This is a genomic window from Symbiobacterium terraclitae, assembly GCF_017874315.1.
Taxonomy (GTDB): domain Bacteria; phylum Bacillota; class Sulfobacillia; order Symbiobacteriales; family Symbiobacteriaceae; genus Symbiobacterium; species Symbiobacterium terraclitae.
Window position 1 is genome coordinate 1 of sequence record NZ_JAGGLG010000002.1, and the last position, 54,424, is coordinate 54,424.

General features: G+C 67.2%; 66 protein-coding genes, 3 pseudogenes and 1 other annotated feature. Of the genes and pseudogenes, 58 read left to right on the forward strand and 11 right to left on the reverse strand.

Features of this window, described 5'->3' with window-relative positions:
- Positions 1–228 precede the first annotated feature (228 nt).
- From J2Z79_RS18740 to J2Z79_RS01615, 51 genes and pseudogenes are all read left to right on the forward strand, one after another.
- Positions 229–363: a hypothetical protein gene (locus J2Z79_RS18740; protein WP_280953545.1), complete on the forward strand. Its 135-nt coding sequence runs from the start codon at positions 229–231 to the stop codon at positions 361–363.
- Between the two features lie 65 nt (positions 364–428).
- Positions 429–598 (forward strand) — a sequence feature (ribosomal protein L10 leader region).
- An 18-nt stretch (positions 599–616) separates the two neighbouring features.
- On the forward strand, positions 617–1,156 hold the full coding sequence (gene rplJ, locus J2Z79_RS01370) for a 50S ribosomal protein L10 (protein WP_209465063.1): 540 nt from the start codon (positions 617–619) through the stop codon (positions 1,154–1,156).
- A gap of 42 nt (positions 1,157–1,198) precedes the next feature.
- Entirely contained in the window at positions 1,199–1,579 is a 381-nt protein-coding gene (gene rplL, locus J2Z79_RS01375) for a 50S ribosomal protein L7/L12 (protein ID WP_209465064.1), read from the forward strand.
- A gap of 497 nt (positions 1,580–2,076) precedes the next feature.
- Positions 2,077–5,619: pseudogene (gene rpoB, locus J2Z79_RS01380) on the forward strand (DNA-directed RNA polymerase subunit beta); the annotation flags it as partial.
- A 346-nt stretch (positions 5,620–5,965) separates the two neighbouring features.
- Complete coding sequence (gene rpoC, locus J2Z79_RS01385; RefSeq protein ID WP_209465066.1) at positions 5,966–9,505, forward strand: DNA-directed RNA polymerase subunit beta'; 3,540 nt, start codon at positions 5,966–5,968, stop codon at positions 9,503–9,505.
- Positions 9,506–9,775: 270 nt separating this feature from the next.
- On the forward strand, positions 9,776–10,372 hold the full coding sequence (locus tag J2Z79_RS01390; protein ID WP_209465067.1) for a class I SAM-dependent methyltransferase: 597 nt from the start codon (positions 9,776–9,778) through the stop codon (positions 10,370–10,372).
- Positions 10,373–10,512: 140 nt separating this feature from the next.
- Positions 10,513–10,764 carry a ribosomal L7Ae/L30e/S12e/Gadd45 family protein gene (locus tag J2Z79_RS01395; RefSeq protein ID WP_209465068.1) on the forward strand — a complete coding sequence of 84 codons (252 nt, stop codon included), beginning with the start codon at positions 10,513–10,515 and terminating at the stop codon, positions 10,762–10,764.
- Between the two features lie 50 nt (positions 10,765–10,814).
- Positions 10,815–11,198: a 30S ribosomal protein S12 gene (gene rpsL / locus J2Z79_RS01400; RefSeq protein ID WP_209465069.1), complete on the forward strand. Its 384-nt coding sequence runs from the start codon at positions 10,815–10,817 to the stop codon at positions 11,196–11,198.
- A 120-nt stretch (positions 11,199–11,318) separates the two neighbouring features.
- Positions 11,319–11,789, forward strand: a complete 471-nt coding sequence (gene rpsG, locus J2Z79_RS01405; protein WP_209465070.1) for a 30S ribosomal protein S7 — start codon at positions 11,319–11,321, stop codon at positions 11,787–11,789.
- Between the two features lie 38 nt (positions 11,790–11,827).
- Positions 11,828–13,912: an elongation factor G gene (gene fusA, locus J2Z79_RS01410; RefSeq protein ID WP_209465071.1), complete on the forward strand. Its 2,085-nt coding sequence runs from the start codon at positions 11,828–11,830 to the stop codon at positions 13,910–13,912.
- 38 nt (positions 13,913–13,950) lie between these two features.
- Positions 13,951–15,138, forward strand: a complete 1,188-nt coding sequence (tuf, locus tag J2Z79_RS01415) for an elongation factor Tu (RefSeq protein ID WP_209465072.1) — start codon at positions 13,951–13,953, stop codon at positions 15,136–15,138.
- Positions 15,139–15,247: 109 nt separating this feature from the next.
- Positions 15,248–15,556 carry a 30S ribosomal protein S10 gene (gene rpsJ / locus J2Z79_RS01420; protein ID WP_209465073.1) on the forward strand — a complete coding sequence of 103 codons (309 nt, stop codon included), beginning with the start codon at positions 15,248–15,250 and terminating at the stop codon, positions 15,554–15,556.
- 175 nt (positions 15,557–15,731) lie between these two features.
- A complete protein-coding gene (rplC, locus tag J2Z79_RS01425; protein ID WP_342589396.1) occupies positions 15,732–16,370 on the forward strand; it encodes a 50S ribosomal protein L3 in 639 nt (212 codons plus the stop codon).
- Positions 16,371–16,393: 23 nt separating this feature from the next.
- The gene (gene rplD / locus J2Z79_RS01430) at positions 16,394–17,017 is read left to right on the forward strand and encodes a 50S ribosomal protein L4 (protein ID WP_209465075.1); all 624 of its coding nucleotides are present in this window, start codon (positions 16,394–16,396) and stop codon (positions 17,015–17,017) included.
- Positions 17,014–17,301, forward strand: a complete 288-nt coding sequence (gene rplW / locus J2Z79_RS01435) for a 50S ribosomal protein L23 (protein WP_209465260.1) — start codon at positions 17,014–17,016, stop codon at positions 17,299–17,301. The genes rplD and rplW overlap by 4 nt, the downstream gene beginning before the upstream one ends.
- Before the next feature lie 12 nt (positions 17,302–17,313).
- Complete coding sequence (gene rplB / locus J2Z79_RS01440) at positions 17,314–18,147, forward strand: 50S ribosomal protein L2 (RefSeq protein WP_209465076.1); 834 nt, start codon at positions 17,314–17,316, stop codon at positions 18,145–18,147.
- A gap of 18 nt (positions 18,148–18,165) precedes the next feature.
- On the forward strand, positions 18,166–18,447 hold the full coding sequence (gene rpsS, locus J2Z79_RS01445; protein WP_209465077.1) for a 30S ribosomal protein S19: 282 nt from the start codon (positions 18,166–18,168) through the stop codon (positions 18,445–18,447).
- A 42-nt stretch (positions 18,448–18,489) separates the two neighbouring features.
- Positions 18,490–18,831, forward strand: a complete 342-nt coding sequence (rplV, locus tag J2Z79_RS01450; protein WP_209465078.1) for a 50S ribosomal protein L22 — start codon at positions 18,490–18,492, stop codon at positions 18,829–18,831.
- 2 nt (positions 18,832–18,833) lie between these two features.
- Positions 18,834–19,466, forward strand: a pseudogene (gene rpsC / locus J2Z79_RS01455) (30S ribosomal protein S3); the annotation flags it as partial.
- A gap of 185 nt (positions 19,467–19,651) precedes the next feature.
- Positions 19,652–20,119 carry a 50S ribosomal protein L16 gene (rplP, locus tag J2Z79_RS01460; RefSeq protein ID WP_209465080.1) on the forward strand — a complete coding sequence of 156 codons (468 nt, stop codon included), beginning with the start codon at positions 19,652–19,654 and terminating at the stop codon, positions 20,117–20,119.
- Complete coding sequence (rpmC, locus tag J2Z79_RS01465; RefSeq protein WP_209465081.1) at positions 20,109–20,327, forward strand: 50S ribosomal protein L29; 219 nt, start codon at positions 20,109–20,111, stop codon at positions 20,325–20,327. The genes rplP and rpmC overlap by 11 nt, the downstream gene beginning before the upstream one ends.
- On the forward strand, positions 20,324–20,590 hold the full coding sequence (gene rpsQ / locus J2Z79_RS01470) for a 30S ribosomal protein S17 (RefSeq protein ID WP_209465082.1): 267 nt from the start codon (positions 20,324–20,326) through the stop codon (positions 20,588–20,590). Before rpmC ends, rpsQ begins: the two co-directional genes overlap by 4 nt.
- A gap of 87 nt (positions 20,591–20,677) precedes the next feature.
- Complete coding sequence (gene rplN, locus J2Z79_RS01475) at positions 20,678–21,046, forward strand: 50S ribosomal protein L14 (RefSeq protein WP_209465083.1); 369 nt, start codon at positions 20,678–20,680, stop codon at positions 21,044–21,046.
- Between the two features lie 18 nt (positions 21,047–21,064).
- Positions 21,065–21,331, forward strand: a complete 267-nt coding sequence (gene rplX / locus J2Z79_RS01480) for a 50S ribosomal protein L24 (protein WP_245301903.1) — start codon at positions 21,065–21,067, stop codon at positions 21,329–21,331.
- 34 nt (positions 21,332–21,365) lie between these two features.
- On the forward strand, positions 21,366–21,908 hold the full coding sequence (gene rplE / locus J2Z79_RS01485; protein ID WP_209465084.1) for a 50S ribosomal protein L5: 543 nt from the start codon (positions 21,366–21,368) through the stop codon (positions 21,906–21,908).
- Positions 21,909–21,920: 12 nt separating this feature from the next.
- The gene (locus J2Z79_RS01490) at positions 21,921–22,106 is read left to right on the forward strand and encodes a type Z 30S ribosomal protein S14 (protein WP_209465085.1); all 186 of its coding nucleotides are present in this window, start codon (positions 21,921–21,923) and stop codon (positions 22,104–22,106) included.
- A gap of 165 nt (positions 22,107–22,271) precedes the next feature.
- On the forward strand, positions 22,272–22,670 hold the full coding sequence (gene rpsH / locus J2Z79_RS01495) for a 30S ribosomal protein S8 (protein WP_209465086.1): 399 nt from the start codon (positions 22,272–22,274) through the stop codon (positions 22,668–22,670).
- Between the two features lie 16 nt (positions 22,671–22,686).
- The gene (gene rplF, locus J2Z79_RS01500) at positions 22,687–23,226 is read left to right on the forward strand and encodes a 50S ribosomal protein L6 (protein WP_209465087.1); all 540 of its coding nucleotides are present in this window, start codon (positions 22,687–22,689) and stop codon (positions 23,224–23,226) included.
- Positions 23,227–23,240: 14 nt separating this feature from the next.
- Complete coding sequence (gene rplR / locus J2Z79_RS01505) at positions 23,241–23,612, forward strand: 50S ribosomal protein L18 (RefSeq protein ID WP_209465088.1); 372 nt, start codon at positions 23,241–23,243, stop codon at positions 23,610–23,612.
- Between the two features lie 22 nt (positions 23,613–23,634).
- Complete coding sequence (gene rpsE / locus J2Z79_RS01510; protein WP_209465089.1) at positions 23,635–24,135, forward strand: 30S ribosomal protein S5; 501 nt, start codon at positions 23,635–23,637, stop codon at positions 24,133–24,135.
- A 13-nt stretch (positions 24,136–24,148) separates the two neighbouring features.
- Positions 24,149–24,331 carry a 50S ribosomal protein L30 gene (gene rpmD, locus J2Z79_RS01515; RefSeq protein ID WP_209465090.1) on the forward strand — a complete coding sequence of 61 codons (183 nt, stop codon included), beginning with the start codon at positions 24,149–24,151 and terminating at the stop codon, positions 24,329–24,331.
- Between the two features lie 85 nt (positions 24,332–24,416).
- Positions 24,417–24,884, forward strand: coding sequence for a 50S ribosomal protein L15 (gene rplO / locus J2Z79_RS01520; protein WP_209465091.1), 468 nt, complete (start codon positions 24,417–24,419; stop codon positions 24,882–24,884).
- Positions 24,885–24,895: 11 nt separating this feature from the next.
- A complete protein-coding gene (gene secY, locus J2Z79_RS01525; protein ID WP_209465262.1) occupies positions 24,896–26,164 on the forward strand; it encodes a preprotein translocase subunit SecY in 1,269 nt (422 codons plus the stop codon).
- A 106-nt stretch (positions 26,165–26,270) separates the two neighbouring features.
- Positions 26,271–26,921 carry an adenylate kinase gene (locus J2Z79_RS01530; RefSeq protein WP_209465092.1) on the forward strand — a complete coding sequence of 217 codons (651 nt, stop codon included), beginning with the start codon at positions 26,271–26,273 and terminating at the stop codon, positions 26,919–26,921.
- On the forward strand, positions 26,918–27,664 hold the full coding sequence (gene map, locus J2Z79_RS01535) for a type I methionyl aminopeptidase (protein ID WP_209465093.1): 747 nt from the start codon (positions 26,918–26,920) through the stop codon (positions 27,662–27,664). The genes J2Z79_RS01530 and map overlap by 4 nt, the downstream gene beginning before the upstream one ends.
- 391 nt (positions 27,665–28,055) lie before the next feature.
- On the forward strand, positions 28,056–28,274 hold the full coding sequence (infA, locus tag J2Z79_RS01540; RefSeq protein ID WP_209465094.1) for a translation initiation factor IF-1: 219 nt from the start codon (positions 28,056–28,058) through the stop codon (positions 28,272–28,274).
- Positions 28,275–28,402: 128 nt separating this feature from the next.
- A complete protein-coding gene (gene rpmJ / locus J2Z79_RS01545) occupies positions 28,403–28,516 on the forward strand; it encodes a 50S ribosomal protein L36 (protein ID WP_011197166.1) in 114 nt (37 codons plus the stop codon).
- A gap of 309 nt (positions 28,517–28,825) precedes the next feature.
- A complete protein-coding gene (rpsM, locus tag J2Z79_RS01550) occupies positions 28,826–29,203 on the forward strand; it encodes a 30S ribosomal protein S13 (protein ID WP_209465095.1) in 378 nt (125 codons plus the stop codon).
- An 18-nt stretch (positions 29,204–29,221) separates the two neighbouring features.
- On the forward strand, positions 29,222–29,611 hold the full coding sequence (gene rpsK / locus J2Z79_RS01555) for a 30S ribosomal protein S11 (protein WP_209465096.1): 390 nt from the start codon (positions 29,222–29,224) through the stop codon (positions 29,609–29,611).
- Between the two features lie 23 nt (positions 29,612–29,634).
- Complete coding sequence (gene rpsD, locus J2Z79_RS01560; RefSeq protein WP_209465097.1) at positions 29,635–30,258, forward strand: 30S ribosomal protein S4; 624 nt, start codon at positions 29,635–29,637, stop codon at positions 30,256–30,258.
- Between the two features lie 123 nt (positions 30,259–30,381).
- On the forward strand, positions 30,382–31,329 hold the full coding sequence (locus J2Z79_RS01565) for a DNA-directed RNA polymerase subunit alpha (protein ID WP_209465098.1): 948 nt from the start codon (positions 30,382–30,384) through the stop codon (positions 31,327–31,329).
- Positions 31,330–31,376: 47 nt separating this feature from the next.
- Positions 31,377–31,718: a 50S ribosomal protein L17 gene (gene rplQ, locus J2Z79_RS01570; RefSeq protein ID WP_209465099.1), complete on the forward strand. Its 342-nt coding sequence runs from the start codon at positions 31,377–31,379 to the stop codon at positions 31,716–31,718.
- An 87-nt stretch (positions 31,719–31,805) separates the two neighbouring features.
- Positions 31,806–32,669 (forward strand): energy-coupling factor transporter ATPase, encoded by an 864-nt coding sequence (locus tag J2Z79_RS01575; RefSeq protein WP_209465100.1) that lies wholly within the window; start codon positions 31,806–31,808, stop codon positions 32,667–32,669.
- Positions 32,645–33,514 carry an energy-coupling factor transporter ATPase gene (locus J2Z79_RS01580; RefSeq protein ID WP_209465101.1) on the forward strand — a complete coding sequence of 290 codons (870 nt, stop codon included), beginning with the start codon at positions 32,645–32,647 and terminating at the stop codon, positions 33,512–33,514. The genes J2Z79_RS01575 and J2Z79_RS01580 overlap by 25 nt, the downstream gene beginning before the upstream one ends.
- A complete protein-coding gene (locus tag J2Z79_RS01585) occupies positions 33,511–34,320 on the forward strand; it encodes an energy-coupling factor transporter transmembrane component T family protein (protein ID WP_209465102.1) in 810 nt (269 codons plus the stop codon). The genes J2Z79_RS01580 and J2Z79_RS01585 overlap by 4 nt, the downstream gene beginning before the upstream one ends.
- Before the next feature lie 25 nt (positions 34,321–34,345).
- On the forward strand, positions 34,346–35,155 hold the full coding sequence (truA, locus tag J2Z79_RS01590) for a tRNA pseudouridine(38-40) synthase TruA (protein WP_245301905.1): 810 nt from the start codon (positions 34,346–34,348) through the stop codon (positions 35,153–35,155).
- 186 nt (positions 35,156–35,341) lie between these two features.
- Positions 35,342–35,773 carry a 50S ribosomal protein L13 gene (gene rplM, locus J2Z79_RS01595; protein WP_342589397.1) on the forward strand — a complete coding sequence of 144 codons (432 nt, stop codon included), beginning with the start codon at positions 35,342–35,344 and terminating at the stop codon, positions 35,771–35,773.
- 22 nt (positions 35,774–35,795) lie between these two features.
- Positions 35,796–36,191, forward strand: coding sequence for a 30S ribosomal protein S9 (gene rpsI, locus J2Z79_RS01600; RefSeq protein WP_209465105.1), 396 nt, complete (start codon positions 35,796–35,798; stop codon positions 36,189–36,191).
- 106 nt (positions 36,192–36,297) lie between these two features.
- Positions 36,298–36,630 (forward strand): hypothetical protein, encoded by a 333-nt coding sequence (locus J2Z79_RS01605; RefSeq protein WP_209465106.1) that lies wholly within the window; start codon positions 36,298–36,300, stop codon positions 36,628–36,630.
- Positions 36,631–36,692: 62 nt separating this feature from the next.
- Positions 36,693–37,445 carry an N-acetylmuramoyl-L-alanine amidase gene (locus J2Z79_RS01610; protein ID WP_209465107.1) on the forward strand — a complete coding sequence of 251 codons (753 nt, stop codon included), beginning with the start codon at positions 36,693–36,695 and terminating at the stop codon, positions 37,443–37,445.
- Positions 37,446–37,549: 104 nt separating this feature from the next.
- Positions 37,550–38,134, forward strand: coding sequence for a thymidine kinase (locus tag J2Z79_RS01615; RefSeq protein ID WP_209465108.1), 585 nt, complete (start codon positions 37,550–37,552; stop codon positions 38,132–38,134).
- A gap of 44 nt (positions 38,135–38,178) precedes the next feature.
- Here J2Z79_RS01615 and J2Z79_RS01620 read toward each other — a convergent pair whose 3' ends face one another.
- From J2Z79_RS01620 to J2Z79_RS01640, 5 genes are all read right to left on the reverse strand, one after another.
- Positions 38,179–39,396: a Zn-dependent hydrolase gene (locus J2Z79_RS01620; protein WP_209465109.1), complete on the reverse strand. Its 1,218-nt coding sequence runs from the start codon at positions 39,394–39,396 to the stop codon at positions 38,179–38,181.
- 92 nt (positions 39,397–39,488) lie between these two features.
- Positions 39,489–40,745 carry a C4-dicarboxylate transporter DcuC gene (dcuC, locus tag J2Z79_RS01625; RefSeq protein WP_209465110.1) on the reverse strand — a complete coding sequence of 419 codons (1,257 nt, stop codon included), beginning with the start codon at positions 40,743–40,745 and terminating at the stop codon, positions 39,489–39,491.
- 79 nt (positions 40,746–40,824) lie between these two features.
- Complete coding sequence (locus tag J2Z79_RS01630) at positions 40,825–41,943, reverse strand: M20/M25/M40 family metallo-hydrolase (RefSeq protein WP_209465111.1); 1,119 nt, start codon at positions 41,941–41,943, stop codon at positions 40,825–40,827.
- Between the two features lie 319 nt (positions 41,944–42,262).
- On the reverse strand, positions 42,263–43,558 hold the full coding sequence (locus J2Z79_RS01635; protein ID WP_209465112.1) for an amidohydrolase: 1,296 nt from the start codon (positions 43,556–43,558) through the stop codon (positions 42,263–42,265).
- A 116-nt stretch (positions 43,559–43,674) separates the two neighbouring features.
- Positions 43,675–44,259 carry a class I SAM-dependent methyltransferase gene (locus J2Z79_RS01640; RefSeq protein ID WP_209465113.1) on the reverse strand — a complete coding sequence of 195 codons (585 nt, stop codon included), beginning with the start codon at positions 44,257–44,259 and terminating at the stop codon, positions 43,675–43,677.
- A 90-nt stretch (positions 44,260–44,349) separates the two neighbouring features.
- On the opposite strand from J2Z79_RS01640, the gene J2Z79_RS01645 reads away from it, so the two are divergent.
- A complete protein-coding gene (locus tag J2Z79_RS01645) occupies positions 44,350–44,742 on the forward strand; it encodes a thioesterase family protein (RefSeq protein WP_209465114.1) in 393 nt (130 codons plus the stop codon).
- Positions 44,743–44,795: 53 nt separating this feature from the next.
- Entirely contained in the window at positions 44,796–45,902 is a 1,107-nt protein-coding gene (leuB, locus tag J2Z79_RS01650) for a 3-isopropylmalate dehydrogenase (protein ID WP_209465115.1), read from the forward strand.
- A 47-nt stretch (positions 45,903–45,949) separates the two neighbouring features.
- On the opposite strand, the gene J2Z79_RS01655 is transcribed toward leuB, so the two are convergent.
- The 5 genes from J2Z79_RS01655 to J2Z79_RS01675 all read right to left on the reverse strand — a co-directional run bounded on the left by J2Z79_RS01655 (position 45,950) and on the right by J2Z79_RS01675 (position 49,261).
- On the reverse strand, positions 45,950–46,321 hold the full coding sequence (locus tag J2Z79_RS01655) for a GerW family sporulation protein (RefSeq protein WP_209465116.1): 372 nt from the start codon (positions 46,319–46,321) through the stop codon (positions 45,950–45,952).
- A gap of 1 nt (position 46,322) precedes the next feature.
- A complete protein-coding gene (locus J2Z79_RS01660; protein WP_209465117.1) occupies positions 46,323–47,027 on the reverse strand; it encodes a hypothetical protein in 705 nt (234 codons plus the stop codon).
- A gap of 28 nt (positions 47,028–47,055) precedes the next feature.
- Positions 47,056–47,472, reverse strand: a complete 417-nt coding sequence (locus J2Z79_RS01665) for an anti-sigma factor family protein (RefSeq protein ID WP_209465118.1) — start codon at positions 47,470–47,472, stop codon at positions 47,056–47,058.
- Positions 47,473–47,477: 5 nt separating this feature from the next.
- Positions 47,478–48,005: an RNA polymerase sigma factor gene (locus J2Z79_RS01670; protein ID WP_209465119.1), complete on the reverse strand. Its 528-nt coding sequence runs from the start codon at positions 48,003–48,005 to the stop codon at positions 47,478–47,480.
- A gap of 149 nt (positions 48,006–48,154) precedes the next feature.
- The gene (locus tag J2Z79_RS01675) at positions 48,155–49,261 is read right to left on the reverse strand and encodes an acyltransferase (protein WP_209465120.1); all 1,107 of its coding nucleotides are present in this window, start codon (positions 49,259–49,261) and stop codon (positions 48,155–48,157) included.
- Between the two features lie 215 nt (positions 49,262–49,476).
- On the opposite strand from J2Z79_RS01675, the gene J2Z79_RS01680 reads away from it, so the two are divergent.
- The 5 genes and pseudogenes from J2Z79_RS01680 to J2Z79_RS01700 all read left to right on the forward strand — a co-directional run bounded on the left by J2Z79_RS01680 (position 49,477) and on the right by J2Z79_RS01700 (position 53,623).
- A complete protein-coding gene (locus tag J2Z79_RS01680) occupies positions 49,477–49,980 on the forward strand; it encodes a VUT family protein (protein ID WP_209465121.1) in 504 nt (167 codons plus the stop codon).
- A gap of 158 nt (positions 49,981–50,138) precedes the next feature.
- Positions 50,139–50,561, forward strand: a complete 423-nt coding sequence (locus tag J2Z79_RS01685; protein ID WP_209465122.1) for a hypothetical protein — start codon at positions 50,139–50,141, stop codon at positions 50,559–50,561.
- A 216-nt stretch (positions 50,562–50,777) separates the two neighbouring features.
- Positions 50,778–51,071: pseudogene (locus J2Z79_RS01690) on the forward strand (serpin family protein); the annotation flags it as partial.
- A 35-nt stretch (positions 51,072–51,106) separates the two neighbouring features.
- On the forward strand, positions 51,107–52,354 hold the full coding sequence (locus tag J2Z79_RS01695; RefSeq protein ID WP_245301907.1) for a serpin family protein: 1,248 nt from the start codon (positions 51,107–51,109) through the stop codon (positions 52,352–52,354).
- Positions 52,355–52,366: 12 nt separating this feature from the next.
- Positions 52,367–53,623: a serpin family protein gene (locus tag J2Z79_RS01700; RefSeq protein ID WP_245301908.1), complete on the forward strand. Its 1,257-nt coding sequence runs from the start codon at positions 52,367–52,369 to the stop codon at positions 53,621–53,623.
- Between the two features lie 3 nt (positions 53,624–53,626).
- On the opposite strand, the gene J2Z79_RS01705 is transcribed toward J2Z79_RS01700, so the two are convergent.
- Complete coding sequence (locus tag J2Z79_RS01705; protein WP_209465123.1) at positions 53,627–54,382, reverse strand: SDR family NAD(P)-dependent oxidoreductase; 756 nt, start codon at positions 54,380–54,382, stop codon at positions 53,627–53,629.
- Between the last annotated feature and the right edge of the window lie 42 nt (positions 54,383–54,424).

The following is a 54,424-nucleotide window of genomic DNA, read 5'->3' on the forward strand; positions in this document are numbered from 1 at the left end:
TTGTAGGGCTACGACCGGCGGAAGCCGGATGCGGGAAAACTGCACGTCCGGTTTGACGAGGGGGCGTTGGCCGAAAGGCCAGCCCCTACTCTATTCAGCGGTCTATGTCGAATCGGGTCGATAATGTATTGCAAATGCGACATCTGTGCGATACTATCAGGGGCGTAGGGCGAACGCGTCCAGAACCGAAATGACGCGCAATCGAAACAGAAGGAGGTGTGGCAGTCGATGGACGAGCGGGAGATCCGGCAGCGGCTGGAGAGCCTCGTGGACCGGTGGATGGAGGCCACTCCGGCGGAGCGGATGAGCCTCCTTCAGGAGAAGATCCGGCTGGAGGAGATGCTCGAGCAGGCCGAGGGCTGAGCAGAGCGAAAATCCGCAAACTGCACTTGACGCGCGCACACGGAGGCGGGTATACTCCTTCATGTGCCTAACTCCACACACGACCGTAGACAGCAGGTGCCGTATGGCCTAAGTGGCGAACCGCCAGCCCGCCGAGGTCGGAGAGCGAGCCCCCACCGGGGAGCGCGTGCGTCTGGGTAAGTGCTTGCCACAGACCTCCGACTGGCTATGGTCGGAGGTCTTTCTTCATGTTCCGGCAAGGAGGTGAACCGATTTGCACAACATCCGTCCCGAGAAGCAGCAGGCGGTGGCCGCGCTCAAGGAGGCCATGAGCAAGGCGAAGAGCGTGGTGCTTGCCGACAACAAGGGGCTGACCGTCGCGCAGGTGACCAAGCTGCGCCGTGAGCTGCGGGCGGCCGGGGTCGAGCTGAAGGTGGCCAAGAACACCCTGATCCGGATCGCCGCCCAGGAGCTGGGCATCGAGGGGCTGGACCAGTACCTCCACGGTACTACCACCCTGGCCTTCTCCTACGAGGACGAGGCGTCCGGTGCGAAGAAGATCCGCGAGTTCTTCGCCAAGGACCGCGATCCCAAGTTCGTGATGAAGGCCGGCATCCTCGAGGGCAAGGTCCTCGACGCGAACGGCGTCAAGGAGCTGGCCGACCTGCCGAGCCGCGAGGTGCTGCTCGCCCAGGTGCTGGGCGGCATCCAGGCCCCGCTGCAGGGCGTCGCCGGCGCCATCAACGGTCTGCTTGCCAGCTTTGCCTATGCGCTCGACGCCCGCATCCGCCAGCTGGAGGGCGCCGAGGCCTAGTTTGGAAGTTCAATTTCAAGCAAGTATAAGGAGGTTCCCCACATGTCCAAGGCTGCTGAGGTTATCGAGATCATCAAGGGCATGACCGCCCTCGAGCTGAAGGAACTGAAGGAGCTGTTCGAGGAGACCTTCGGCGTTACCGCCGCCGCTCCCGTGGCCGTCGCCGCTGCCGGCCCCGCTGCCGCCGCCGCTGCTCCGGCCGCTGAGGAGAAGACCGAGTTCGACGTCATCCTGAAGAACCCGGGCGCCAACAAGATCAACGTCATCAAGGTCGTCCGCGAGCTGACCGGCCTGGGCCTCAAGGAGGCCAAGGACCTGGTCGACGGCGCTCCCAAGCCCGTCAAGGAGAAGGTCTCCAAGGCCGATGCCGACGCCGTGGCCGCCAAGCTCAAGGAGGCCGGCGCCGAGGTCGAGGTCAAGTAAGCGTTCAGCGTGAAAGGAGGGTTGGGGCAGGCGCTCTCGGGCGCGTCCCCAACCCTCTTGTCCTGTACCTGTAAATGCAGAAGGCGGGCAGAACCCAATGGTTCCGCCCGGAGATTCCGTTTCGCTTGACAGCGCTTACCTTGCATGGTAGGATGATAACTTGCCACCAAAGCGTCGACTGGTCGACTTTCCACACGCCATCGCTGCAATTGTCTAGCGTCCGCACCTCTGATCATGCCAGAAAACCGCCGTGCGCATGCATAATGTTCGGCTTCCAGGATATCAATAGAGAATGTCGTCCTGGAAATGCCACCCATGGACGGCAGAGCGATGCGGTGGTACTTTTTCTTTTTCGCACCCGGGTACGGTTTCTCCTGCTGGGGCAAACGCTCCCGGCCGGGAGAGTTTCATCATACATCGAGCGCTTCCGCGGTGGGCACTTCCAGACGGGGAGCTTCTTGATGGCCACCAAACAGAAGTGAGGAGGCCTGGACCGCATGCCGAAGATGGTGCAAGCTGGCAGGAGACAGCGGCTCAGCTTTGCCCGGATCGACGAGATCCTGGAGATGCCGAACCTGATCGAGCTGCAGCACAACTCCTATCAGTGGTTCCTGCGCGAGGGCCTGCAGGAGATGTTTCGGGACATCTCGCCCATTCAGGACTTTACGGGCAACCTGGTGCTGGAGTTCCTCGACTACAGCTTGGGCGAGCCGAAGTACTCCATGGAGGACTGCAAGGAGCGGGACGTCACCTATGCGGCGCCGCTGCGCGTGCGCGTCCGGTTGATCAATAAGGAGACCGGTGAGGTGAAGGAGCAGGAGGTGTTCATGGGCGATTTCCCGCTCATGACGCCTACGGGCACCTTCATCATTAATGGCGCGGAACGGGTTATCGTCTCCCAGTTGGTGCGGTCGCCCGGCGTCTACTTCTCCGAGCAGATCGACCCGTCCGGCAAGAAGCTGTACTTCGCGACGATGATCCCGAACCGGGGCGCCTGGCTGGAGTTCGAGTCGGACGTCAACGACGTGCTCTACGTCCGCGTCGACCGCACCCGCAAGCTCCCTGCAACTATCTTACTGCGCGCGCTGGGCTACAGTTCTGACCAGGAGATCATCGACGCCGTCGGCGACTCCGAGTACGTGCGCCGCACCCTGGAGAAGGACGGCACGGACTCCGAGGACGAGGCGCTGATTGAGATCTACAAGCGCCTGCGCCCCGGTGAGCCGCCGGCGGTGGACAACGCCCGGCAGCTGTTGGAGACGCTCTTCTTCGAGCCCAAGCGGTACGACCTGCTCAACGTGGGCCGGTACCGGCTCAACAAGAAGCTTGCCCTCCGGCGCCGGATTGTAGGCGCGTTCGCGGTTGATCGCATCGTCTCCCCCGAGACCGGCGAGGTCCTGGCCGAGCCCGGGGCGCAGATCGACAAGCGCCTGGCCGAGAAGATCGACGCGGCGGGCATCGACGCCCTGAACGTCAAGCTGCGGGACGGCACGGTGGTGCGGGTGGTCTCCAACGGCCAGCCCGACCTGAAGATCAAGACCATCCTGCGGCAGGACATCGTCGCGATCATCAACTACATGGTCACGCTGTTCAAGGGGCTGGGCAGCGTGGACGACATCGACCATCTGGGCAACCGGCGCGTGCGCTCCGTCGGCGAACTGCTGCAGAACCAGTTCCGCATCGGCCTGGCCCGCATGGAGCGGGTGGTCAAAGAGCGCATGACCATCCAGGACGTGGACATCATCACGCCCCAGGCGCTGATCAACATCCGCCCGGTGGTGGCGGCGGTGAAGGAGTTCTTCGGCTCCTCGCAGCTCTCCCAGTTCATGGACCAGACCAACCCGCTGGCAGAGCTGACCAACAAGCGCCGCCTCTCCGCCCTGGGCCCCGGCGGCCTCTCCCGCGAGCGGGCGGGCTATGAGGTGCGCGACGTGCACACCTCGCACTACGGCCGCATGTGCCCCATTGAGACGCCGGAAGGTCCGAACATCGGCCTGATCGGCGCGCTGGCGACCTACGCCCGCATCAACGAGTACGGCTTCATCGAGACGCCCTACCGCAAGGTCGACCACGAGACCGGCCGGGTGACCAACGAGATCGTCTACCTCACGGCGGACGAGGAGGACGAGAACGTCATCGCCCAGGCCAACGAGCCGATCAACGAGGACGGCACCTTCGTCCGCGACCGCATCACCTGCCGCTACCGCGACGAGATCCTCCAGGTGCCGCCGAACCAGGTCGACTACATGGACGTGTCGCCGAAGCAGGTCGTCTCCATCGCGACGGCGCTCATCCCGTTCCTCGAGAACGACGACGCCTCGCGCGCCCTGATGGGCTCCAACATGCAGCGCCAGGCGGTGCCGCTCCTGCGCACCGAGGCGCCGTACGTGGGCACGGGCATGGAGTACCGCTCGGCCTGGGACTCCGGCGTCTGCGTCATCGCCGAGAACGACGGCGTTGTGCTGCGGGCGACGGCCTCGGAGATCGTGGTCCAGTACGACGACCTGCAGGTCAAGAAGTACAAGCTGACCAAGTTCACCCGGTCCAACCAGGGCACCTGCATCAACCAGAAGCCCATCGTCCGGACTGGGCAGCGGGTCCGCAAGGGCGACGTGATGGCCGACGGGCCGTCCACCGACTACGGCGAGCTGGCGCTGGGCCGCAACGTCCTCGTCGCCTACATGTGCTACGAGGGCTACAACTACGAGGACGCCATCATCATCAACGAGCGGCTGGTGCGGGAGGACATCTTCACCTCGATTCACATCGAGGAGCACGAGTGCGAGGCCCGCGACACCAAGCTCGGGCCCGAGGAGATCACCCGCGACATCCCCAACGTCGGCGAGGACGTGCTGAAGGACCTCGACGAGCGGGGCATCATCCGCATCGGCGCCGAGGTGCGCCCCGGCGACATCCTCGTGGGCAAGGTCACACCCAAGGGCGAGACCGAGCTCACGGCCGAGGAGCGGCTCCTGCGGGCGATCTTCGGCGAGAAGGCCCGCGAGGTGCGCGACACCTCGATGCGCGTGCCGCACGGCGAGTCGGGCATCGTCGTCGACGTGAAGGTCTTCACCCGTGAGAACGGCGACGAGCTCTCGCCCGGCGTGAACGAGCTGGTGCGCGTCTACATCGCCCAGAAGCGCAAGATCAGCCAGGGCGACAAGATGGCCGGCCGCCACGGCAACAAGGGCGTCATCTCGATCATCGTGCCCGAGGAGGATATGCCCTTCCTGCCTGACGGCACCCCCATCGAGATTATCCTTACGCCGCTGGGCGTGCCCTCTCGCATGAACATCGGCCAGATCATGGAGATCCACCTCGGCTGGGCCGCCAAGACCCTGGGCCAGCACGTGGCCTCGCCGGTCTTCGACGGCGCCAACGAGGAAGACATCCGGGAGATGCTGCTGAAGGCGCACCTGCCGCCCACCGGCAAGACGGTGCTGTTCAACGGCAAGACCGGCGAACCCCTCGACAACGAGGTCACGGTCGGCTACAAGTACATGCTGAAGCTGCATCACCTGGTCGACGACAAGATCCACGCCCGCTCCACCGGCCCCTACTCCCTGGTCACCCAGCAGCCGCTGGGCGGCAAGGCGCAGTTCGGCGGCCAGCGCTTCGGCGAGATGGAGGTCTGGGCGCTGGAGGCCTACGGCGCCGCGTACACGCTGCAGGAGCTGCTCACGGTCAAGTCCGACGACGTGGTCGGCCGCGTGAAGACCTACGAGGCGATCGTCAAGGGCGAGAACGTGCCCGAGCCGGGCGTCCCCGAGTCGTTCAAGGTGCTGATCAAGGAGCTGCAGTCCCTCGGCCTGGACGTGAAGGTCCTGAACGAGAACGACCAGGAGATCGAGCTGCGGGAGCTGGACGACGACATGGACGTCACCGGCCGCGAACTCGATATCCCCGCCCTCGGCGGCGACGAGTTCCCGGCCGAGGAGCCCCGGCAGCCTGAGGCTGAGACCGAGGCCGAGGCCGCCGAGGAGCCTGCAGAGGATGAGGTTGAGGAGGAGGACGACGAGGCCCCGCTCAACCCCGAGGAGCTGGAGAAGGTCGCCGGCGCCCTCAAGAACGCCGCCCGGTCCATGCCCGGGGACCTGGCCCCGGCCCGCCGTGCGCTGCCCGGAGAGGACGACCTCGACGAAGAGGACCTCTTCGACGGCGGCGACGAGGAGTCGGACGAGGACGAGTTCGGGCCCGCGCCGGTGCGCGGCCGCAAGGGTGCTGCCCGGCGCCGCCGCGGCGGGCTGGACGACCTGGACGACTTCGGCGGGGAGGACTTCGACGCCACGGACGCCGACGACGAGGACGACCTCTTCGGAGGCCGGTCGCGCCGCCGCCGGCAGGACGACCTCGATGACGACGAGGAGTAGGGGAGGATGCTGATCGATGCTCGACGTCAATTACTTTGACTCCATCCGGATCGGGCTGGCCTCTCCTGAACGCATTCGGCAGTGGTCCCGCGGCGAGGTGAAGAAGCCGGAGACCATCAACTACCGCACGCTGCGGCCCGAGCGCGAGGGGCTCTTCTGCGAGAAGATCTTCGGGCCGACCCGCGACTGGGAGTGCCACTGCGGCAAGTACAAGAGGGTACGGTACAAGGGCATCGTCTGCGACCGCTGCGGCGTCGAGGTCACCCGGGCCAAGGTGCGCCGGGAGCGCATGGGTCACATCGAGCTGGCCGCGCCGGTCTCGCACATCTGGTACTTCAAGGGGATACCCTCCCGCATGGGGCTGATCCTGGACATCAGCCCCCGCGCGCTGGAGAAGGTGCTCTACTTCGCGGCGTACATCGTGACCGACCCCGGTGACACGCCGCTGATGGAGAAGCAGCTGCTGACGGAGAACGAGTACCGGGAGTACCGGGAGAAGTACGGCAGCGCCTTCAAGGCGGGCATGGGCGCCGAGGCCATCAAGGTGCTGCTGCAGAAGCTCGACCTGGAGAAGCTCTCGCAGGAGCTCCGCCAGGAGCTGAAGACCGTCTCCGGCCAGCGCAAGATCCGGGCGATCCGCCGCCTGGAGGTCGTGGAGGCCTTCCGCAAGTCCGGCAACAAGCCGGAGTGGATGATCCTCGACGTGATCCCGGTGATCCCGCCCGACCTGCGTCCGATGGTCCAGCTGGACGGCGGCCGCTTCGCCACGAGCGACCTGAACGATCTCTATCGCCGGGTGATCAACCGGAACAACCGCCTGAAGCGGCTCCTGGACCTGGGCGCGCCGGACATCATCGTCCGCAACGAGAAGCGCATGCTCCAGGAGGCCGTCGACGCCCTGATCGACAACGGCCGCCGCGGCCGGCCGGTAACCGGCCCCGGCAACCGCCCGCTCAAGTCGCTCTCCGACATGCTGAAGGGCAAGCAGGGCCGCTTCCGCCAGAACCTGCTGGGCAAGCGCGTCGACTACTCCGGCCGTTCCGTGATCGTGGTCGGCCCGCACCTGAAGCTGCACCAGTGCGGCCTGCCCAAGGAGATGGCGCTGGAGCTGTTCAAGCCCTTCGTCATGAAGAAGCTGGTCAACGACGGCTACGCCCACAACATCAAGAGCGCCAAGCGCATGGTGGAGCGGGTGAAGCCCGAGGTCTGGGACGTGCTCGAGGACGTGATCAAGGAGCACCCCGTCCTGCTGAACCGCGCCCCGACGCTGCACCGCCTGGGCATCCAGGCCTTCGAGCCGGTGCTGGTGGAGGGCCGCGCGATCCAGATCCACCCGCTGGTCTGCACGGCGTACAACGCGGACTTCGACGGCGACCAGATGGCGGTGCACGTGCCGCTGTCGGCCGAAGCCCAGGCCGAGGCCCGCATCCTGATGCTGGCGGCGCATAACATCCTGAACCCCAAGGATGGCGCGCCGGTCATCACGCCGTCCAAGGACATGCTGCTGGGCTCCTACTACCTCACGCTGCCCAAGCCGGATTCCGAGCCCAAGATGCGGTTCTCCCATCCCCACGAGGCCCTGCTGGCCTACCAGAACGGGCTGGTCGAGCTGCACGACTGGGTCGAGATCCGCTTCCCCGAGCCGCCGGCCCACCTGGAGCCATACTCGGAGGAATGGTGGGAGCACCCGGACAACTGGAACACCGTCTCCGGCAAGCGCATCAAGACCACGGTCGGCCGCATGATCTTCAACGAGATCCTGCACCCGAAGCTCCGCTACCGCAACGACACCATCGAGAAGAAGCAGATGGGCAAGATCATCGACGATGCCTACCGCAAGCTGGGCACCGTGAAGACGGCGGAGCAGACGGACAAGATCAAGGAGCTGGGCTTCCAGTACGCCACCCGTTCCGGCGCCACCATCGCCATCTCGGACATCCGGGTGCCGGGCGAGAAGGCCCGGATCCTCGCCGAGGCCGAGAAGAAGGTCGAGGTCGTCGAGCGGAACTACAAGCGGGGCCTGATCACCAACGACGAGCGCTACCAGCAGGTGATCAAGATCTGGTCCGACGCCAAGGACGAGGTCACCAAGACCCTCGTCGACACCATGGAGGACTTCAACCCCGTCAACATGATGATGAAGTCCGGTGCCCGCGGCAACATCTCGCAGATCACGCAGTTGGCCGGCATGCGCGGCCTCATGGCCGACCCCTCGGGCAAGATCGTCGAGCTGCCGGTCAAGGCCAACTTCCGCGAGGGCCTCACCGTGCTGGAGTACTTCCTCTCCACCCACGGCACCCGCAAGGGCCTCGCCGACACCGCGCTGCGCACAGCTGACTCAGGCTACCTGACCCGCCGCCTGGTTGACGTGGCCCAGGACGTGATCGTGCGCGAGGAGGACTGCGGCACCACGGCCGGCATCACCTGGACCGAGGAGGTCGACGCGGCGGGCAACGTGGTGGAGCCGATCACGCCGCACATCGTGGGGCGCGTCGCCCTCAACGACATCGTCCACCCCGAGACCGGCGAGATCATTGTCTACGCCAACGAGATGATCGACGAGGACCTGGCGGAGCAGATCCTGCAGGCCGGCATCAAGGAGGTCACCATCCGTTCGGTGCTGACCTGCCGCACCCGCTTCGGCGTCTGCCAGGCCTGCTACGGCCGCAACCTGGCCACGGGCAGGCTGGTGGACGTGGGCGAGGCCGTCGGCATCATCGCCGCCCAGTCCATCGGCGAGCCCGGCACGCAGCTGACGATGCGCACGTTCCACACCGGCGGCGTGGCCGGCGACGACATCACCCAGGGTCTCCCCCGCGTCGAGGAGCTCTTCGAGGCCCGCAAGCCGAAGGGCCAGGCGGTCATCGCCGAGCTGGACGGCGAGGTCTCCATCACGGAGAACAAGGGCCGGCGGGAGATCACCATCACCTCCGAGGACGGCGAGTCCGTCACCTACGCGATCCCCTACGGCGCCCGGGTGAAGGTGCGCCCCGGGCAGATCGTGGAGGCCGGAGACGAGCTGACCGAGGGCTCGGTGAACCCCCACGACCTCCTGCGAGTGAAGGGCCTGCGCGGCGTGCAGCACTACCTGCTGCGCGAGGTGCAGAAGGTCTACAACCTACAGGGTGTGGACATCAACGACAAGCACATCGAGGTCATGGTGCGGCAGATGCTGCGCAAGGTGAAGGTGGAGGATCCCGGCGATACCGAACTGCTGCCGGGCAGCTTCATCGACATCTTCGAGTTCGAGGACGAGAACGAGCGGGTGATCATGGAGGGCGGTGTGCCCGCCGTCGCCCGGCCGATGCTCCTGGGCATCACCAAGGCCTCTCTCGCCACCGACTCCTTCCTCTCGGCGGCCTCCTTCCAGGAGACGACCCGCGTGCTGACCGACGCGGCCATCAAGGGCCGCCGGGACCCGCTGCTCGGCCTGAAGGAGAACGTGATCATCGGCAAGCTGGTGCCTGCCGGTACCGGCATGGGCCGGTACCGGGGGATCAAGGTCTACACCGAGGAAGACCTCTACAGTGAACAGCTGGAGGGCGCGGACGACTAGGCGTCTTGTACGTAGTGGAGAGGCCCGGCTGCCCCAAGGGGCAGTCGGGCCTCCCATGTTCGGTGCCCGGGCAGAGGGAAGTGGCCTCGCCTCGAGGTCCGCCGGGTCGACCGGCACGGGCAGCGCGCTCTCCCCGCCTGTGCGCCCTTGCGTTTCGCGCCATTTTTCGGTACCATTGCTCTGCATTTTCCCCGGACCGTCGCCGCAGACCCTGCGACGCCTGGAGCACTCGGCGCGCAGGGCCCTCTTGTCAGAGGGAGGGAGCCCACGTTGAGCGAGCACTACTACACCAGCCGGCCGAGCGCGGCCCACGAGGAGACAAGCTTCGACGCCACGCTGCGCGGGATGACGTTCCGCTTCGTCACCGACGCCGGCGTCTTTTCCCGGGACCGGGTCGATTTCGGATCGCTTCTATTAATAGAGGCCATGCAGATCGGCGCCGCCGACACGGTGCTCGACCTCGGCTGCGGCTACGGCCCCATCGGGATGGTCGCCGCCCGCCTGGCGCCGCAAGGCTACATTTATATGGTGGACGTCAACGAGCGGGCGGTCGAGCTGGCCCGGCGGAACCTCGCGGCCAACGGCATCACCAACGCCGAGGTGCGGTTGGGCGACGGGCTGGCGGCCGTGCAGGGCATCGCCTTCGACGCCATCCTGACCAACCCGCCGATCCGGGCCGGCAAGGCCACGGTCTACCGGCTGCTGGAGGAGGCCCACGCGGCGCTGAAGCCCGGCGGGTCGCTCTGGGTGGTCATCCAGACCAAGCAGGGTGCGCCGAGCATGAAGCGGAAGCTCGCGGAGCTGTTCGGCAACGTGACCGACGTCGACCGGAAGGCGGGGTACCACGTCTTCGCCGCCCGGCGATGAGCCTGGCCGAAAACGGGCGATTGGGGGAGACAGCGCGCGGAAAAGCCCGCTGGCGCCGAATCTGCGCGGGTTTTTCTTGACTCGCGCCTGGGCCCTGAGTACAATATGAAAGTGTGCCTGTGCAGGAGGTTTTTGGGGCGATGAGCTTGGAGCGGTTGAAGTCAGCGGCCAAGAAGACCATCGGTACCAAACAGACTGTAAAGGCCATAGCGAAGGGACAGGCTCGTGTCGTGTACGTCGCCGGGGATGCCGAGGAGCACGTGCTCCGGGGTGTGCTGGAGGCGGCGCGGGAGAAGGGCCTGGAGGTTCAGCGGGTTGAATCGATGGTGGCGTTGGGCAAGGCCTGCGGGATCGAGGTTGGCGCTGCCGCCGCCGCGATCTTGGAGGGATAGCCGGCCACCTCCCTCTTTCAGCCAGCCTATCCCGGAAGGAGGTGCGTTCTGTGCCGACCATTAACCAGCTCGTCCGTCAGGGCCGCAAGACCATGTCCGAGAAGTCTGCCTCGCCGGCGCTCAAGGGGAACCCCTTCAAGCGGGGCGTCTGCACCGTTGTGAAGACCACCACCCCGAAGAAGCCGAACTCGGCGCTGCGGAAGATCGCCCGTGTCCGCCTCTCCAACAACATCGAGGTCACGGCGTACATCCCGGGCATCGGCCACAACCTGCAGGAGCACTCCGTCGTGCTCGTCCGCGGCGGCCGCGTCAAGGACCTGCCTGGCGTCCGCTACCACATCGTCCGCGGTGCGCTCGATGCCGCCGGCGTGGCCAACCGGATGCAGGGCCGTTCCAAGTACGGCGCCAAGAAGAAGAAGGCAGCCAAGAAGTAAGTCAGCCGGGGGCGGGGAGAGTAACCGAAGACCCTTCGGCGAAGCCGGCGGATGGGTTGCCCCCCGGAGGCGGCCTGCCGACTCACCGCCCAGAGTTAGTGGAAAGAAAGGGGTACTCGCATGCCGCGTCGCGGACACGTGCCGAAGCGCGAGGTGCTGCCGGATCCGATTTACAACTCGGAGCTGGTCACCCGCGTGATCAACAAGATCATGCTCCACGGCAAGAAGGGCCTTGCCCAGCGCATCTTCTACAACGCCATCAACCGGGCCAGCGAGAAGCTCGGCAAGGAGCCGATGGAAGTGCTGGAAGGCGCGCTGAAGAACATCATGCCGGTGCTCGAGGTCCGGCCTCGCCGCGTCGGCGGCGCGACCTACCAGGTGCCGATGGAGGTGCGCCCGGAGCGGCGCCAGGCCCTGGGCATCCGGTGGCTGATCAACTACGCTCGCGGCCGTGGGGAGCGCACCATGGAGGAGCGGCTGGCCGCCGAGCTGGTGGATGCGTACAACAACACCGGCGGTGCAGTGAAGAAGCGCGAAGAGGTCCACAAGATGGCCGAGGCCAACAAGCCCTTCGCCCATTATCGCTGGTAGTTTCGGGATGCGCATTCTGAAGCAAAGGGGGGTGTCTGATGTCTCGGCAGGTTTCGCTGGATAGGCTCCGCAATATCGGCATCATGGCGCATATTGACGCCGGCAAGACGACGACGACGGAGCGCATCCTGTTCTACACCGGTCGGACCCACAAGCTGGGCGAGACCCACGAGGGTGCGGCCACGATGGACTTCATGGTGCAGGAGCAGGAGCGCGGCATCACCATTCAGTCCGCGGCTACGACCTGCAACTGGAAGAACCACCGAATCAACATCATCGACACGCCCGGACACGTGGACTTCACGGTGGAGGTTGAGCGTTCGCTGCGCGTCCTGGACGGCGCAGTGGCCGTGTTCTGTGCCAAGGGCGGTGTGGAGCCGCAGTCGGAGACCGTGTGGCGGCAGGCCGACAAGTACGGGGTTCCCCGCATGGCCTACGTCAACAAGATGGACACCATCGGGGCCGACTTCTTCCGGGTCGTCCGGATGATGAAGGAGCGCCTGAACGCACGGCCCGTCCCGATTCAGCTGCCCATCGGCGCGGAGGACAACTTCCGGGGGATCGTGGACCTGGTTCGCAACGTGGCGATCGTGTACTACGACGACCTCGGCAAGGACATCCGCGAGGAGCCGGTTCCCGAGGAGATGCGGGAGCTGGTGGAGCAGTACCGCACGGAGATGATCGAGGCGGCGACCGAGGCGGACGACGCCCTGATGGAAAAGTACCTGATGGGCGAGGAGCTGACCGTCGAGGAGATCAAGGCCGGCCTGCGCAAGCTGACCGTCGCCTGCAAGATCTCGCCGGTTGTCTGCGGCTCGTCGTACAAGAACAAGGGCGTTCAGCCCATGCTGGATGCGGTGATCGACTACCTGCCGTCGCCGCTGGACGTGCCGCCGATTCAGGGCGTTGACCCCGAGACCGGCGAGGAGCTCGTCCGGAAGCCCGACGACAACGAGCCGTTCTCCGCGCTGGCGTTCAAGGTGGTCACCGACCCGTTCGTCGGCAGGCTCTGCTTCATCCGGGTCTACTCCGGCCGGCTTCCCAGCGGCAGCTACGTGCTGAACGCCACCAAGGGCAAGCGGGAGCGGGTCGGGCGCCTGGTGCAGATGCACGCCAACCACCGCGAGGAGATCGATGCGGTGGAGACGGGCGACATCGCCGCCGTGGTGGGCCTGAAGGACACCGCCACCGGCGACACGCTCTGCACGGACCAGGCCCCGGTCATCCTGGAGTCCATGGAGTTCCCCGAGCCGGTGATCGAGCTGGCTGTGGAACCCAAGACGAAGGCCGACCAGGATAAGCTCAGCCAGGCCCTGCTCAAACTGGCAGAGGAAGACCCGACCTTCCGGATGTACACCAACCAGGAGACGGGTCAGACCATCATCGCCGGCATGGGCGAGCTGCACCTGGAGATCATCGTCGACCGGCTCCAGCGGGAGTTCAAGGTGGGCGTGAACGTCGGCAAGCCGCAGGTCTCCTACCGCGAGACGATCAAGGCGCGAGTGGAGAACGTCGAGGGCCGGTTTGTCCGGCAGTCCGGCGGCCGCGGTCAGTACGGCCACGCTGTCATCAACCTGGAGCCCGGTGAGCCCGGCAGCGGCTTTGTCTTCGAGAACAAGATCGTCGGCGGCGTCATCCCCAAGGAGTACATCGGTCCCGTGGAGCAGGGCATCAGGGAGGCCCTCCAGAACGGCGTCCTCGCCGGCTTCCCGGTGATCGACGTCAAGGTCGAACTGGTCTTCGGCTCCTACCACGAGGTCGACTCCTCGGAGGCCGCCTTCAAGATCGCAGGCTCCATGGCCTTCAAGGCCGCCGCCCAGAAGGCTCAGCCGGTACTCCTCGAGCCGTACATGAAGGTCGAGGTCACCGTGCCGGAGGAGTACATGGGCGACGTGATCGGCGACCTCAACGCCCGCCGCGGCCGGATCGAGGGCATGGAAGCAAGGGCCGGCGCTCAGGTCATCCGGGCCCAGGTGCCCCTGGCAGAGATGTTCGGCTACGCGACCGATCTTCGTTCCCGGACCCAGGGCCGTGGCGTCTACTCGATGCAGTTTGACCACTACGAGGAAGTGCCTCAGAACGTGGCCAAGCCGATCATCGAGAAGGCCCAGGGCAAGGCATAGATCCCAGACAGAACGGATGTAAGGAGGAGAATCCACCCATGGCTAAGCAGAGGTTCGAGCGTACCAAGCCGCACGTGAACATCGGCACCATTGGCCACGTCGACCACGGCAAGACCACCCTGACCGCGGCGATCACCAAGGTCCTCGCTGACAAGGGCAAGGCCCAGTTCATGGCCTATGACGCGATCGACAAGGCGCCCGAGGAGCGGGAGCGCGGCATCACCATCAACACCGCCCACGTGGAGTACGAGACCGACGCCCGGCACTACGCCCACGTCGACTGCCCCGGACACGCCGACTACGTGAAGAACATGATCACCGGCGCTGCCCAGATGGACGGCGCGATCCTGGTCGTCTCCGCCGCCGACGGCCCCATGCCGCAGACCCGTGAGCACATCCTGCTCGCCCGTCAGGTCGGCGTGCCCGCCATCGTCGTCTTCCTCAACAAGTGCGACATGGTCGACGACGAGGAGCTGCTGGAGCTGGTCGAGCTCGAGGTTCGCGAGCTGCTGAACCAGTACGAGTTCCCCGGCGACGACATCCCCTTCATCAAGGGCTCCGCCCTGAAGGCCCTCGAGGGCGATCCCAAGTACGTCAAGGCCATCGAGGAGCTCATGGACGCCGTCGACAGCTACATCCCGACGCCGGAGCGCGACGCCGACAAGCCCTTCCTGATGCCCATCGAGGACGTCTTCACCATCACCGGCCGCGGCACCGTCGTGACCGGCCGCGTCGAGCGTGGCAAGTGCAAGGTCGGCGACCAGGTCGAGATCATCGGCCTGCGCGAGGAGAACAAGACCACCGTCGTCACCGGCCTCGAGATGTTCCGCAAGCTGCTGGACGAGGTCGTCGCCGGCGACAACGTTGGCGCCCTGCTGCGCGGCATCGAGAAGAAGGAGGTCGAGCGCGGCCAGGTTCTGGCGAAGCCCGGCTCCATCAAGCCGCACACCAAGTTCTCCGGCGCCATCTACGTCCTGACCAAGGAGGAGGGCGGCCGCCACTCCCCGTTCTTCAACGGCTATCGCCCGCAGTTCTACTTCCGGACCACCGACGTGACCGGCACCATCAAGCTGCCCGAGGGCGTTGAGATGGTCATGCCTGGCGACAACGTCGAGATCTCCGTCGAGCTGATCCACCCGATCGCCATCGAGGAGGGCCTCCGGTTCGCCGTCCGTGAGGGTGGCCGCACCGTGGCCTCCGGCCGGGTCACCAAGGTCGCCCAGTAGTTCACCGATAGGTGGGCCTCGCCCGGGGGGCTGGCGCAATGCCCGTCCCCCGGGTTTCGGGCCCTGGTCATTCGGGAGTAGTAACGTCCCTACAAGGAGGGAAGCAATCGTGGCCAATCAGAAGATCCGCATCAAGCTGCGGGCCTTCGACCACAAGATCCTCGACAGCTCCGCTGCCAAGATCGTCGAGACGGCCACCCGGACCGGTGCCACCGTCAGCGGGCCGATTCCGCTGCCGACGGAGAAGAACATCTACACGATCCTGACCGCCCCCAACGGCGAGAAGGACATCCGCGAGCAGTTCGAGATGCGGACGCACAAGCGGCTCATCGACATCCTTGAGCCCGGCTCGAAGACTGTCGAAGCCCTGATGAAGCTGGATCTGCCAGCCGGCGTCGACATCGAGATCAAGCTCTAAGACGGGAGAATTGCTACTCCCGCCAGGCCGGCAGGCAGGCCTGCGGTATCGATCATGTCGCCCGGACCGAGATGGCCTGCTAAAAGCGGTTGGGCCGTAAGGCTCCTCCGTGCGGGGTCCGCCGGACCCCGACTCCCCTCGGATCCCTGCGACCACTGATGTGGAGGTGGCTTCAGTGCAGAAGGGCATTCTGGGCAAGAAGCTGGGCATGACCCAGATCTTCGCCGCCGACGGGAAGATCATCCCCGTCACCGTGGTTGAGGCCGGGCCCTGCGTCGTCGTCCAGAAGAAGACGGTGGCCACGGACGGCTACAACGCCGTGCAGGTCGGCTTCGACACGATCCGTGAGAAGCTCGTCAACAAGCCCATGAAGGGGCACTTCGCCAAGCATGAGGTCAAGGCGACCCGCTACCTGCGGGAGTTCCGCCTGGACGACATCGAGTCGCTCAACGTGGGCGACACCATCAAGGCCGACATCTTTGCCGAGGGCGAGCTGGTCGATGTCACCGGCATCTCTCGTGGAAAGGGCTTCGCCGGCGGCATCAAGCGGTGGAACTTCTCCCGCAGCTTCATGGCCCACGGCTCGAAATATCACCGGGGTCCCGGCTCTCTCGGACAGCGTGCCTGGGCCCGCGTGCCGAAGGGCCGCAAGCTGCCCGGCCGGCTGGGCGGCGAGCGGGTCACCGTGCAGGGGCTGCGCATCGTGAAGGTTGACCCCGAGAAGAACCTCATCCTCATCAAGGGTGCCGTTCCCGGCGCCAAGGGCTCGCTGATCACGATCCGCGATTCCGTGAAGGCCGCCAAGGCCCGCTAGTCGTTCCGAAAGGAGGAGCAAACATGCCGAAAGTGGCCGTTTACAACAAGGAAGGCGCCACCGTCGGGGAGATCACCCTTTCGGACGCCGTGTTCGGGGCCGAGGTGAATCCCGGTCTCCTGCACGAAGTTGTGCAGATGTACCTCGCCAACCAGCGTCAGGGTACCTCCGACACGAAGACCCGCGCCGAGGTGTCCGGCGGCGGCAAGAAGCCGTGGCGTCAGAAGGGTACCGGCCGTGCGCGCCAGGGTTCGATCCGTGCGCCGCAGTGGCGGCACGGCGGCGTGGCGTTCGGCCCGCATCCCCGCAAGTACGGGTGGACGATGCCCAAGAAGGCCCGCAGGGCGGCGCTCCGTCAGGCGCTCAGCGCCAAGCTCGCCAGCGGTGAACTCATCGTCATCGATTCGTTCGAGCTGGAGGCGCCCAAGACCCGGGAGGTCGTCTCCCTGCTGAAGAACCTCAAGGCGGAGGGCAAGGCCTTCATCGTCACCGCCGAGGAGAACGTCAACGTCTACAAGTCGGCCCGGAACATTCCCGGCGTGCGCGCCAACGCAGCCCGCAACCTCAACGTCTACGAGGTGCTGGCCTCGGGCAAGATCGTGCTCACCCAGGACGCCGTGGCCAAGGTTGAGGAGGTGCTGGGCTGATGGAGGCTCGCGACATCATCCTCAAGCCGCTCATCTCGGAGAAGAACATGGCCAAGATGAGCGAGGGCAAGTACGCCTTCAAGGTGCGCCTTGATGCGAACAAGACCCAGATCAAGCAGGCGATCGAGGAGATCTTCGGCGTCACCGTCACCGCGGTGAACACCATGCGGATGAGGGGCAAGCTGCGCCGCCAGGGCAAGTACATCGGCCGCCGTTCGGATTGGAAGAAGGCTATCGTCCAGCTCAAGGAAGGCGACAGCATCAAGGTCTTCGAGGGCCTGTAAGGAGGGTACACGATGGGAATCAAGCACTATAAGCCCACTTCCCCGGGTATCCGCCAGATGACGCGGCACACCTTCGAGGAGCTGACCAGCACCAAGCCTGAGAAGTCCCTGCTGGTACGCCTCGTCAGGAAGGCTGGGCGCAACGTCTACGGCCGCATTACCACCCGGCACCGCGGTGGCGGCCACAAGCGGATGTACCGGATCATCGACTTCAAGCGCAACGAGTTCGATGGCATCCCGGCCAAGGTGATGACCATCGAGTACGACCCGAACCGCACGTGCCGCATCGCCCTGGTGCAGTACGCCAACGGGGCCAAGCGGTACATCCTCCATCCGGTCGGCCTGAACGTCGGCGACACCATCGTCTCCGGCCCGGATGCCGACATCAAGGTGGGCAACGCCCTGCCGCTGGAGGCCATCCCGGTGGGCACCACCGTCCACAACATCGAACTGACGCCCGGCCGCGGCGGCCAGCTGGCCCGTTCCGCCGGCGCCTCCGCCCAGATCATGGCCAAGGAGGGCGGCTACGCCCTGCTGCGGCTCCCCTCCGGTGAGCAGCGCAAGGTCCTGCTGGCCTGCCGCGCCACCATCGGCCAGGTGGGCAACCTCGAGCACGAGAACATCGTCCTGGGCAAGGCCGGCCGCAAGCGCCACCTGGGCTTCCGCCCGACCGTCCGCGGTTCGGTCATGAACCCCGTCGACCACCCGCACGGCGGTGGCGAGGGCCGCTCGCCCATCGGCCGTCCCGGCCCGGTCTCCCCGTGGGGCAAGCCGACGCTGGGCTACAAGACCCGCAAGCCCAACAAGAAGTCTGACCGGCTGATCGTGAGCCGCCGCAAGAAGTAAGGAAGGGGTGTGAAGTAAATGGGTCGTTCCCTCAAGAAGGGGCCGTACATTGACCCCTCAGTTGAGAAGAAGATCCTCGCCCTGAACGAGAAGGGTGAGAAGAAGGTCTTCAAGACCTGGGCCCGTGACTGCACCATCTTCCCCGAGATGGTCGGCCACACGATCGCGGTCCACAACGGCAAGACCCATGTCCCGGTGTACATTACCGAGGAGATGGTTGGCCACAAGCTGGGTGAGTTCGCTCCGACCCGGACCTTCAGGGGTCACGGTGGGGACGAGAAGTCCAGCCGTGTGCGGTAACGATTAGACCCTTGAAAGTCTGAGCGAAGGAGGTAAACGCACGTGGAAGTCAAGGCCAGCGCTCGCTACGTTCGCATCGCTCCGCGCAAGGTGCGCGTGGTGATCGATCTCGTTCGCGGCAAGAGCGTGAACGAGGCGCTAGCGCTCCTCAAGTTCGTCCCCAAGCGGGCCAGCGAGCCGATCGCCAAGGTGATCAAGAGTGCCGCGGCCAACGCTGAGCACAACTACAACCTGAACAAGGATAACCTGGTCATCTCCCAGGCGTTTGTCGATCAGGGTCCCACGCTGAAGCGCTATCATCCGCGGCAGCGGGGCCAGGCGTTCCCCATCCTGAAGCGCACCTCCCACATCACCGTCATGGTGAAGGAAAAGGAGGCTAAGTAGCAGTGGGTCAGAAAGTACACCCGAAGGGCCTCCGCATCGGCATCGTGAAGGACTGGGACACCCGCTGGTACGCGGACAAGAAGAACTTCAGCGACTTGCTGGTGGAGGACGTCAAGATCCGGAACTTCATCAAGAAGACGCTCTACGCCTCCGGCGTCTCCCGCATCGAGATCGAGCGGGCGGCGAACCGGGTCAAGATCATCGTGCACACCGCCAAGCCGGGCATGGTGATCGGCCGTCAGGGCCAGGGCATCGCCGAGCTGCAGAACAGGCTGGCCGAGATGACCGGCAAGCAGATCTCCCTGGACGTCAAGGAGGTCCGCGTCGCCGAGCTCGACGCCCAGTTGGTGGCCGAGTCCATCGCTCAGCAGCTTGAGAAGCGCATGTCCTTCCGCCGGGCGATGAAGCAGGCGATCCAGAAGGCCATGCGGCTCGGCGCCAAGGGCGTCCGCATCATCATCAGCGGCCGCATCGGCGGCGCCGAGATCGCCCGCACCGAGCGCGCCTGGGAGGGCACCGTGCCCCTGCACACCCTCCGGGCCGACATCGACTACGGGTTCGCCGAGGCCGACACGACCTTCGGCAAGATCGGCGTGAAGGTCTGGATGTACGTCGGCGAGGCCGCCCAGCAGGCTGCGTCCGGCGACCGGCGCGGCGACCGCGGCGAGCGGCGCGAGCGCGGCGGCCGGCGCGGCGGGCGCGGTGGCCGGGGTGCGGGCCAGGGCGGCCAGCGGCCCAGCCGCGAGGAGCGTGCCGCAGCCGAGCGTGCGGCCATCGCCGCAGGCCCGAAGCCTGTCAGCCGGGAAGGGGGGCATAGCTAGTGCTTGCACCGAAGCGCGTCAAGTGGCGTCGCCCCCACAAGGCGGTCGCCAAGCTGAACAAGGGCCGCTCCAAGGCCGGTAACGAGGTTGCCTTTGGCGACTACGGGCTGCAGGCCCTGGAGGCGGCCTTCATCACCGACCGGCAGATCGAGGCTGCCCGTATTGCCATGACCCGTTTCATCAAGCGCGGCGGCAAGGTCTGGATCAAGATCTTCCCGCACAAGGCCCTGACCCGGAAGCCTGCCGAGGTCCGTATGGGTTCCGGTAAGGGCGCCCCGGAGACCTGGGTAGCCGTCGTCAAGCCCGGCCGGATCATGTTCGAGCTGGCCGGCGTGGACGAGGCGACCGCCCAGGAGGCCATGCGGCTTGCTGCGCACAAGCTGCCCATCAAGTGCAAGTTCGTGAAGCGGGAGAAGGCCGCAGTGGCTGCCGCTGTCGAGACGGGTGGTGAAGCCAATGAAGGTTAAGGAAATCCGCGAGATGTCCACCGAGGAAATCCGGGCCAAGGTGGCCAGCCTGAAGGAGGAGCTCTTTAACCTCCGGTTCCAGTTGGCGGTCAACAATCTTGAAAACACCGCGCGCGTGCGCGAGGTGCGCAAGGCGATTGCCCGTTGCAAGACCATCATCCGCGAGCGCGAGCTCAAGGCGGGCAGCCAGGGGGAGGCTAAGGCATGACCGCAGAGCGTAATCTCCGCAAGACCCGCGTCGGCGTGGTCACCAGCGACAAGATGGACAAGACCGTCGTGGTCGCCGTGGAAACCCTGGTCCAGCACCCGCTGTACAAGAAGCGCATCCGCCGGACCAAGAAGTTCAAGGCCCACGATGAGCAGAACCAGTGCAAGGTGGGCGACAAGGTCCGCATCATGGAGACCCGCCCGCTCTCCAAGGACAAGCGCTGGCGCGTGGTTGAGATCATCGAGTCCGCCAAGGTGTTCTAACGCCTGAGGCCGGGTTAGCGAGGTCTCGCGGGGCGGGGAGCAGCCCGCCCGGAGAAACCGGCTGGCTCACGAGAGGAGGTATCGGCCATGATCCAGGTTCAGACCCGCCTTGGGGTCGCAGACAACACCGGCGCCAAGGAACTGATGTGCATCAAGGTCCTCGGCGGTTCGTGGCGGCGTTACGCCAACATCGGGGATGTCATCGTCTGCTCCGTCAAGGAGGCCAGCCCCGGCGGTGTCGTCAAGAAGGGCGACGTGGTCAAGGCCGTGGTTGTGCGTACCCGCAAGGGCCTGCGCCGTGAGGACGGTTCGTATATCCGCTTCGACGAGAACGCTGCCGTAATCCTGAAGGACGAGAAGGAGCCCCGGGGCACCCGTATCTTCGGACCCGTCGCGCGCGAGCTGCGCGACAAGGAGTTCATGAAGATCATCTCCCTGGCCCCTGAGGTCCTCTAGCCGGGAGGGGGTAGCAGCATGCATAACGGCAAGGTGCACGTCCGCAAGGACGAGGTCGTCGTCGTCATCACCGGGAAGGACAAGGGCAAGCAGGGCAAGGTCCTGCGCGTGCTCCCGAAGGAGAACCGCGTGGTGGTCGAGGGCGTGAACATGGTCAAGAAGCACACCAAGCCTTCTGCCAAGAATCCGAACGGCGGCATCATCGAGATGGAGGCGCCCATTCACGCCTCGAACGTGATGTCGCTGGAGAAGATCGAAGCGAAGAAGGCGAAGAAAAAGGGCTAGCGCGCAGCGGCCCTAGAAAGGAGGCTTGTGGCACTTGGCCAACTTGAAGACGAAGTACCAGGAAGAAGTCGTTCCTGCACTTCAGAAGCAGTTCAACTACCGCAACGTGATGATGGTCCCCCGGCTGGACAAGATCGTCGTCAACGTCGGCCTCGGCGAGGCCGTGCAGAACGCCAAGGCGCTTGACGCCGCCGTCGGCGACATCGCCGCGATCACCGGCCAGCGGCCGGTCATCACCCGGGCGCGGAAATCGATCTCGACCTTCAAGATCCGCACGGGTATGCCCATCGGCTGCAAGGTGACCCTCCGGGGCGAGCGGATGTGGGACTTCCTGGAGAAGCTGATCTACGTCGCACTGCCCCGCGTGCGCGACTTCCGCGGGGTTTCCCCGAAGGCCTTCGACGGTCGGGGCAACTACGCCCTGGGCCTGAAGGAGCAGCTGATCTTCCCCGAGATCGATTACGACAAGATCGATAAGATCCGGGGCATGGACGTGATCATCGTCACCACCGCGAAGACCGACGAAGAGGCGAAGGCCCTGCTGAAGGGGCTCGGCATGCCGTTCGCTGAACGCTAAGGAGGGACGAGAGTGGCAAAGACTTCGCTCAAGGTCAAGGCGGCGCGGCCGCAGAAGTACTCCGTGCGGGCCTACAACCGCTGCAAGCTTTGCGGTCGTCCCCATGCGTACATGCGGAAGTTCGGCATCTGCCGTCACTGCTTCCGGAAGTTGGCGCACGAGGGTCAGATCCCCGGCATCCGCAAGGCCAGCTGGTAGGTGGAGAATCGGGCAGGGGAGTTGGGCACCGGCAGCGCTTCGGCCAGCGCCGGAGGCCCGGTGGGTTCAGCCGGCGAGTGACAGACCTCCACGCCGGCGGTGTGAGGGGCATCCCCTCGCAGATCCGACTCCAACCGTCCGATCTTGAAAGGAGGAAGCGCAAACATGGTCGTCTCCGATCCGATTGCCGATCTTCTGACCCGCATCCGGAACGCCACCACGGCCAACCACGACCGTGTCGAGGTTCCCGGGTCCAAGATGAAGAAGGCTATTGTGCAGATTCTGAAGGACGAGGGCTTTATCCGTGACTTCGAGTGGATCGACAACGGGCACCAGGGCGTGATCCGGATCTACCTGAAGTACGGTCCCAATAAGACGAAGGTTATCTCGGGCCTGCGGCGGATCTCCCGGCCCGGCCTCCGGGTCTACGCCAAGCGCGATCAGATTCCCCGCGTGCTGGGCGGCCTGGGCATCGCCATCCTGTCGACGTCGAAGGGCGTCATGACCGACAAGAAGGCCCGCCAGGAAGGCCTCGGCGGCGAAGTTCTCTGCTACATCTGGTAAGGAAGGAGGTGCTGCCGTGTCTCGCATTGGAAAGAACCCCATCCCGATCCCCGCGGGGGTGGAGGTCACCGTTCAGGGCAACGTGGTTCGTGTCAAGGGGCCCAAGGGTGAGCTCACCCGCGAGATCAACCCGGCCATGAGCATCACGATTGAGAACGGCGCCCTCCGTGTATCCCGTCCTTCCGATGAGCGGGAGCACAAGGCGCTGCACGGCCTGACCCGCACCCTGATCGCCAACATGGTCGAGGGTGTGACCAAGGGCTATTCCCGGGCGCTGGAGCTGGTGGGCACCGGCTACCGTGCCGCCAAGACGGGCCAGAAGCTGACGCTGACCGTCGGCTACTCCCACCCGGTTGTGATCGATCCGCCCCAGGGCATCGAGTTTCAGGTTCCCGCTGCCAACCAGGTGATCGTGACCGGCATCGACAAGGAACTGGTTGGCCAGATCGCGGCCGACATCCGCGCCGTCCGGCCGCCCGAGCCGTACCTCGGCAAGGGCATCAAGTACGCCGGCGAGCACATCCGGCGCAAGGAAGGCAAGACCGGTAAGAAGTAAGGGGGTGACCGAGGATGATCGTCAAGCAGGATCGCAACAAGGCGCGGCGGGTGCGCCAGCTGCGTGTGCGGAAGACCGTCCACGGCACGCCCGAGCGGCCGCGGCTTAATGTCTTCCGTTCCAACCAGAACATCTATGCCCAGGTGATTGACGACACGGTCGGCAAGACCCTGGTCTCCGCCTCGACCCTCGACCCTGAGGTCAAGGCCCGGCTGGAGGGCAATGGCGGCAACAAGGCCGCCGCCGCGATCGTGGGTGAAGTGGTCGCGAAGCGTGCACTGGCCGCAGGCGTGACGAAGGTGGTTTTTGACCGTGCCGGGTACCTCTACCACGGCCGCGTCGCCGCCCTCGCCGAGGCCGCCCGCGAAGCCGGCCTGGAGTTCTAAGTCGAGGGAGGGAAACACGAACGTGGCTCGCAACGAAACCAATCAGGCCGAACTGAAGGAGAAGATGGTGGACCTGCGGCGCGTGGCCAAGACCGTCAAGGGCGGCCGGCGCATGAGCTTCTCCGCTGTCATGGTCGTCGGCGACGGCAATGGGCGCGTGGGCGCCGGCCTCGGCAAGGCGGCCGAGATTCCCGAGGCGGTGCGCAAGGGCACCGAGGACGCCAAGAAGTCCATGATCACCGTGCCGCTGAACGGCACCACCATTCCCCACGAGGTCATCGGCGAGTTCGGTGCCGGCAAGGTGCTGCTGAAGCCCGCCTCCCCGGGTACCGGCGTGATCGCCGGCGGGGCCGTGCGTGCGGTCCTGGAGGCGGCCGGCGTGCGGGACATCCTCACCAAGAGCCTGGGCTCCAACAACGCTGCCAACCAGGTGCTCGCCACCCTCGCGGGCCTGCGCCAGCTGAAGAGCGCTGAGGAAGTCGCCAAGCTGCGCGGCAAGCCCGTCGAGCAGATCCTCGGTTAGAGGAGGGAAGAACGTGGCTGGCACGCTGAAGATTACGCTGAAGCGCGGCCTGGCGGGCCGGGACAAGCGGGTGGTGGCCACCTGCAAGTCCCTCGGCCTCACCAAGCTGAACGCGACGGTGGAGCGGCCCGACAACCCGGCGGTGCGCGGCATGATCGCGCGCGTGGCGCACATGGTCGAGGTGCAGGAGGGCTAGCGCCTCACGACGAACCAAGTTGGGACGGCGCCGGTCCTCACCGGCGCCCCCATTGACAGCCCAGACGAACTGAGGTGACATTCGGATGAAACTGCATGAGCTGGCTCCCAACCCCGGTGCCCGCAAGGAGCGCAAGCGTCTGGGCCGCGGCATCGGTTCCGGCCTGGGGAAGACCTCCGGCAAGGGCCACAAGGGCCAGAACGCCCGCTCCGGCGGCGGCGTCCGTCCGGGCTTCGAGGGCGGCCAGATGCCGCTGACCCGGCGGCTGCCCAAGCGGGGCTTCTCCAACGCACCGTTCAAGGTGACCTATGAGATCGTCAACGTCGCCGACCTGGAGCGGTTCGACGCCGGCACCGTGGTGACCCCCGAGCTGCTGGAGGAGACCCGGGTCTGCAAGAACGCCGTGAAGGGCGTGAAGGTGCTGGGCACGGGCGAGCTCACCAAGGCGCTGACCGTGCGCGCACACAGGGTGAGCGAGTCCGCAAGGCAGAAGATTGAGGCCGCGGGCGGAAAGGTTGAGGTTATCGGAGAAGCCACCGAAGAGGTGAATTAACAGCCATGGCGATGCTGGAGACGCTGCGCAATTCGATGCGGCTGCCCGGGCTGAGGAAAAGGCTCCTCTTCACCATCGGCATGCTGGTCGTCATTCGGATTTGCGCACACATTCCCGTCCCTGGGGTTAACCTGGATCGGCTGGCGGAAGTGTTTGGAGCGGGTGGCCTGTTCCAGTTCTTCGACATCTTCGCAGGCGGGGCGTTCTCCAAGTTCGCAATCGTCGCCATGGGCGTCACGCCGTACATCAACTCCTCGATTATCATGCAGCTGCTCACGGTCGTGATCCCGCGCCTGGAGGAGCTGCAGAAGGAGGGCGAGGAGGGCCGCAAGAAGATCCAGCAGTACACGCGCTACGGCACGGTAGTGCTGGGCCTCGTGCAGGCCTTCGGCATCGGCTATGCCCTGCGGAGCTGGGGCGCCTTCTACAACGACAGCCTGGTGACCCTGTTCGTGATCATGGTCAGCCTGACGGCGGGTACCGCCCTCGTCATGTGGATCGGCGAGGAGATCACGGAGAAGGGCATCGGCAACGGCATCTCGCTGATCATCTTCGCCAACATCGTCACCCGGCTGCCCTACTCCATCGGCGGCGAGATCCAGCTGCTTCAGGCCGGCCAGCACAACATCTTCCAGCCTCTGCTGGTGGCTGTTATCGCCCTGATCATGGTGGTCTTCGTGGTCATCATCAACGAGGGCGTCCGGAAGATCCCCGTGGAGTACGCCAAGCGCGTCGTGGGGAAGCGGGTCGTGGGCGGTCAGCGGACCCACCTGCCGATCCGCATCAACCAGGCCGGCGTGATCCCGCTGATCTTCGCCTCGTCGTTGATGTACTTCCCCATCACCATCGCCCAGTTCATCCCCAACACCGGGTTCGGGCGCTGGGTTCAGCTCCACTTTGACACGCGGTCAGCGTGGTTCATGCTGATCAACGCGCTGCTGATCATCTTCTTCACCTACTTCTACACGGCGATCACCTTCAACCCCGAGAACGTCGCCGACAACATCAAGAAGAACGGCGGGTTCATTCCGGGTTACCGCCCGGGCAAGCCCACCGCCGAGTACCTGGAGCGGGTCTCCAACCGCCTCACGCTGGTCGGCGGCCTGTTCCTGGCGGCGGTCACCATCCTGCCGATCACGCTGATCGGTCTGGCCGGTGTCCAGAACGCATACATCGGTGGCTCGTCCCTGCTGATCGTCGTCAGCGTGGCGCTGGAGACGACCAAGCAGATCGAGGCGCAGCTGGTGATGCGGCATTACCAGGGCTTCATGCGGAGCTAGGTGGAACGCAGTGGACGCGTCGAGGACCGGGGCCGTCTCACCGGGGGGCGGAGCCGGTCCTCGCGGGTACGCTCGGCTCCGTGGCACGAGGGCAGGAGGGAAACGCATGCACATTATCCTTATGGGCCCGCCAGGTGCCGGCAAGGGCACGCAGGCCGCGCTGCTCGCGGAGCAGGAGGCCATTCCGCACATCTCCACCGGCGACATCTTCCGCGCCAACATGAGCCAGGGGACGCCCCTGGGCAAGCTGGCCAAGGAGTACGTGGACGCCGGCAAGTACGTTCCCGACGACGTGACCAACGGGATGGTCAGGGATCGGCTCGCCCAGCCGGACTGCGTCAAGGGGTTTATCCTCGACGGCTACCCGCGCACGCCCGATCAGGCCCGGGCACTGGCCGGGATGCTGGCGGAGCTGGGCCTGAAGCTCGACGCCGTGATCAACATCGCCGTGCCGGACGAGCTGCTGGTGGACCGGGCGGTCGGGCGCAGGGTGTGCCGCTCCTGCGGTGCCACCTATCACGTGAAGTACAATCCGCCTGCCCGCGAAGGCACCTGTGACCGGTGCGGCGGCGAACTATACCAGCGCAGCGACGACCAGGCCGAGAAGGTGGCCGTGCGCCTCAACCTTTACCACACCCAGACGGCGCCGCTGCTGCAGTTCTATGCCGAGCAGGGGCTGGTGCGAACCGTCAACGGCGACCAGCCGATGGAGCAGGTGACCGCCGACATCAAGGAGGCCGTCAGGGGTACTCGATGATCATCCGCAAGACGCCCCGGCAGATCCAGCAGATGAAGGAGGCCGGACGGATCGTCTGGCATGTCCACCAGGAGCTCGCGAAGGTGATCGCCCCCGGGATCACCACCAGGGAGCTCGACGCCCTGGCCGAGCGGCTGATCCGTCAGGCCGGCGGCATCCCCACCTTCAAGGGGTACCACGGCTACCCCGGGTCGATCTGCGCTTCCGTCAACGAGGTGGTGATCCACGGGATCCCCGGGGAGAGGGCGCTCGCAGAGGGCGACGTGATCGCCATCGACCTGGGGGTCACCTACGGCGGCTGGGTGGGCGACTCGGCGTACACGCACCCCGTGGGGCGGGTGTCGCCGGAGGCCGAGCGGCTGCTGGAGGTCACGCGAAACGCGCTTGAAAAAGCGATTGCCCGGTGCTATCCTGGCAATCGGCTGGGAGACGTGGGACACGCCGTTCAGTCGTACGTGGAATCCCAGGGTTTCAGCGTCGTGCGCGACTTCGTGGGCCACGGCGTCGGGGAGCGGATGCACGAGGATCCTCCGGTGCCCAACTACGGGCTGCCCGGGACCGGGGTGACGCTCCGGCCCGGTATGGTGCTCGCCATCGAGCCCATGGTGAATGCGGGCACCGAGGAGGTGCGCGTCCTGCGGGACGGCTGGACCGTGGTCACAGCCGACGGCAGGTACTCGGCGCACTTCGAGCACACCGTGGCGATCACCGAAGACGGACCGGTGATTCTCACCAAACCGTGAGGAATAGTTATCCGGTCTTGTGCTATAATAGTGGTATTGGCCTTTCGCGCGTGAACCCGAGTTGCGGGAGCGATTACGGAGGTGCACGTCCGTGGACCAACCGGGTCTAAGGCCCGGCGCCATAGTGCGATCTCTGGCCGGACGCGACCTGGGATCCTGTTACGTTGTGGTGCGGGTAGTGGACGAGCGGTTCGTCACAGTGGCCAATGGTCGCCGGAGACCGGTCGCCCGTCCGAAGCTCAAGAATCGGCGGCACCTCGAGGTGCTGGGTTGGGCAGACGCCTCCCTGGCTCTCCGACTGGAACGAGGCGCCAAGGTCACCGACGAAGAGATTGTCAAGGCCCTGGAGACCATTCCTGCGGGAGTCTGCGAGGAGGTATAGAACCCACGTATGTCCAAGGACGACGTCATCGAGGTTGAGGGCACCGTGGTTGAGCCGCTGCCCAACGCCATGTTCCGGGTGAAGCTGGCCAACGGGCACCAGGTGCTCGCCCACGTCTCCGGAAAGATCCGTATGAACTTTATCCGGATACTACCTGGCGATCGCGTCACGGTTGAGCTGTCGCCTTACGACCTCACCCGTGGTAGAATCGTATACCGGTACAAATAGGTCGGCTCACCAAAAGCCGTCTCAACCATTCACGCTTCTTACGAAGCTTTTCCCTTTTGGTCTGCATCCCTGCGCTTGACCTGGACCATTCCGGCCAAACGAGCGCGCGAAGAGAGGAGGGGCTGCTCGTGAAGGTTCGCCCGTCGGTGAAGCCGATTTGCGAGAAGTGCAAGGTCATCAAGCGGCACGGTCACGTGATGGTGATCTGCGAGAACCCGAAGCACAAGCAGAAGCAGGGGTAAGTTGCGACCGCGCGGTTGCAGCGGCCGCTTGGCCGACCCCGCAGACCAGCGAAGTTTTGCCGGTTTTAGGCTGGCGCACCCCTTGCGGCAGTAAGGGGAGCACCGGCATTTACGCATGGGCTCGAGGTTCGGACACTGCCGGGAGGCGTGCAAAACCCGAACTGGAACCCTGCGGCCTCACCTCAGGGAGCGGCTGGTGGTCGAGGTCCCTCTTCCCTCACCACTTTCTCTGCGGCGATGTCGTCTGGGACGGGTCGTGCATCATCGACCAACTCCGTTGTTGCGACATGAGGAGGGTATTTCGAGAGCATGGCGCGTATCGCAGGTGTCGACCTGCCTCGTGACAAGCGCATTGAGGCTGCCCTGCCGTACATCTACGGCATCGGCTGGTCGCTTTCCCGTGAGATTCTGCAGAAGACCGGTATCGATCCGGACATCCGCGTCCGCGATCTGACCGAGGATCAGGTGGCCCGGCTCCGCGAGGTCATCGACCACGAGTACAAGGTCGAGGGTGACCTGCAGCGGGAGGTTCAGCTGAACATCAAGCGGCTGATCGAGATCGGCTGCTATCGCGGCCTGCGGCACCGCCGCGGCCTGCCCGTGCGCGGCCAGCGCACCAAGACGAACGCCCGCACCCGCAAGGGCCCGCGGCGTACGGTCGCCGGGAAGAAGAAGGCCGGCAAGTAAAGGGAGGGACACGTCTACATGGCCAAGCGCGCCGTTCGTACCAAGCGGAAGGAGCGGAAGCACGTCGACAAGGGCGTGGCCCATATCCGTTCTACCTTTAACAACACGATCGTGACGATCACCGACATGCAGGGGAATGCCCTCTCCTGGGCGACCGCCGGAGCGATGGGCTTCAAGGGCTCCCGGAAGTCCACCCCCTTCGCCGCGCAGATGGCGGCCGAGAAGGCGGCCAAGGACGCCATGGAGCATGGCCTGCGCGAGGTCGAGGTCATGGTCAAGGGGCCGGGGTCGGGCCGTGAGGCTGCCATTCGCCAGCTGCAGGCCGCCGGACTGGAGGTCACGACGATCAAGGACGTGACCCCGATCCCCCACAACGGCTGCCGCCCGCCGAAGCGGCGCCGGGTGTAGGAAGAGGAGGGGACAACTAAGCAATGGCACGTTACACCGAAGCCGTCTGCCGGCTGTGCCGGCGCGAGGGCGTTAAGCTCTACCTCAAGGGCGAGAAGTGCTACAGCGACAAGTGCCCGGTCGTCAAGCGGGCCACCCCGCCCGGGCAGCATGGCGTCAGCCGCCGGAAGCAGTCCGAGTACGCCCTGCAGCTGCGCGAGAAGCAGAAGGCCCGCCGGTTCTACGGCGTGCTGGAGCGGCAGTTCGAGCGCTACTTCGACCTGGCCGCCCGCAAGAAGGGCGTCACCGGCGAGGTGCTCCTGCAGATCCTGGAGCGCCGCCTGGACAACGTGGTCTACCGGATGGGCTTCGCCGCCAGCCGTGCGGAGGCCCGCCAGATCGTGAAGCATTCCCACATCGAGGTCAATGGCCGCAAGGTCAATATCCCCTCTTACCTGGTGCGCGAGGGCGACGTCGTCGCCGTGCGGGAGTCCTCCCGTGATCACAAGCGCCTGAAGGAGCTGGCTGCGGCTGCCACGCGCACGGTGCCTGCCTGGCTCTCCGTCGACGCCGAGGCGATGCGGGGCACGGTGCTCCGCCTGCCGAACCGCGACGAGATCGATGCCCCGGTGCAGGAGCACCTCATCGTCGAGCTCTACTCCCGGTAATGGCTCTGACGGCCGGGCCGGGTGCGTGAGGGGTATTCGACCCGGCCAGGGAGCTGGTCTGGTTTCCGGGGCGGTGGCGTAGGGCGCTCACACGTGAGACAGGGAATTGGGGGTATCTACCAGATGATCGGAATGGAAAAGCCCAAGATTGAGACCGTAGTGCTCGCCGAGGACAACAGCTACGGCAAGTTCGTGGTGGAGCCTCTGGAGCGCGGCTACGGCATCACCCTTGGCAACTCGCTGCGGCGGATCCTGCTCTCCTCGCTGCCGGGCGCCGCAGTTACCTCTGTGAAGATCGACGGCGTGCTGCATGAGTTCTCGACGATCCCCGGTGTGGTCGAGGACGTGACGGACATCATCCTCAACCTCAAGCAGCTGTCGCTGAAGGTACACAGCGACGAGCCGAAGATCCTCCGGCTCCACGCGGAGGGCGAGGGCGTCGTCACCGCCGGGGACATTCATACGGACGCCGATGTGGAGATCCTCAACCCGGACCTGCACATTGCCACGCTGGACAAGGGCGGCCGGCTCATCGCGGAGATCGCCGTCGGCAAGGGCCGGGGTTACGTTCCTGCCGATCAGAACAAGACCCCCGACATGCCGATTGGCGTGATCCCCGTCGACTCGATCTTCTCCCCGATTCGCCGGGTCAACTACACCATCGAGCACACCCGCGTCGGCAACCGGACCAACTTCGACAAGCTGACCCTGGAGGTCTGGACCAACGGGGCGATTCGCCCCGACGAGGCCTGCTCCTGGGCGGCCAAGATCCTCAAGGAGCATCTGGAGCTCTTCATCTCGCTGACCGACGACGCCGACGAGATCGAGGTCATGCAGGAGAAGGAGGACGACGATCGCAACAAGCTGATGGAGATGACCATCGAGGAGTTGGATCTGTCGGTCCGGTCCTACAACTGCCTGAAGCGCGCCGGCATCAACACGGTGGCGGAGCTCTGCGCCAAGTCAGACGACGAGATGATGAAGGTCCGCAACCTGGGCAAGAAGTCCTTGGAAGAGGTCAAGAGCAAGCTGGCCGCCATCGGCCTGAGCCTGCGGCAGTCCGACGACTAGCCCCGGCAGCGTGACCCATCTGCACAGGATAGGGGTGAACGAGAGAGATGGCTCATTATCAGAAGCTCGGGCGCGACAGCTCGGCTCGCAAGGCGCTGTTCCGGGCCCTGGTGACGGCCCTGTTTGACAAGGAGCGGATCGAGACGACCGAGGGGAAGGCGAAGGAGGTCCAGTCCATCGCCGAGGAGATGATCACCCTCGCCAAGCGCGGCGACCTGCATGCCCGTCGTCAGGCCCTCGCCTACATCTACGACGAGTCCGTGGTCACCAAGCTGTTCCAGAACATCGCCGCCCGGTATGCCGACCGCAACGGCGGGTATACCCGGGTGATCCGGACCGGCGTTCGGAAGGGCGACGCCGCTCCCATGGCGATTCTCGAACTGGTCTAAGCCAACTGGTGCGTAACGCCCGGGCGCTGCTGCGCCCGGGCGCAACAGCGCCCGGGCGTTTCCTGCGAGACGGGAGGGAGATGTGCCATGGCCGATCCATACATCGTCGCCGAGCGGGTCTCCTTCGCCTACGGGCGTGAGGATGCCGCCGAGGACAGGCCGGTGGCGCTCGCCCTGGACGGTGTGGACGCAGAGGTCTACCGGGGCGAGTTCCTGGCTGTGCTCGGCATGAACGGTTCCGGCAAGTCCACCCTGGCCCGGCACCTCAACGCCCTCCTGCTGCCCCGCTCAGGTCGGGTACTGGTGGACGGCCTCGACACGCGCGAGGAGCAGAACCTCTGGCCGATCCGCGACCGGGTGGGCATGGTCTTCCAGAACCCCGACAACCAGATCGTCGCCGCCGTCGTGGAGGAGGACGTGGCCTTCGGCCCCGAGAACCAGGGGCTGCCGCCGGCCGAGATCCGGGCCCGCGTGGCGGAGGCCCTGGAGTCGGTGGGCATGACCGCCCACCGGGAGCGCTCGCCGCACCTCCTCTCGGGCGGCCAGAAGCAGCGGGTGGCCATCGCCGGCGCCCTGGCGCTGCGCCCGGCCTGCCTGGTACTGGACGAGCCCACGGCCATGCTGGATCCCTCCGGCCGGGCCGAGGTGCTCGGGGTGGTGCGCCGCCTCAATCGCGAGCTGGGCATGGCCGTGGTCTGGATCACCCATTTCATGGAGGAGGCGGCGGTGGCGGACCGGGTGATGGTCATGGCCGGCGGCAAGGTCCAGCTGGTGGGCACCCCGCGCGCGGTCTTCAGCCAGGCCGACAGGCTCCGGGCCCTGCGGCTGGACGTGCCCCCCGCCGTGCAGGTGGCGGAGCGCCTTCGCGCGGACGGAATTCCGCTCCCGGGGGAGATACTGACGCTGGAAGAGTTGGTGGAGGCCTTATGCCAATTGTCTTCGAAGCAGTAAGCCACGTCTATCAGCCCGGGACGCCCTTCGAGTGGAAGGCGCTGGATGACGTGTCGCTCACGATTCCGGACGGGGAGTTCTGGGGTATCATCGGCCCGACGGGATCGGGGAAATCGACCCTGATTCAGCACATGAACGGCCTGCTCCGCCCCACCTCGGGCCGCGTGCTGGTGGACGGGATGGACCTGGCCGACCGGCGCACCGACCTGCGCAAGGTGCGCCAGCGCGTCGGCCTGGTCTTTCAGTACCCGGAGCACCAGCTCTTCGGCGAGACGATCTTCGAGGACGTCGCCTTCGGCCCCCGCAACATGAAGCTTGACGAAGCCGAGGTCGAGCGGCGGGTGATGCGGGCGCTGGAGCGGGTTGGGCTGCCGGCGGAGATGCGGGACCGTTCCCCCTTCGGCCTCTCGGGCGGTCAGGCCCGCCGAGTGGCCCTGGCGGGCGTCCTGGCAATGGAGCCGCGCGTGCTCATCCTCGACGAGCCCACGGCCGGGCTCGACCCCCAGGGGCGCGCCGAGATCCTCGACCTCGTCGGGACCTTCCCGGCGTTGGGCATGACGGTCATCCTCGTCTCCCACTCGATGGACGACGTGGCCGAGCGCGCCGACCGGGTCCTGGTGATGCACGGTGGCCGCGTGCACATGCTGGGCACGCCCCGGGAGCTGTTCTCCCGCAGGGCCGAGCTGGAGGCCATCGGGCTCGGCGTGCCCGCGGCCGTCGTCCTCGCCGATCACCTGAGGGCGCGCGGCTGGCAGCTGCCGCCGGACATCGTCACGCTCGACCAGGCGGTGTCCGCCATCAAGGCGGTACTGCATACCGCAGGGAAGGGGGCGGACCGGCGGTGAGCTTTCAGGGAGTGACCATCGGCCAGTACTTCCCCGGCACCTCGCTGCTGCACCGGCTCGACCCCCGGGTGAAGATCACCGGGGTGCTGATCCTCTCGGTGGCCATCTTCCTGCCGAAGGCATGGCCCGGATATCTGGCCGCCATCCTGTTCACCCTGTCCCTGATCGCCCTTGGGCGCGTGCCCATCCGGCTCATCCTGCGCGGGATGCGGCCCATCCTGATCTTTCTCCTGATCACCGCCGCGTTCAACCTGTTTCTCACGCCCGGGGAGCCGCTCTTTCGGCTGGGCCCGCTCACGGCCACGCGTGAGGGCCTGGTGCTCGTGGGCGTCACGACGACGCGGCTCCTGCTGCTGGTCACCGTGGCGTCGCTGCTGACGCTCACCACCTCGCCTATCCGGCTCACCGACGGCCTCGAGCGGATGCTCAGGCCCCTCAGGCCGATCGGCGTTCCGGCGCACGAACTGGCGCTGATGATGACCATCGCCCTGCGCTTCATCCCCACGCTGGCCGAGGAGGCCGACCGGATCATGCGGGCCCAGCAGGCCCGGGGAGCCAGCTTCGCCACGGGATCGCTCATGGCGCGGGTGCGCAGCCTCGTGCCCGTGCTCGTGCCGCTGTTCGTGGCCTCCTTCCGCCGGGCGGACGAGCTGGCCACGGCCATGGAGGCCAGGGGCTACCGCGGCGGGGAGGGGCGCACCCGCATGCAGGAGCTCGCCTTCGCCGCACGGGACGGCGTGGCGCTGGCGGTGCTCGTCGGGTTCCTGGCCCTGCTCCTGGGCCTCAGGCTCACCGGAAAAGGCTGAATGGTTAGCTGCGGCGAGGGAGGTGATGGCGGTGCGGTCGATCAAGCTGATCCTCGCGTACGACGGCACCGCCTACGCGGGCTTTCAGCGGCAGCCCAACGGCGTCACCGTCCAGCAGCGGCTGGAGGAGGCGCTGCGGGCCGTCACCGGCGAACCCGACCTGCGGATCGCCTCGGCGGCGGGGCGCACCGACGCGGGCGTGCACGCCCGGGGGCAGGTGGTCCACGTCCGCACGGGGGCCACCATCCCGGTGGACCGCTGGCCCGCCGCCCTGAACAGCCGCCTCCCCGAGGACATCGCCGTGGTCGGCGCGGAGGCCGTGCCGCCCGACTTCCACGCCCGGTACTGGGCGCGGGAGAAGCGGTACCGGTATACCTTCCACGTCTCGCCTTACCCTGCGCCGCTGATCCGGCACTTCGCTTACCACTGGCACAGGCCGCTGGACCTCGCGGCCATGCGGCGGGCGGCGGACCTCCTGGTGGGCCGGCACGACTTCGCCGCGTTCCGGGCTTCGGGGGGATCGGCCAAGACGTCGGTGCGCACCGTCACGCGGCTGTCGCTCACACCGCAGGGCACGCTCCTGTTCCTGGACGTGGCGGCGGACGGGTTCCTCTACAACATGGTGCGCATCATCGCCGGCACCCTGCTCGAGGTCGGGGCCGGGAGGCGCACCATCGCCCAGGTGGCGCAGGCGCTGAAGACGGGCGACCGGCGGCTGGCCGGCCGCACACTGCCGCCGCACGGCCTTTGCCTGGAAGAGGTCGTCTACGGCGACGGCCCCGCCCGGCCGGCGTGGTGGGCGGATGACGCCGACGCCGCGGACGACGCGGAGTAGGCGCCTTGACAGTGGTTGCGGCGCCAATGTATACTAATGGGCGTTGACCTCGCCGCCACTGGAGGCACGGGTTGAGACCAGGAGCGACCTGGACCTCACGCCTTTCCCGAGTAGGGCGTGTACGCCAGGCGTCGTCCGATCGCATAGATGCCCCTCACCGATCCATCTTCCGTAGGAGGGAATCCAGTGAGCACTACATTCATGGCCAATCCGCAGAATGTCGAGCGGAAGTGGTACGTGGTCGACGCCGAGGGCAAGACCCTCGGACGCCTGGCCAGCAAGGTCGCCGCTGTTCTGCGTGGCAAGCATAAGCCGACTTTCACCCCGCACGTTGACTGTGGCGACTTCGTCATCATCGTCAACGCGGACAAGGTTCAGGTCACCGGCAACAAGGCCTCCGACAAGGTCTACCTGCGCCACTCCGGCTACCCGGGCGGCCAGAAGGCCATCACCTTCGAGCGCATGATTGCGACCAGGCCCACCCGCGTCCTCGAGCTCGCCATCAAGGGCATGCTTCCCCACAACCGGCTTGGGCGGCAGATGTACCGCAAGCTGAAGGTGTACGCTGGTCCGGAGCACCCGCATGCGGCGCAGAAGCCGGAGCCGCTTGAGGTCTAATCGAAAGGAGGCGTGTTGATCGATGTCGACTCTGACGCAATACTGGGGCACCGGCCGTCGCAAGAACGCCATCGCCCGCGCCCGCCTCGTGCCGGGCACTGGCAACTTCGTGGTGAACGGCCGCACCCTCGCTGACTACTTCGGCCTTCAGACCCTCCAGATGCTGGTGGAGAGCCCGCTGGCGATCACCGGCACCGCTGGCAAGTACGACGTCTACCTGAACGTGATCGGCGGCGGCATCTCCGGCCAGGCCGGCGCGTGCCGTCACGCGATCTCCCGGGCCCTGCTCAAGGTCGACGGCTCGCTGCGTCCGGTCCTCAAGCAGGCCGGCTTCCTCACCCGCGATCCGCGCATGAAGGAGCGCCGCAAGTACGGCCTCAAGAAGGCCCGCAAGCGCCCGCAGTTCTCCAAGCGCTAAAGATGTACAGGCCCGTGGCGAAAACCCGCCACGGGCCTTCTTGCTGCCCGCTGCGGGTGAACGGTGGCCCGCCCGGGCGCGTCCCATGCGTGGGAGGTGGTGTGCGGTGGAGCGCATCGTCCGCAAGGTTGGGACCGCGTGGCGGGGCAGCCTGCTTTGGGGCGCGCTGGCCTTTCTCGCCCTGGCGGCCTGCGGGGGCCTGCACGCGTGGCTGTCGGGAGAGCCCGCGCCGCCCGTGATCGCGACCTGGTGCGAGTGGTTCGCCGCGCTGGCCCTCCTGCCCTATGTGTTCACCATGGGCGCATTCGGCCGCTGGGGGCAGGCGCGGGCCGTTGCGCCGGTCATCCACGGCTGGCGCGCGGCCCTGGTCGTCTTCGCCCTGGACCTGCTGCTGCGGGCGGCGCTGGGGCTGGGGCTGACGCCGTACTACACCGGCTGAGACGAGCCAGACAAGCATATCAGACAAGCCGGCGCATACGCATCCTGTCAGGGGTGAGGCATGTGCGCAGGCTTGGTTGGGGCCAGGCGCTGCTGGTGGGCCTGGTCCTTCTCGTTCTGGCAGCGGCCCTCCGCGCAGCGTGGGTGGGTCGTCAGGCCGCCCGGCCGGAGGCGCCTGAGGAGCCGCAGAGGCCGCCAGGGCCGCTGGCGGGAATGGTCATCGTGGTCGACCCCGGGCACGGCGGCTGGGACCCGGGTGCGGTGGTGGACGGGGTCAAGGAGAAGGAGCTGACGCTGCAGGTCGCCCTCCTGCTGAAGGAGATGCTGGAGGAGCGGGATGCAAAGGTGATCCTGACCCGGTCGGACGACAGCCACTTCTCCCGCACCGTGCGCGAGGATCTGAAGCAGCGCGTGGCCATGGCGGCGGAGCACCGGGCCGACATCTACCTCTCGCTGCACGCCAACAAGGACCGGTGCAACTGCTGGGGCGCCCAGACCTTCTACCAGAAGGGCGGGCGACCCGAGGGGAAGATCCTCGCCATGGCGATTCAGAACCGGCTGCGGGCGCTGACGGAGACCACCCGGTACGCCCTGCCCGGCGACTACTTCGTCCTGCGCACGTCGCAGATGCCCGCGACCATCGTCGAGATGGGCTTCCTCTCCAACCGGGCCGAGCGGGAGCGCCTGCAGCAGCCCGAGTACCAGAGAACGGTGGCCCGGGCGATCGCCGAGGGCGTGGAGGACTACCGGAAGCAGATTGCGGAGCAGCCGGGGGTTGTGCCCGAGAACCCGGCGGACCCGTCTCCCGGGCGATGAGCGGCGTTCGTCCTGCGGTCGTCGGCGGTGAACTCGGCGAAGGAATCGGGGCGTCGCTTCCCGAATCCCACTAGGAGTTGCAGCAGCCAGGGGAGGCGCCTACGTTGCTTCGGAACCTGAACTACGGTTGGATCGACGTGATCACGTCTGGAAGCATGTACGCCGGCAAGACGACCGAGCTGATCCGCCGGGTGAGGACGTACATTCTCGCCAAGCGCACCGCCGCTGTCTTCCAGCCCCGCATGGCGAAACGGTACACCGAGGACGAGGTGATCGTGTCGCACGACGGGCTGCGGTTCGAGGCGATTCACACCGACAGCCCGCTGGAGATCCTCTGGTACGCGGAGATCCACAAGCCCAACGTGATCGCCATCGACGAGGCGCAGTTCTACGACGAGATGCTGGTCTCGACCGTGCAGGAGCTGGCCAACCGGGGCCACTACGTGATCATCGCCGGGCTCTCCCAGACGTCGGAGGGCAAGCCCTTCGGCTGCATGCCGCAGCTGCTGGCCTTGGCCGACAGCATCACGTGCCTCTACGGCGTCTGCGTGGTCTGCGGCGAGCCGGCCACCAAGCCCTTCGCGCTCCAGGCCAAGACCGAGGACGTGATGGTGGGCGGCGGCGACCGGTACGAGGCCCGCTGCCGCAAGTGCTGGCTGGAGGGCCGGCGGCAGCGGGGCGAAGCCTGACGGATGTGGAACGGGGAGGCGATTGCCTCCCCGTCGCGCGTCCGCTACCTGAACGCCCTGACCGCTTCCGCCAGTACCTCAGCCCCGAGCGCGATCTCCTCGGTGGCGGTGAACTCGCCGGGGTTGTGGCTGAGCCCGTCCTTGCTGGGTACGAACAGCATCGCCGCCGGGGCGATCCTGGCCACGTACATGGCGTCGTGGCCCGCGCGGCTGACGGTCTTGAGATACGGTATGGACCTGCGCTCGCAGGCCCGGGAGAGCCGCTCGACCATCTGCGCATCCAGCGTGACGGGATCCTCCTCCGAGAGCGTCTCGATCTCGATGGGTACGCCCCGCCGCGCCGAGACCTCGTCCACCAGGGCGCGGAAGCCGCCGGTCAGCCGCTGGATGGCGGCCTTCTCGATGCCCCGGATGTCGATGCCGAGTTCGACCTCGCCGGGGATGACGTTGATCGAGACCGGCTTCAGGCTGAAGACCGTCGCCGTGGCCACCACGGCGTCGCCGATCTCCCTGGCGAGGCGCTCCAGCCCGAGCACGATCTCGGCGGAAGCCGCCAGGCCGTCCCTGCGGCGGCCCATCAGGGTGGAGCCCGAGTGCGACGCCGTGCCGTGGACGAAGACCTTGTAGCGGGACGGGGCCGCGATGTGGCTGACCACGCCGACGGGCTTGCCGGCGATCAGCAGCTCCGGCCCCTGTTCCACGTGCAACTCGTAGAAGCCGGCGATCGGGCCGAAATCCCGGGGGCCGCCGACGAGGTCGTAGCCCGCGTTCTGCCGGATGGCCTCGCCGAAGGTAACGCCGTCCCGGTCCCTGTAGCTCAGCAGTTCGTCCTCCGGGATGATGCCGGCCAGGCCCTTGGAGCCCATGGTGGCGCGCCCCCAGCGGGAGGACTCCTCCGCGGTGAAGTTGACCACGCCCACGGGGATGTCGGGCAGCCGGCCGTCCTCCTTGAGGGCCCGGATGACCTCCAGGGCCCCCACGACGCCGACCACGCCGTCGAAGCGGCCGCCGTCGGGGACGGAGTCCAGGTGCGAGCCCAGGAGCAGCGCGGGCCGGTCCCACTCGCCGAGCACGCCCGCCACGTTGCCGAACCGGTCGATGCGCACCTGCATGCCGATCTCCCGGCACAGCCCGATGAAGTGGGCCCGGGCCTGCCGGTCCTCCGGGGTCAGGGCGAGGCGGGTGACCGCCGTGGGGCCGGACTTGCCGAACTGGGCGAAGGCGTGCAGGTCGCGTTCGATGCGGGAAGCCTGAACAGGCATGGGGCACCTCCTGCGTACTGAGGATGTAGGAAAGCGGGGTTCTGCGGGCCGCTGAGGCCGCAGAACCCCGATCTTGCGATACCGCCCTGCGCTTACAGGCCCATCATCACAAAGGCGACGATGCTGGCCAGGATCATGCCGGGCGCGTTCCGCTTGGCCACCTCGATCGGGTTGACGCCGGCGATGCCGGACACGACGATGGCGGCGCCGGCCACCGGGCTCATCGAGCGGCCCAGGGAGCCGGCCAGCGAGGCCAGGGTGCCCAGCGGGGCCATCTCCATGCCGAAGGTGGCCGCGTGCGGCGTGACCGCCTCGTTGAAGGCGATGGTGGCGGCGTCGCCGGAGCCGGAGAGGATGGCGACCAGCATCGGACCCCACGTGCCGGCGGCGGCGACCGCCCCCTGAACGCCGGTGACGGCGTTGATCAGCATGTCGATCAGCCCGATCTGGCCGAGGCCGGCGGCGAAGACGCCGGCGGCGATGATGATGCCGATGACGTCGCCGTAGGCCTTGCCCATGCCGTCAAAGAACGACTTGGAGACCTCGGCGGGGGAGGTGCGGGTGACGACCAGGGCGAGGATGGTGCCGATGACCATACAGGCCGCAACCGTCAGGCCCCAGTCCTTCATGGCCGGCACGGTGGCGCCCAGGATGAGCAGGACCAGCGGGATCACGGGGACCATGGCGTAGAGGAAGTTCACCTTGAACTCGGCGCCGGAGCCCAGATCCTGGGGCTGGTAGCCCCGGTCCTCCTTGCGGATGAAGGCGTAGACGGCCAGCGCGATCGCGCCGATCAGGCCGGCCACCACGGTGGCGGCGGTGATGACGGCGATGGTCTCCACCACGGAGAGGCCGGACATGTCAGAGACCATGACGATGTGCGCGCTGCCCGGGCTCAGCACGGAGCCAAAGGTGCCGGCGAGAACCGCAGCGGCGGCGACGGCCGGGTGGATGCCGGCGGCCATCATGACCGGGATCAGGACGGCACCGACGGCGGCGCTGCAGCCGGCGGCGCTGGGGAGGGCGATGTTGATCAGGAAGGTGGCCATCGTGGAGGCTGGGATCAGGATCGCGCGGAGCTTGGTGACGCCCCCCGCGACCAGGTGCACCAGGTGCTGGTCGCACTTGGTCAGCTTCATGACGTAGGCAAAGCCCATGACGGAGCAGATAGCGGTGATGAGACCGGCGTTGGTCATCGACTTGGTGAACTGTTCGAAGGCGGCCATCGGCTTCAGTGAGATCGTCGCCATCAGGAGGCCTGCGGTGAAGAGGACGAGTCGGGTCTCATACCGTTTGATGATTGCATAGATGGTTGCGAGGACGATGAGGATTCCAATCCACGGAAGCATTCGGCAATCACGCTCCCTCTGGGGTATTTATGTCAACGGCGGGACTCGCCGGAGCCCCGCCGCTCACACTCGGGGAGGCCTATAGGGCGGCGTACTCCTGAATCAGTGCATAGACCACCGCGCCGATCTTCTCCAGCTCGGAGACGGGGATGCTCTCCTTCAGGCTGTGGGCGCCGCGGTAGCCGGTGCCGAGGTTGCACGCCTGAATGCCCTTCGTGTTGAAGAGGTTAGCGTCGCTGCCGCCGCCCGTGGCGCGCAGCTCCGGGTGCAGACCGACCCGGCGGATCGCCGCGAAGGCCCGCTCGAGCACCACATCGCCCGGCTTCAGGTTCACGGGGCCGTACGCGAACTGGATGTCCGCCTCGACCCGGGCGCCGAACTCGGCGGCGGTCTTCTCGAAGACCTCGGTCATGTGGGCGACCTGGGCCTCCATCTTCTCCATCACGAGGGACCGGGCGTCGCCCTTCATCTCGAAGGTCTCCATGACGATGTTGGTCGCGGCGCCGCCCTGGGCCAGGCCGATGTTCGCGGTGGTCTCCTCGTCGATGCGGCCCAGCTTCATGCGGGTGAGCGCATGGGCGGCGACGATGAGGGCGTTCACGCCCTTCTCGGGCTCCACGCCGCCGTGCGCGGCCTTGCCGATGATCCGGTAGGTCAGCTTGGTCTGCGCAGGCGCCTGGTTGACCACCGTGCCCACGGGGGTCGACGAGTCGATGATGAAGGCCTGCTTCGCGGTCAGCTTCGAGTAGTCGAGGTGCTTGGAGCCGTTCAGGCCGCCCTCCTCGGCGATGGTGAAGACCACCTCGATGTCGGGCCGGTCGATGCCCTGCTCCAGCGCACTCTGGATGCCCTCGAGGATCGCAGCCAGTCCGGCGCAGTCGTCGGCGGCCAGGATGGTGGTGCCGTCGCTGGTGATGATGCCGTCCTTGACCTGCGGCTTGATGCCGATGCCCGGGTTGACCCGGTCCATGTGGGCGCAGAGGAGCAGGGTCTCGGTGGACCTGGTGCCCTTGAGCCTGGCGATGATGTTGCCGGTCTCGCCGCCGATGAGCTCGCCGGCGTTGTCGCGCTCCACCGTGAAGCCCATCGCCTCCAGCCGGGACTGGAGCAGGTCCGCCATGCGCCCTTCCTGCTTGGTCTTGGAATCGGTGGTCACCAGGGTCAGGAACGTGTCAAGGATCCGGGCGTTGTTGATCAAGACTCGTCACCTCGAAGTCCTTCATGATCGCTCCGGAGGAGCGTGAACCCGTTCCGCGGGAAATAACGGCGGGGCATCCCCCTATAACATCGCCGCAACTCTACAACTGTCATTCTACCGGCAACGCGCGTAGACCCGATATAGAGCACAGTGGGCAACCGCTTATAGTGCGCAGTCACCAGCTTTCCCGTACTCATAGGAGGTTCTACCCCCTCGGGCGTGCGTATGATGCCCGTCGCCCGGAACCCTCGTGCGCGTGCGCGCGAGACGGCCCCGCCGCAGGGGCGGGGCCGCCCTGAGACCGGGCTTTTCCTTCACGCTACCGGCCGGCCAGCTTCAGCACGGTGCGGGTCATGACCTCCACGCCAATCGGGAGGGCATCCTCGTCGATGTCGAAGCGGGAGTCGTGGTGCGGCGCGGCGATCTTCGTGCCGATCATCATGTAGGTGGCCTTGCCGCCCCGGGACTGCACGCGCTCCATCATCCAGGCATAATCCTCGCTGCCCCCGAGGTCCCCGCTCGGCACGATGCGGGTGACCGACGGGGTCTCGGACGCAGCGTGGCCGACGACCTCAGCCAGCTCGGGATCGCTGGTGCCGCCGGCGGCGCTGCCCATCGGACGGATCTCCACCTTCACGTCCCACATCTCGGCGGCGGCCCGGATCACCCGCTCAGCGTTGGCCCGCATGTAGGCGTCGATCTCGGAGGTGGCGCCGCGGGTCTCCAACTTCAGGACGGCGTGGGCGGGGGTGACGTTGCGGCCGGAGCCGGCCTGCAGCACGCCGACGTTGATCCGGGAGGCGCCGGCGGAGTGGCGGGGGATAGCGTGCAGGTTGAGGGCGGCGCTGGCCGCCGCCAGGAGCGCATTCCGGCCCTGCTCGGGCGCGGCCCCGGCGTGTGAGGGGACGCCGGTGAAGATGGCGTCCAGCTTCGAGGTGGCCAGGAAGCCCGAGCCGCCGGTGATGATCATGCCCGTCTCCCGGGCGGCGAAGCCGATGTGCGCACCCAGCAGGTAGTCGACGTCGTCGACGACGCCGGCCTCGACCATGGCGCGGGCGCCGCGCACGCCCTCCTCGGCCGGCTGGAAGATCAGCTTGACCGTGCCCCTCAGCTGGTCCCGCAGTTCGGCCAGCAACTGGGCGACGCCCAGGCCGATGGAGACGTGGGCGTCGTGGCCGCAGGCGTGCATCGCGCCGGGGTTCCGGGAGGCGAAGCCCTCCTTGCAGGGGCGGTGGCTCTCGTCGGTGGTCTCGGTGATGTCCAGGGCGTCCATGTCGAAGCGCATGCCGATGGTGGGGCCCTCGCCGCAGCGGAGGATGCCCACGACCCCGGTGTAGCCGCCGGCCATCTTCCGGGCGATCTCCGGGTTCGCCCCCTGCGTGATGGCGCGCTCCAGGTGGCGGTCGAGCTCAGCCTGGGTCGGCAGCCCTGCCATGTGCTCGGGGCTCAGCACCTCCGGGCCGTAGTGCACCTCGTACCCCAGGGCCGTCAGCCGCTCGACGACGTGGGTGGCAGTCCGGAACTCGGTCCAGCCGCTCTCCGCGTGCTGGTGGAGATCGCGGCGCGTGGCGATCAGGTGAGGCTTCAGTTCGGCGACTCGAGCTGCAATGTCCAATGTCCTCGCCTCCTTGGACACATTATCCCGGTAACCGGATGCAGCGAACACCCCCCAACCGGCCTATCGGCATGGGCAATCGGTCCCAAATTGCCCGGCGGACCAGGCTCAACGGGCTACTGGCGCGGCTTGACGAACCGGAGCCCGTAGGAGTACGGCCCCACGTCGCATGGGCCGGCGTAGTCAAACCCGGCGGCCGTGAACTCAGCCACCACGTCCTCGGGGGCGACCCGCGCGCTGACCGGCGGCCCCACAGGTGTGGCCTCCGGCTTCCAGTCCACCAGCAGGCAGAGGCCGCCCGGCTCCAGGATGCGCTTCACCTCGCCGACGAACATGGACGCCGGGTCAACCTCGTGGTAGACGTTCGCGATCAGCGCCGCCGCGCACGCCCCGGTGGGCACCGGCCACTCGTCCTCCTCCTCGGCGAGCACGGGCAGGACGTTCTCGAGCCCGGCCGCCCGGGCGCGCCGGCTCAGCAGGGCGAGCATCTCCGGGCTGAGGTCGACGGCGTAGACGCGGCCCCCGGGCGGCACGCGGCGGGCGGCCTCCAGTGCAAACCAGCCGGGGCCGCAGCCGACGTCGGCCAGGGCGGTGCACCGCTCGAGGTTCAGGTGGCGCAGGACCTGCGCCGGGTCGTGCCAGGCGCGCCTGCCCTCGTCCAGCAGGCGCTCGGCGTGCGCGGGATCGAACTGGTGGGTCACGGCAGGTCAACTCCTTTGCCCGGTGGGGCCAGGCAGGATCGGTTACAGTTTGGACGAATAAGGGGGCAAAACAGCACGGGAGGAGATGGCATGTCCCTGACCCCAGGCCTCAGCGCCGAGGCGGCGGTGAAGGTGACCCCGGAGAACTGCGCCAGCGCCGTGGGCAGCGGCGCCGTCGACGTCTTCGCCACGCCGATGATGATCGCCCTGATGGAGCAGGCAGCCGCCCGCGCAGTGGCCCCGCACCTGGCGGAGGACGAGGTGACCGTGGGCACCAGGATCTCCGTGGAGCACGTGGCGGCGACGCCGCCGGGGATGACGGTGCGGGCCGTGGCCACGCTGGAGGCGGTGGAGGGCCGCAGACTGGTCTTCCGCGTGGAGGCCTTCGACGACCGGGAGCGCATCGGCGGCGGCACCCACGAGCGGTACATCGTGAACAGGGCCCGTTTTCTGGCCCGGGCCGGCGAAAAGGCGTTGTCTTGAACCCTTTAGCGTGCTAAACTTTCTCCCAAGCTCACGCATGGAGGTGTTCCAGCTTGGCCCGGCCCACCTATCGCATCGCCTGCCTCCCCGGTGACGGCATCGGCCCCGAGGTCACCCGGGGGGCGGTCACGGTGCTGGAGGCAGCCGCCGCTGCCTACGGCTTTGCGCTCGAGTTCTCCGCCCACCCGGTGGGCGGCGCCGCGTACGACGCTGCGGGAACCCCGTTCCCCGACGAGACCCGGGAAGCCTGCGACGCCGCAGACGCCATCCTCTTCGGAGCGGTGGGCGGTCCGCAGTACGACGGGCTCCCGTGGGAGCACCGCCCTGAGGCCGCGCTGCTGGCGATCCGCAAGCGCTACGACCTCTACGCCAACCTGCGGCCCATCCTGCTCTACCCGCCGCTGCGGGACGCCTCGCCCCTCAAGAACGAGATCATCGGCGGCGGGGTCGACTTCATCATCGTGCGGGAGCTGGTGGGGGGCATCTACTTCGGCGAGCCCCGGGGCATCACCACGCTGGAGGACGGCACCCGCCGGGGCGTGAACACCGAGGTGTACACAGACGCCGAGATCGCCCGCATCGCCCGCATGGGCTTCACCATCGCCCGCGGGCGCCGGCGGAAGGTCACCTCCGTCGACAAGGCCAACGTGATGGAGGCCGGACGGCTCTGGCGGACGGTGGTCGACGAGGTCGCGCGGGAGTTCCCGGACGTCGAGGTGGAGCACCTTCTGGCCGACAACGCCGCGATGCAGATTCTGCGCCGGCCCGGCGACTTCGACGTGATGCTGGCCTCCAACCTCTTCGGCGACTTCCTTTCGGACGAGGCGGCCATGCTGACCGGCTCCATCGGCCTCCTGCCCTCGGCCTCGCTCGGGGCCGCGCAGAACCGGCTGGGCCTGCCCAAGGGCTTCTACGAGCCGATCCACGGCTCCGCCCCCGACATCGCCGGCCGGGACCTGGCCAACCCGCTGGCCGCGATCCTCTGCGGCGCCATGCTGCTGCGCCACTCCCTGGGACAGGAGGAGGCCGCCTTGGCCGTGGAGCGGGCGGTTGTCCGGGTGCTGGAGGAGGGCTTCCGGACCGGCGACATCAAGGTGCCGGGCACCGCCGTGCTGGGCACCGCGGCCATGGCCGCCGAGGTCGCCCGGCGGATCGGGTAAAGCGCGACAGGGCCCGCCTCTGGGGCGGGCCCTGCTCGCGGGAAGCGCTACTCCTCGGCCTTCCCGTCCTCGCTCTTCTCCTTGCCCTTGATGGAGCCGATCTTCTCCACGAGCCCCGGAATCGCCTCGACGATCCTGTCGATGGCGCCGCCCTTGCCCAGGGGCAGGACCGAGACGTCGCCGTCCCGCACGACGATCACCGCACGGGCGGACAGGCGTGCGCCTGCCCCGCCGCCGCTGCCGGAGCCCCCCTGCTTCTCGTCCCGGCCCTCACCGCCCCCGGCGCCGAAGCCGAACATCAGGTCCACGACCGGGATCAGCGTGACGGAACCCATGGTGATGGGCTCTCCCACGACCGTCTTGGTGCTCAGGTGCTTCTCCAGGGCCGCGATCACCGAATCCATGATCTCCACAGCCATGTCATGATCCTCCTTGTAGTAGGATTTGCCGCAGGGGCCGGAGGCGAACCTGGCCCACCAGGTAGTTCCAGATCTCCCGCCTGCGCAGTACCCGCCAGGCGACGGCGAGCACCCGGAAAACATACAGCCGTCCGGACAGCTCCGCCCAGCCGATCACACATGCGCGCAGGAAGTCCGGGCGGAGGCGCAGCGACTGCCCGAGGCCGGCCCCCCAGCGCAGGGCCTCGCACAGGCCGGTGAGGGAGGGGTCACTGAAGCCGTAGGTCAGCTCGCCGGCCAGCCTGACCCCCAGCGAGCGCCAGAGCCTACGGGGCACCCGGGCCAGCTCCTCGGCGAGGGCGAGCAGCACGGACGGATCCGGACGGCGCCTGCGCCTGGGCTCTCTGCGGGGCTTCTCCCGCCGTTCCCGGGCGGAGGGGATCCGACTGCCTTCCGCGCGCCGGCCGCCGCCCAGTCGGAACCCCAGCAGCCGGACGTCCGTCCAGGCCAGATCCCCGTTGCGCCAGGTGAACCCGCCGGAGAGGGCCAGCAGGCCCCAGCGCAGGCGGAAGCGTCCTTCTGCACGGCCGGCGAGGGCGTCCTCCCATCCTTCCGCCGCCAGGTCCGGCTCTACCCGCAGGCGGAGGTCGAAGGGTACGAGCAGGAGCAGGAGGACGAGCAGGGCGACGAGCCCCAGCAGTACCAGCAGGGCCCAGAGCGTGGCCATGGCCAGCGTTTCGAGGAAGGTCAGCAGTCTAGCCGCCTCCCTTCCGCCGCCGCAGCAGCGCCCGCAGCGTGCGCCCTCCGGCCCGCAGCAGCCCCTCCACCCCGGCCTGGCCCAGGCTGCCCAGCGTCCGCGCCGGGCGCGTGACGGCCGGGTTGGCGGTCAGCCAGAGCGTTGACAGGTCCCACGACCTGGCACCCGCGGCACGGGTGGGCTGGTGGCGCCGGTACTCCGCCAGCAACTGCTCCGCGAGGGCGTCCGGGTCGGTGGTGGGCGCGGGGGCCAGCCGATCGAGCCGGCTCAGGTCCCAGTACAGGCTCTTGTAGGTGCCGGCCCTGCGGCGGCACGCCGCGCACGACTCCAGGTGAGCCTCCACCAGCGCTGCCTCGGCGGGATGAAGGGCCCCGTCGACGTAAAGTTGCACGAGTTCGTCATCGCAGCGCATCATCGGGATCACTCCTCCCGGGTGGCCAGTCGGTCTCGCAGGAGGCGCCTGGCCCGGAACAGGTAGGTCTTGACGGTTCCGACGGGCAACTCGGTCAGCCTGGCGATCTCCTCGTAGGAGAGGTCCTCCTGGTGGCGCAGCGTCACCACGATCCGCCAGAGGGGCGGCAGTTCGGCCAGCGCACGGGTCAGGTCCAGCAGCGTCCAGGCCGGCTCATCCGCCGCCCCGGCCGGCAGGGCGGACTCGGGCAGCTGTTCCAGCGACAGGTGCTCCTTGCGGCTCTTCAGCAGGTTCAGCGCGAGGTTCGTCGTCACCCGCCGGAGCCACGGCCAGAGCGGCCGCGCTGTGTCCAGCGAATCGATGGCCCGGACGGTGCGCAGGAAGACCTCCTGGGTAAGATCCTGTGCGTCTTCCCGGTTCTGGACGTAGGTGTACGCGGTCCGGAAGACCCTCTCCTGATAGGCTGCGACCAGGCGAGCGAATCCCGCCGAATGGCCCTGCTGGCAGAGTTCGATGATCGTCGAGTCCCGGTCCATCGGCGAGCCCCCCATCTGGTGCTCTACTCTGTACTACAAGGCAGCCCCGGGGAAAGTTTCAGGATGACGCCGTTGCTGTGGTCCCTTTCACCGGAAGAGACGCGAACCCGCTGGGCGGATGCTCCACCCAGCGGGCATGGGTTGGCATACTACCTTGTGCGGCCCACGATCCAGTGGCCGAAGGGCAGGGCGGCGATGGCCCGGCTGAGCCAGTACGACCCCGTCAGCACGGCGGCGCTCACCAGCAGCAGGTACGGGGCCGGGCTCAGGCTCAGCGGCCGGAGGAGGCGGAGGAGGACCTCCAGCACGAGCGGGTGGACCAGGAAGATGCCGAAGGAGTGGTTGCCCAGCGCCAGCAGCAGCCTGCTCACGGGGTTATCCTGCTCCGTGACCCACCCGCCGAAGCCCAGCAGGGCGAAGGAAGCGACCAGGGAGTAGAGGTAGGCGGTGGGCCGGAAGCCCGAGGCGGCAAAGCCCACGCTCGCACCGTTCGCCATCAGGCCCATGTACTCCACCATCATCCAGGCCAGGAGGGCGGCGGCCAACCCGGTGAGGGGCCAGAGCAGCCGGCGGCAGGCCGTCAGCACCCGGCGCAGGTTGGCTGCGGTCCACACCCCGACGGCGAAGTAGCCGATCCACCAGGGGAAGAGCCGGTCGCGGAACCGGAGCAGGCCGACCAGCCAGGGGTTCGTGACCTGGTTGGTGAAGAGGCCGTAGAAGGTGTCCCACATCAGCACGCCCTGCAGGAGCAGGGCGCCGGCGACGATCCAGCCGAGCGCTCGGCTCCGGCCGAGGCCCCGGACCAGCGGGAAGAGCAGGTAGAACTGAAACACGAGGACGATGTAGTAGAGCTGGTACATGGCCGTTCCCTGGAAGGTGGCCAGCACGAAGGTGGCCGGCAGCTGCGCCCAGCTCCCCTCGATCGGCGCCCGGAACAGCAGGTAGAGCGCCGTCCAGACCAGGTAGGGAACGCCGATGGCCTGGAACCGCCGGTACAGGTACCTGCGGGTGTCGAACGCCGCCTGGGCGCCGCCATCGGCCCGCTGCGGCCCGTACGTGTGAAACAGCACGACGCCTGTGATCAGGACGAAGGCCGGAATGGAGAACCGGCTCCACTGGTTGATCAGGCTGGTGGCCAGGAAGGACGGAGCGTCGACGGGCAGGGCCGCCATGGGAGCGGCGGTGACGTGTATGAGGACTACCGCGATTGCGGATACCGCTCGGAGTACGTCCAGTTCGTGCACTCGACCGGGCATCGTGTTCCCCCTCGGGCTGTGCTAGCGGGCAGTATTCGCCAGACGGGGCCCGTCTTCCTGTGGGGCGCCTGCGGAACCCGGTCACGGCCCCAGGCCTCGACCAGGTTCTGGACGAATGGGTGCGCGGTGCGGTAGACTCTCTCCTGATAGGCCGCGACCCGCACGACCGCCGAGTCCCGGTCCATCGTGAAAGACGCCTGAAGGAGTCGAAGCGAATGCTCATTCTGCTGTACCTCGCGGCGATCGTGGCCGCCAACCTCTCGGTGGCCTACTTTGGCCCTTACGTCAGCATCATCAACTCGTTCCTCTTCATCGGCCTGGACATCACCACCCGGGACGCGCTGCACGAGCGGTGGGAGGGCAAGCACCTCTGGGCCAAGATGGCCCTGCTGATCCTGGCCGGCTCCGTGCTTTCCTGGGTGCTCAACCGCGACGCCGGCCGGATCGCCCTGGCCTCGTTCGTCGCCTTCGCCGCCGCCGGCGCCGCCGATACCGTCGTGTACCACCTGATGCGCCACCAGCCCAAGCTGCGGCGCGTGAACGGATCCAACACGGTGTCGGCCGCGGTGGATTCCGTGGTCTTCCCCACGCTGGCCTTCGGCATGCTCATGCCCACCATCGTGGCAGGCCAGTTCCTGGCCAAGGTGGCCGGCGGCTACATCTGGGCCTTGCTGCTGAATCGGCTGTTCTGGCGCCAGGAGCAGGTGCCGCAGCGCTGACGGCCCGCGGCACGGCGGACCATCCCGGTCTACATTGGACGCCCTAGATCCCGGGTGAACGCCCTAGGTAGAAAACCCTATTCCCCCCTCGACATCCAGAGAATCTTCTGGTATATTCGAAAGACAAACTACCGCTCTGAGTGGGAGAGGTGTGGGGGATGCGCTACCTGAGCGGCTGGATGTACGGGGTGGGGGCCCTGTATTTGCTCATGGCGTTCCTGTTCAACCCGTTGCTCGTCTCGTGGGTGCTGCCGCGCGTCGGGCTCGCGCTGGATGCCGACGGCCAGCTGGCGGACGGCGTCTTCTTCATCGGGGCGATCGTCGCGGTGCTGGGCGTCTTCCTCCTGCGCGGGGCGCGCCAGCCGCACCTGAACCGCGAGTTGGTCAAGCTCGCGATCTGGGTGGAGCTGATCGCCGGGCTGGTGCTGAACGTCTACCTGGCCGTCCGCGGGTACGGCCACCCCCTGGCGCTGGTCGCCTTCGGCCTCCTGCACGGCGCCATCGCGCTGGTGGGGCGCCACGCCCTCATCACCTGCAGGCGGCACCTGACGGCGGTGAAGCCGCTGAAGCGCGCGAGCTGACAAAGCGTACCATGTGGAGAGGAATCCCCGGAGGCGGTGGCGCCTCCGGGGTTCTGCATGACCGGACCTGTCCGTGCCCGCCTGAAACGCAGCGGCCGCCTCGCCCCGTCTCAGGGGTGGGAGGCGAGCGCGCCATGATGACGCCCGCCTGGGCGCCGCCTCTCTCGCCCGTCAGCTGGCGCGCACGCCGGCTCGACGCCCGCGGCCGAACAGACCAGGGCCAGGATTGAGAAACTATTCGAGGAGACCCTTGGCGGCAACACGGTGGTGGTGTTGGCCAGCGCGCTCTACTTCAGGGGTGCATGGAGCGAGGCCTTCGACCCGAAGCTGACCCGGGGCGGCACCTTCACCACCGCCGCCGGAGCCCGGCGCACGCTCCTCTTCATGGAGCGGGACGGCGAGGGGGAGAAGTTGACCAACCGGCCGTTCCTGGTGGCGATCCGTGACGATGAGACCGGCGCCCTGCTCTTCCTGAGCGCGGTGAGGGACCCCGGCCGGAGCGGCCGGTGACGTGCGGACGAGCGCACGGTACAGGAGGTGCGAAGATGATTATCCCGACGATCCTGCGGGCACCGACAGCGCTTCTGTTCCTGGGACTCTTCCTGGCGGCGTGCGGCAGCACGCTGCCCGGCCCCGGCAACGCGGGGCTGGCGGCTCCCCCGCCCCGCCCCGAATCGGTGAACCCGGAGCTGGCCAGGGCCGCCGACCGCTTCGGCGTCCGCCTGCTGCGGGCGGTGTACGCACAGCGGCCCGGGGAGAACCTCTTCCTGTCGCCCGCCAGCGCGCAGGTGATCCTCACCCTTGCCGCCAACGGCGCCCGGGGCGAGACGCAGCAGGAGATGCTCAGCGCCCTCGGCTACGGCGACATGGCCCTGGAGGCCGTCAACCAGGGCATGCGCGACCTGCGCGGCATCATGGCCCACCCCGGCGAGAAGGTCGAGCTGACCACGGCCAACGCCGTCTGGCATCAGAGGGGCATCACGGTGGCCCCCGACTTCCTGAGCGTGGCCACGCAGCAGTACGGGGCGCAGGTGAGCGAGACCACCTTCGGCCAGCCCGCAGCGGCCGAGGCCATCAACCGCTGGGTCTCCGATCAGACCCGCGGCCGGATCCCGCAGCTGGTGGACCGGACGCGCGAGGACGACCGGATGTGGCTCGTAAACGCGCTCTACTTCAAGGGGACGTGGCAGCAGCCGTTCGATCCTGCCCTGACCAGCGAGCGCCCCTTCCACCTGCCCGGAGGTGCCACCAGGGAGATCCCCTTCATGCACCAGACGAACGGCTTCGGCTACCTGAGCGAGGAGGGGCTCACCGGGGTTCGCCTGCCCTACGGCCAGGGCGACCTGGCGCTCTACCTGTTCATGCCTGACGAGTGGGAGGGCTTTGTGGAGGGGCTCACCCCCGAGCGGTACGCGGACTGGATCGCCGCGATGGGCCACCGGCGCATCCAACTCGCCGTGCCTAAGGTGAAACTGACCGACCGGGCCGAGCTGGTGGAGCCCCTGATGGCCATGGGCATGCAGCGGGCCTTCGTGCCCGGGCAGGCCGACCTGACCGGCCTGTTCACCGACAGCCCGGCGCTTTACATCAGCCGGGTGATCCAGAAGACCTTCCTGGAGATCAACGAGGAGGGGACGGAGGCGGCGGCTGCAACCGGGGTCGGCGTCACCCTCACCAGCGCGCCCGTCGACCCGCCTCCGGTGGTCGTGCTGGACCGGCCGTTCCTGCTGGCCATCCGTGACGACCGCACAGGCATCACCCTCTTCCTGGGCGCGATCGTCGATCCGGCGTAGGGGGTGCGCGGCATGCGGATACCGGACCGGAGACGTGCTGTGTTGGCCCCGCTCGCCGCAGCCCTGCTGGCGGCGCTGCTCCTGAGCGGCTGCGGGGTGGCCGGGCTGGCGGCGCATCCGCCCCGCCCCGCCTCGGTGGATCCCGCGCTGGCGCAGGCCGCTGACCGCTTCGGCGTCAGCCTGCTGCAGGCGGTCGCCGCGGCGCGGCCGGGCGAGAACCTGTTCCTCTCGCCCCTCAGCGCCCAGGTGATCCTGGGCCTCACCGCCAACGGCGCCAGGGGCGCGACGCAGGCGGAGATGCTCGAGGCGCTGGGCTACGGCGGCATGGACCTGGCCGCGGTCAACGCCGCCAACCAGGACCTGCGGGGGCTGCTGGCCGATCCCGACCCCCGGGTGGCGATCTCCACGGCCAACGCCATCTGGTACCAGAGCGGTTTCGCCGTGGAGCCGTCCTTCCGCCGGGTGGCCGAGGGCGAGTACGGGGCTGAGGTGCAGGCGACCCGCTTTGGCACGCCGGAGGCCGCCGCCGCCATCAACCGATGGGTGTCCCGCCGTACCCGCGGGCGCATTGCCCAGCTGGTCCAGGAGACCCACGCCGATCTGCGCATGGTGCTGGTGAACGCCCTCTACTTCAAGGGCGAGTGGGAGAAGCAGTTCAATCCCGGCCGCACGGAGCCCCGGCCCTTCCACCGGCTGGACGGGACCGAGGCAGAGGTTCCGTTCATGCACCAGACGGAGACCTTCGGCTACCTGGCGGAGGAGGGGCTCGTGGGCGTGCGCCTGCCCTACGGCGGGGGCGACCTCGCACTGTACGTCTTCATGCCGGACGAATGGGAGGGCTTCGTCGAAGGGCTCACCCCCGAGCGGTATCAGGGCTGGGTTGCCGCCATGGCGGAGGAGCGGGTCCGGCTGGCCTTCCCGAAGGTTCGGCTGACCGACCGGCACGAGCTCAACGACGCGCTGATGGCGCTGGGCATGGAGCGGGCCTTCGACCCCCAGCGGGCCGACTTCAGCGGGCTGTTCGAGGCCAGCGAGCCCCTGTACATCGACTGGGTCATTCAGAACACCTTCCTGGAGATCAACGAGGAGGGCACCGAGGCGGCCGCCGCAACCGCGGTGAGCACGAGGTCCGGCAGCGCGCCGCCCCGGGCGCTGCCCGAGGTGGTGCTGGACCGGCCCTTCCTGCTGGCGATCCGCGACGACCGCACCGGCGTCACGCTGTTCCTGGGGGCCATCGTCGACCCGGCCGGAGCAGAGCGCCGCGGTTGACGGCTATAGCACGGTCCAGCCGCCGTCAGCCACGAGCGTGGCGCCGGTGACGAAGCTGGAAGCGTCCGAGGCCAGGAAGAGCGCCACCTCTGCGATCTCGCTCGGCGCCGCGACCCTGGGGTTCAGCTCGTTGATCTTCATCAACCGCTGGAGTCCCTCCTCGTGGGGAGGTCCGCCCAGGCTGATGCCCGTGCCGACTGCGCCCGGGCAGAGCACGTTGCAGCGGATGCCCTTGCTGCCGTAGAACTGGGCGATGGACTTCGAGAGGCCGATCAGCCCGTGCTTCGAGGCGGTGTAGGCCGCGCCGCCCCGCCCACCGGTGACGCCGGCCACGGAAGAGACGTTGACGATGACCCCGCTGCCCTGCTTCACCATCGTGCCGAGGGCGCGCCGGCAGGCATAGAACGGGCCGTCGAGGTTGATGGTCAGCACCCTGCGCCACAGTTCGGTCTCCATTTCGCCCGCCGGCATGATGCGGTCCACCACACCGGCGTTGTTGACGAGCACGTCCAGCCGGCCGTAGGTCTCCACGGCGGCGTCCACCATGCGGTTCACCTCGTCCTCACGGGCGACGTCGGCTACGATGCCCGCGGCCGTCCCGCCGGCCGCCGTGATCTGCTGCACCACCTGGGATACCTTCTCACCGGCGATGTCCGATACCACGACCCGAGCCCCCTCCGCCGCAAAGCGCAGGGCGATCTCCCGGCCAATCCCTGCACCCGCTCCCGTAATCAACGCCACCTTGCCCACCAACCGCATTCTGGCATGCCTCCCTTGAGATTGTGGTTACTCGGGCTACAA

What these genes read in the sequence shown, in the direction of transcription:
- J2Z79_RS18740 (WP_280953545.1), top strand. Translation starts at nt 229, where the DNA reads ATGGACGAGCGGGAGATCCGGCAGCGGCTGGAGAGCCTCGTGGACCGG.
- rplL (WP_209465064.1), top strand. Translation starts at nt 1,199, where the DNA reads ATGTCCAAGGCTGCTGAGGTTATCGAGATCATCAAGGGCATGACCGCC.
- rpoC (WP_209465066.1), top strand. Translation starts at nt 5,966, where the DNA reads ATGCTCGACGTCAATTACTTTGACTCCATCCGGATCGGGCTGGCCTCT.
- J2Z79_RS01395 (WP_209465068.1), top strand. Translation starts at nt 10,513, where the DNA reads ATGAGCTTGGAGCGGTTGAAGTCAGCGGCCAAGAAGACCATCGGTACC.
- rpsG (WP_209465070.1), top strand. Translation starts at nt 11,319, where the DNA reads ATGCCGCGTCGCGGACACGTGCCGAAGCGCGAGGTGCTGCCGGATCCG.
- fusA (WP_209465071.1), top strand. Translation starts at nt 11,828, where the DNA reads ATGTCTCGGCAGGTTTCGCTGGATAGGCTCCGCAATATCGGCATCATG.
- tuf (WP_209465072.1), top strand. Translation starts at nt 13,951, where the DNA reads ATGGCTAAGCAGAGGTTCGAGCGTACCAAGCCGCACGTGAACATCGGC.
- rplD (WP_209465075.1), top strand. Translation starts at nt 16,394, where the DNA reads ATGCCGAAAGTGGCCGTTTACAACAAGGAAGGCGCCACCGTCGGGGAG.
- rplB (WP_209465076.1), top strand. Translation starts at nt 17,314, where the DNA reads ATGGGAATCAAGCACTATAAGCCCACTTCCCCGGGTATCCGCCAGATG.
- rpsS (WP_209465077.1), top strand. Translation starts at nt 18,166, where the DNA reads ATGGGTCGTTCCCTCAAGAAGGGGCCGTACATTGACCCCTCAGTTGAG.
- rpmC (WP_209465081.1), top strand. Translation starts at nt 20,109, where the DNA reads ATGAAGGTTAAGGAAATCCGCGAGATGTCCACCGAGGAAATCCGGGCC.
- rpsQ (WP_209465082.1), top strand. Translation starts at nt 20,324, where the DNA reads ATGACCGCAGAGCGTAATCTCCGCAAGACCCGCGTCGGCGTGGTCACC.
- rplN (WP_209465083.1), top strand. Translation starts at nt 20,678, where the DNA reads ATGATCCAGGTTCAGACCCGCCTTGGGGTCGCAGACAACACCGGCGCC.
- rplX (WP_245301903.1), top strand. Translation starts at nt 21,065, where the DNA reads ATGCATAACGGCAAGGTGCACGTCCGCAAGGACGAGGTCGTCGTCGTC.
- rpsH (WP_209465086.1), top strand. Translation starts at nt 22,272, where the DNA reads ATGGTCGTCTCCGATCCGATTGCCGATCTTCTGACCCGCATCCGGAAC.
- rplR (WP_209465088.1), top strand. Translation starts at nt 23,241, where the DNA reads ATGATCGTCAAGCAGGATCGCAACAAGGCGCGGCGGGTGCGCCAGCTG.
- rplO (WP_209465091.1), top strand. Translation starts at nt 24,417, where the DNA reads ATGAAACTGCATGAGCTGGCTCCCAACCCCGGTGCCCGCAAGGAGCGC.
- secY (WP_209465262.1), top strand. Translation starts at nt 24,896, where the DNA reads ATGCTGGAGACGCTGCGCAATTCGATGCGGCTGCCCGGGCTGAGGAAA.
- J2Z79_RS01530 (WP_209465092.1), top strand. Translation starts at nt 26,271, where the DNA reads ATGCACATTATCCTTATGGGCCCGCCAGGTGCCGGCAAGGGCACGCAG.
- map (WP_209465093.1), top strand. Translation starts at nt 26,918, where the DNA reads ATGATCATCCGCAAGACGCCCCGGCAGATCCAGCAGATGAAGGAGGCC.
- infA (WP_209465094.1), top strand. Translation starts at nt 28,056, where the DNA reads ATGTCCAAGGACGACGTCATCGAGGTTGAGGGCACCGTGGTTGAGCCG.
- rpsM (WP_209465095.1), top strand. Translation starts at nt 28,826, where the DNA reads ATGGCGCGTATCGCAGGTGTCGACCTGCCTCGTGACAAGCGCATTGAG.
- rpsK (WP_209465096.1), top strand. Translation starts at nt 29,222, where the DNA reads ATGGCCAAGCGCGCCGTTCGTACCAAGCGGAAGGAGCGGAAGCACGTC.
- rpsD (WP_209465097.1), top strand. Translation starts at nt 29,635, where the DNA reads ATGGCACGTTACACCGAAGCCGTCTGCCGGCTGTGCCGGCGCGAGGGC.
- J2Z79_RS01565 (WP_209465098.1), top strand. Translation starts at nt 30,382, where the DNA reads ATGATCGGAATGGAAAAGCCCAAGATTGAGACCGTAGTGCTCGCCGAG.
- rplQ (WP_209465099.1), top strand. Translation starts at nt 31,377, where the DNA reads ATGGCTCATTATCAGAAGCTCGGGCGCGACAGCTCGGCTCGCAAGGCG.
- J2Z79_RS01575 (WP_209465100.1), top strand. Translation starts at nt 31,806, where the DNA reads ATGGCCGATCCATACATCGTCGCCGAGCGGGTCTCCTTCGCCTACGGG.
- J2Z79_RS01580 (WP_209465101.1), top strand. Translation starts at nt 32,645, where the DNA reads ATGCCAATTGTCTTCGAAGCAGTAAGCCACGTCTATCAGCCCGGGACG.
- truA (WP_245301905.1), top strand. Translation starts at nt 34,346, where the DNA reads ATGGCGGTGCGGTCGATCAAGCTGATCCTCGCGTACGACGGCACCGCC.
- rpsI (WP_209465105.1), top strand. Translation starts at nt 35,796, where the DNA reads ATGTCGACTCTGACGCAATACTGGGGCACCGGCCGTCGCAAGAACGCC.
- J2Z79_RS01620 (WP_209465109.1), bottom strand. Translation starts at nt 39,396, where the DNA reads ATGCCTGTTCAGGCTTCCCGCATCGAACGCGACCTGCACGCCTTCGCC.
- dcuC (WP_209465110.1), bottom strand. Translation starts at nt 40,745, where the DNA reads ATGCTTCCGTGGATTGGAATCCTCATCGTCCTCGCAACCATCTATGCA.
- J2Z79_RS01645 (WP_209465114.1), top strand. Translation starts at nt 44,350, where the DNA reads ATGTCCCTGACCCCAGGCCTCAGCGCCGAGGCGGCGGTGAAGGTGACC.
- J2Z79_RS01655 (WP_209465116.1), bottom strand. Translation starts at nt 46,321, where the DNA reads ATGGCTGTGGAGATCATGGATTCGGTGATCGCGGCCCTGGAGAAGCAC.
- J2Z79_RS01660 (WP_209465117.1), bottom strand. Translation starts at nt 47,027, where the DNA reads ATGGCCACGCTCTGGGCCCTGCTGGTACTGCTGGGGCTCGTCGCCCTG.
- J2Z79_RS01665 (WP_209465118.1), bottom strand. Translation starts at nt 47,472, where the DNA reads ATGATGCGCTGCGATGACGAACTCGTGCAACTTTACGTCGACGGGGCC.
- J2Z79_RS01670 (WP_209465119.1), bottom strand. Translation starts at nt 48,005, where the DNA reads ATGGACCGGGACTCGACGATCATCGAACTCTGCCAGCAGGGCCATTCG.
- J2Z79_RS01675 (WP_209465120.1), bottom strand. Translation starts at nt 49,261, where the DNA reads ATGCCCGGTCGAGTGCACGAACTGGACGTACTCCGAGCGGTATCCGCA.
- J2Z79_RS01680 (WP_209465121.1), top strand. Translation starts at nt 49,477, where the DNA reads ATGCTCATTCTGCTGTACCTCGCGGCGATCGTGGCCGCCAACCTCTCG.
- J2Z79_RS01685 (WP_209465122.1), top strand. Translation starts at nt 50,139, where the DNA reads ATGCGCTACCTGAGCGGCTGGATGTACGGGGTGGGGGCCCTGTATTTG.
- J2Z79_RS01695 (WP_245301907.1), top strand. Translation starts at nt 51,107, where the DNA reads ATGATTATCCCGACGATCCTGCGGGCACCGACAGCGCTTCTGTTCCTG.
- J2Z79_RS01700 (WP_245301908.1), top strand. Translation starts at nt 52,367, where the DNA reads ATGCGGATACCGGACCGGAGACGTGCTGTGTTGGCCCCGCTCGCCGCA.
- J2Z79_RS01705 (WP_209465123.1), bottom strand. Translation starts at nt 54,382, where the DNA reads ATGCGGTTGGTGGGCAAGGTGGCGTTGATTACGGGAGCGGGTGCAGGG.